The sequence below is a fragment of the Vibrio caribbeanicus ATCC BAA-2122 genome (assembly GCF_000165125.1).
GTDB classification, from domain to species: Bacteria; Pseudomonadota; Gammaproteobacteria; order Enterobacterales; family Vibrionaceae; genus Vibrio; species Vibrio caribbeanicus.
On the sequence record NZ_AEIU01000112.1, the window covers coordinates 1 to 57,671 of the forward strand.

53 protein-coding genes (1 of these 53 running past the window's edge) are annotated in these 57,671 nt (G+C 42.2%); 21 read left to right on the forward strand and 32 right to left on the reverse strand.

Annotated features, from left to right (window positions below; all coding sequences use genetic code 11):
• The coding region (locus RH40_RS18700; protein WP_009603263.1) for an SDR family NAD(P)-dependent oxidoreductase at positions 1-610 on the forward strand (610 nt) is incomplete at its 5' end.
• Between the two features lie 55 nt (positions 611-665).
• Here RH40_RS18700 and RH40_RS18705 read toward each other — a convergent pair.
• The 3 genes from RH40_RS18705 to RH40_RS18715 form a co-directional block, all read right to left on the reverse strand.
• A complete protein-coding gene (locus tag RH40_RS18705; protein WP_009603264.1) occupies positions 666-1,022 on the reverse strand; it encodes a DUF805 domain-containing protein in 357 nt (118 codons plus the stop codon).
• Positions 1,023-1,184: 162 nt separating this feature from the next.
• Positions 1,185-1,562, reverse strand: a complete 378-nt coding sequence (locus RH40_RS18710) for an acyl-CoA thioesterase (RefSeq protein ID WP_009603265.1) — start codon at positions 1,560-1,562, stop codon at positions 1,185-1,187.
• A gap of 34 nt (positions 1,563-1,596) precedes the next feature.
• Positions 1,597-2,517, reverse strand: coding sequence for an arginase (locus RH40_RS18715; protein WP_009603266.1), 921 nt, complete (start codon positions 2,515-2,517; stop codon positions 1,597-1,599).
• Positions 2,518-2,758: 241 nt separating this feature from the next.
• On the opposite strand from RH40_RS18715, the gene RH40_RS18720 reads away from it, so the two are divergent.
• Entirely contained in the window at positions 2,759-2,959 is a 201-nt protein-coding gene (locus RH40_RS18720) for a hypothetical protein (protein ID WP_009603267.1), read from the forward strand.
• 74 nt (positions 2,960-3,033) lie between these two features.
• Complete coding sequence (locus RH40_RS20485; RefSeq protein ID WP_081455036.1) at positions 3,034-3,387, forward strand: hypothetical protein; 354 nt, start codon at positions 3,034-3,036, stop codon at positions 3,385-3,387.
• Positions 3,388-3,692: 305 nt separating this feature from the next.
• On the opposite strand, the gene RH40_RS20165 is transcribed toward RH40_RS20485, so the two are convergent.
• Positions 3,693-4,811 (reverse strand): C40 family peptidase, encoded by a 1,119-nt coding sequence (locus RH40_RS20165; RefSeq protein WP_009603268.1) that lies wholly within the window; start codon positions 4,809-4,811, stop codon positions 3,693-3,695.
• Positions 4,812-5,163: 352 nt separating this feature from the next.
• Here RH40_RS20165 and RH40_RS18730 point away from each other — a divergent pair, with 352 nt between their 5' ends.
• On the forward strand, positions 5,164-5,697 hold the full coding sequence (locus tag RH40_RS18730; RefSeq protein ID WP_009603269.1) for an acyl-CoA thioesterase: 534 nt from the start codon (positions 5,164-5,166) through the stop codon (positions 5,695-5,697).
• 78 nt (positions 5,698-5,775) lie between these two features.
• Here RH40_RS18730 and RH40_RS18735 read toward each other — a convergent pair whose 3' ends face one another.
• Together RH40_RS18735 and RH40_RS18740 are read right to left on the reverse strand one after the other, a co-directional pair.
• A complete protein-coding gene (locus RH40_RS18735) occupies positions 5,776-6,324 on the reverse strand; it encodes a redoxin domain-containing protein (RefSeq protein ID WP_009603270.1) in 549 nt (182 codons plus the stop codon).
• Between the two features lie 10 nt (positions 6,325-6,334).
• Positions 6,335-7,087 (reverse strand): hypothetical protein, encoded by a 753-nt coding sequence (locus RH40_RS18740; RefSeq protein WP_009603271.1) that lies wholly within the window; start codon positions 7,085-7,087, stop codon positions 6,335-6,337.
• 94 nt (positions 7,088-7,181) lie between these two features.
• Here RH40_RS18740 and RH40_RS18745 point away from each other — a divergent pair, with 94 nt between their 5' ends.
• Positions 7,182-7,754: a MarR family winged helix-turn-helix transcriptional regulator gene (locus RH40_RS18745; RefSeq protein WP_009603272.1), complete on the forward strand. Its 573-nt coding sequence runs from the start codon at positions 7,182-7,184 to the stop codon at positions 7,752-7,754.
• 156 nt (positions 7,755-7,910) lie between these two features.
• On the forward strand, positions 7,911-8,648 hold the full coding sequence (locus RH40_RS18750; RefSeq protein ID WP_009603273.1) for a substrate-binding periplasmic protein: 738 nt from the start codon (positions 7,911-7,913) through the stop codon (positions 8,646-8,648).
• Positions 8,649-8,763: 115 nt separating this feature from the next.
• Here RH40_RS18750 and RH40_RS18755 read toward each other — a convergent pair whose 3' ends face one another.
• The 7 genes from RH40_RS18755 to RH40_RS18785 form a co-directional block, all read right to left on the reverse strand.
• Entirely contained in the window at positions 8,764-9,111 is a 348-nt protein-coding gene (locus tag RH40_RS18755; protein ID WP_009603274.1) for a hypothetical protein, read from the reverse strand.
• A 277-nt stretch (positions 9,112-9,388) separates the two neighbouring features.
• The gene (gene arsJ / locus RH40_RS18760) at positions 9,389-10,627 is read right to left on the reverse strand and encodes an organoarsenical effux MFS transporter ArsJ (RefSeq protein ID WP_009603275.1); all 1,239 of its coding nucleotides are present in this window, start codon (positions 10,625-10,627) and stop codon (positions 9,389-9,391) included.
• A 46-nt stretch (positions 10,628-10,673) separates the two neighbouring features.
• Complete coding sequence (locus RH40_RS18765; protein ID WP_009603276.1) at positions 10,674-11,171, reverse strand: cyclin-dependent kinase inhibitor 3 family protein; 498 nt, start codon at positions 11,169-11,171, stop codon at positions 10,674-10,676.
• 12 nt (positions 11,172-11,183) lie between these two features.
• Complete coding sequence (locus RH40_RS18770) at positions 11,184-12,185, reverse strand: ArsJ-associated glyceraldehyde-3-phosphate dehydrogenase (protein WP_009603277.1); 1,002 nt, start codon at positions 12,183-12,185, stop codon at positions 11,184-11,186.
• A 12-nt stretch (positions 12,186-12,197) separates the two neighbouring features.
• A complete protein-coding gene (locus tag RH40_RS18775) occupies positions 12,198-12,539 on the reverse strand; it encodes a metalloregulator ArsR/SmtB family transcription factor (RefSeq protein WP_009603278.1) in 342 nt (113 codons plus the stop codon).
• A gap of 156 nt (positions 12,540-12,695) precedes the next feature.
• Entirely contained in the window at positions 12,696-13,130 is a 435-nt protein-coding gene (locus tag RH40_RS18780; protein ID WP_009603279.1) for a bleomycin resistance protein, read from the reverse strand.
• Between the two features lie 233 nt (positions 13,131-13,363).
• Positions 13,364-14,074 (reverse strand): type 1 glutamine amidotransferase, encoded by a 711-nt coding sequence (locus RH40_RS18785; protein ID WP_009603280.1) that lies wholly within the window; start codon positions 14,072-14,074, stop codon positions 13,364-13,366.
• Positions 14,075-14,173: 99 nt separating this feature from the next.
• On the opposite strand from RH40_RS18785, the gene RH40_RS18790 reads away from it, so the two are divergent.
• Entirely contained in the window at positions 14,174-14,944 is a 771-nt protein-coding gene (locus tag RH40_RS18790; RefSeq protein WP_009603281.1) for an AraC family transcriptional regulator, read from the forward strand.
• A 17-nt stretch (positions 14,945-14,961) separates the two neighbouring features.
• Here the strand turns inward: RH40_RS18790 and RH40_RS18795 are convergent, their stop codons facing one another.
• Both RH40_RS18795 and RH40_RS18800 read right to left on the reverse strand, forming a co-directional pair.
• Complete coding sequence (locus RH40_RS18795; protein WP_009603282.1) at positions 14,962-15,756, reverse strand: hypothetical protein; 795 nt, start codon at positions 15,754-15,756, stop codon at positions 14,962-14,964.
• Positions 15,746-17,260: an NAD(P)-binding protein gene (locus tag RH40_RS18800; protein ID WP_009603283.1), complete on the reverse strand. Its 1,515-nt coding sequence runs from the start codon at positions 17,258-17,260 to the stop codon at positions 15,746-15,748. The genes RH40_RS18795 and RH40_RS18800 overlap by 11 nt, the downstream gene beginning before the upstream one ends.
• 572 nt (positions 17,261-17,832) lie before the next feature.
• Between RH40_RS18800 and RH40_RS18805 the strand changes: the two genes are divergently transcribed.
• From RH40_RS18805 to RH40_RS18825, 5 genes are all read left to right on the forward strand, one after another.
• On the forward strand, positions 17,833-18,600 hold the full coding sequence (locus RH40_RS18805) for an ABC transporter ATP-binding protein (protein WP_009603285.1): 768 nt from the start codon (positions 17,833-17,835) through the stop codon (positions 18,598-18,600).
• An 18-nt stretch (positions 18,601-18,618) separates the two neighbouring features.
• Positions 18,619-19,515 (forward strand): iron-siderophore ABC transporter substrate-binding protein, encoded by an 897-nt coding sequence (locus tag RH40_RS18810; RefSeq protein ID WP_009603286.1) that lies wholly within the window; start codon positions 18,619-18,621, stop codon positions 19,513-19,515.
• Positions 19,515-21,512, forward strand: a complete 1,998-nt coding sequence (gene fhuB, locus RH40_RS18815; protein ID WP_009603287.1) for a Fe(3+)-hydroxamate ABC transporter permease FhuB — start codon at positions 19,515-19,517, stop codon at positions 21,510-21,512. The genes RH40_RS18810 and fhuB overlap by 1 nt, the downstream gene beginning before the upstream one ends.
• 223 nt (positions 21,513-21,735) lie before the next feature.
• On the forward strand, positions 21,736-22,692 hold the full coding sequence (locus RH40_RS18820) for a GntR family transcriptional regulator (RefSeq protein ID WP_009603288.1): 957 nt from the start codon (positions 21,736-21,738) through the stop codon (positions 22,690-22,692).
• A 390-nt stretch (positions 22,693-23,082) separates the two neighbouring features.
• Positions 23,083-25,200, forward strand: coding sequence for a TonB-dependent receptor (locus tag RH40_RS18825; RefSeq protein ID WP_009603289.1), 2,118 nt, complete (start codon positions 23,083-23,085; stop codon positions 25,198-25,200).
• Between the two features lie 1,517 nt (positions 25,201-26,717).
• On the opposite strand, the gene RH40_RS18830 is transcribed toward RH40_RS18825, so the two are convergent.
• Positions 26,718-27,317: a DUF5384 family protein gene (locus RH40_RS18830; RefSeq protein ID WP_009603290.1), complete on the reverse strand. Its 600-nt coding sequence runs from the start codon at positions 27,315-27,317 to the stop codon at positions 26,718-26,720.
• A 12-nt stretch (positions 27,318-27,329) separates the two neighbouring features.
• Positions 27,330-27,899: a glycine zipper 2TM domain-containing protein gene (locus RH40_RS18835; protein ID WP_009603291.1), complete on the reverse strand. Its 570-nt coding sequence runs from the start codon at positions 27,897-27,899 to the stop codon at positions 27,330-27,332.
• A 635-nt stretch (positions 27,900-28,534) separates the two neighbouring features.
• Here RH40_RS18835 and RH40_RS18840 point away from each other — a divergent pair.
• The gene (locus RH40_RS18840) at positions 28,535-28,816 is read left to right on the forward strand and encodes a hypothetical protein (RefSeq protein WP_009603292.1); all 282 of its coding nucleotides are present in this window, start codon (positions 28,535-28,537) and stop codon (positions 28,814-28,816) included.
• Positions 28,817-28,848: 32 nt separating this feature from the next.
• On the opposite strand, the gene RH40_RS18845 is transcribed toward RH40_RS18840, so the two are convergent.
• From RH40_RS18845 to RH40_RS18880, 8 genes are all read right to left on the reverse strand, one after another.
• Entirely contained in the window at positions 28,849-29,286 is a 438-nt protein-coding gene (locus tag RH40_RS18845; RefSeq protein WP_009603293.1) for a hypothetical protein, read from the reverse strand.
• A 105-nt stretch (positions 29,287-29,391) separates the two neighbouring features.
• On the reverse strand, positions 29,392-29,829 hold the full coding sequence (locus RH40_RS18850; RefSeq protein WP_009603295.1) for a YcgN family cysteine cluster protein: 438 nt from the start codon (positions 29,827-29,829) through the stop codon (positions 29,392-29,394).
• Between the two features lie 194 nt (positions 29,830-30,023).
• Positions 30,024-30,788: a Fe(3+) dicitrate ABC transporter ATP-binding protein FecE gene (fecE, locus tag RH40_RS18855; protein WP_009603296.1), complete on the reverse strand. Its 765-nt coding sequence runs from the start codon at positions 30,786-30,788 to the stop codon at positions 30,024-30,026.
• 2 nt (positions 30,789-30,790) lie between these two features.
• Positions 30,791-31,762, reverse strand: a complete 972-nt coding sequence (locus RH40_RS18860; protein WP_009603297.1) for an iron chelate uptake ABC transporter family permease subunit — start codon at positions 31,760-31,762, stop codon at positions 30,791-30,793.
• On the reverse strand, positions 31,762-32,682 hold the full coding sequence (locus tag RH40_RS18865) for a FecCD family ABC transporter permease (RefSeq protein ID WP_241209913.1): 921 nt from the start codon (positions 32,680-32,682) through the stop codon (positions 31,762-31,764). Before RH40_RS18865 ends, RH40_RS18860 begins: the two co-directional genes overlap by 1 nt.
• 110 nt (positions 32,683-32,792) lie before the next feature.
• Positions 32,793-33,683 carry a Fe(3+) dicitrate ABC transporter substrate-binding protein gene (locus RH40_RS18870; protein ID WP_422636330.1) on the reverse strand — a complete coding sequence of 297 codons (891 nt, stop codon included), beginning with the start codon at positions 33,681-33,683 and terminating at the stop codon, positions 32,793-32,795.
• Positions 33,684-33,796: 113 nt separating this feature from the next.
• Entirely contained in the window at positions 33,797-35,917 is a 2,121-nt protein-coding gene (locus RH40_RS18875; protein ID WP_009603300.1) for a TonB-dependent receptor family protein, read from the reverse strand.
• 103 nt (positions 35,918-36,020) lie between these two features.
• Positions 36,021-38,054, reverse strand: a complete 2,034-nt coding sequence (locus RH40_RS18880) for a TonB-dependent receptor (protein WP_009603301.1) — start codon at positions 38,052-38,054, stop codon at positions 36,021-36,023.
• Positions 38,055-38,269: 215 nt separating this feature from the next.
• Between RH40_RS18880 and RH40_RS18885 the strand changes: the two genes are divergently transcribed.
• From RH40_RS18885 to RH40_RS18905, 5 genes are read left to right on the forward strand one after another with little or no spacing between them, the layout of a single operon-like run.
• Entirely contained in the window at positions 38,270-39,484 is a 1,215-nt protein-coding gene (locus RH40_RS18885) for an ATP-grasp domain-containing protein (RefSeq protein WP_009603302.1), read from the forward strand.
• Positions 39,481-41,292, forward strand: coding sequence for a siderophore biosynthesis protein PsvB (locus tag RH40_RS18890; protein ID WP_009603303.1), 1,812 nt, complete (start codon positions 39,481-39,483; stop codon positions 41,290-41,292). Before RH40_RS18885 ends, RH40_RS18890 begins: the two co-directional genes overlap by 4 nt.
• A 6-nt stretch (positions 41,293-41,298) precedes the next feature.
• Complete coding sequence (locus RH40_RS18895) at positions 41,299-42,498, forward strand: MFS transporter (RefSeq protein WP_009603304.1); 1,200 nt, start codon at positions 41,299-41,301, stop codon at positions 42,496-42,498.
• Complete coding sequence (locus RH40_RS18900) at positions 42,470-44,296, forward strand: siderophore biosynthesis protein PvsD (protein WP_009603305.1); 1,827 nt, start codon at positions 42,470-42,472, stop codon at positions 44,294-44,296. The genes RH40_RS18895 and RH40_RS18900 overlap by 29 nt, the downstream gene beginning before the upstream one ends.
• Positions 44,289-45,509: a type III PLP-dependent enzyme gene (locus RH40_RS18905; protein WP_009603306.1), complete on the forward strand. Its 1,221-nt coding sequence runs from the start codon at positions 44,289-44,291 to the stop codon at positions 45,507-45,509. The genes RH40_RS18900 and RH40_RS18905 overlap by 8 nt, the downstream gene beginning before the upstream one ends.
• A gap of 141 nt (positions 45,510-45,650) precedes the next feature.
• On the opposite strand, the gene icmH is transcribed toward RH40_RS18905, so the two are convergent.
• The 5 genes from icmH to RH40_RS18930 are packed head-to-tail and all read right to left on the reverse strand — an operon-like array spanning position 45,651 to position 50,348.
• Entirely contained in the window at positions 45,651-46,442 is a 792-nt protein-coding gene (gene icmH, locus RH40_RS18910) for a type IVB secretion system protein IcmH/DotU (RefSeq protein WP_009603307.1), read from the reverse strand.
• Complete coding sequence (gene tssK / locus RH40_RS18915) at positions 46,439-47,764, reverse strand: type VI secretion system baseplate subunit TssK (RefSeq protein ID WP_009603308.1); 1,326 nt, start codon at positions 47,762-47,764, stop codon at positions 46,439-46,441. The genes icmH and tssK overlap by 4 nt, the downstream gene beginning before the upstream one ends.
• A 9-nt stretch (positions 47,765-47,773) precedes the next feature.
• Positions 47,774-48,277, reverse strand: a complete 504-nt coding sequence (gene tssJ, locus RH40_RS18920) for a type VI secretion system lipoprotein TssJ (RefSeq protein WP_009603309.1) — start codon at positions 48,275-48,277, stop codon at positions 47,774-47,776.
• Entirely contained in the window at positions 48,270-49,736 is a 1,467-nt protein-coding gene (locus RH40_RS18925; RefSeq protein WP_009603310.1) for a type VI secretion system-associated FHA domain protein, read from the reverse strand. The genes tssJ and RH40_RS18925 overlap by 8 nt, the downstream gene beginning before the upstream one ends.
• A gap of 9 nt (positions 49,737-49,745) precedes the next feature.
• Positions 49,746-50,348 (reverse strand): hypothetical protein, encoded by a 603-nt coding sequence (locus RH40_RS18930; protein WP_009603311.1) that lies wholly within the window; start codon positions 50,346-50,348, stop codon positions 49,746-49,748.
• Between the two features lie 862 nt (positions 50,349-51,210).
• Here RH40_RS18930 and RH40_RS18935 point away from each other — a divergent pair.
• From RH40_RS18935 to RH40_RS18945, 3 genes are read left to right on the forward strand one after another with little or no spacing between them, the layout of a single operon-like run.
• Entirely contained in the window at positions 51,211-52,515 is a 1,305-nt protein-coding gene (locus tag RH40_RS18935) for a type VI secretion system ImpA family N-terminal domain-containing protein (protein ID WP_009603312.1), read from the forward strand.
• Between the two features lie 20 nt (positions 52,516-52,535).
• Positions 52,536-55,934, forward strand: a complete 3,399-nt coding sequence (gene tssM / locus RH40_RS18940; RefSeq protein ID WP_009603313.1) for a type VI secretion system membrane subunit TssM — start codon at positions 52,536-52,538, stop codon at positions 55,932-55,934.
• Positions 55,935-55,963: 29 nt separating this feature from the next.
• Entirely contained in the window at positions 55,964-56,416 is a 453-nt protein-coding gene (locus RH40_RS18945; RefSeq protein WP_009603314.1) for an Lrp/AsnC family transcriptional regulator, read from the forward strand.
• A gap of 49 nt (positions 56,417-56,465) precedes the next feature.
• Here the strand turns inward: RH40_RS18945 and tssG are convergent, their stop codons facing one another.
• Positions 56,466-57,464 carry a type VI secretion system baseplate subunit TssG gene (gene tssG / locus RH40_RS18950; protein ID WP_039955021.1) on the reverse strand — a complete coding sequence of 333 codons (999 nt, stop codon included), beginning with the start codon at positions 57,462-57,464 and terminating at the stop codon, positions 56,466-56,468.
• A protein-coding gene (tssF, locus tag RH40_RS18955) for a type VI secretion system baseplate subunit TssF (protein WP_009603316.1) crosses the window boundary here: on the reverse strand, positions 57,461-57,671 show its final stretch. The gene runs 1,538 nt beyond the window's last position; 211 of the gene's 1,749 nt are visible here — the last part of the coding sequence; the start codon falls outside the window, past its right edge — the gene reads right to left on this strand; its stop codon occupies positions 57,461-57,463. Before tssF ends, tssG begins: the two co-directional genes overlap by 4 nt.

A 57,671-nucleotide genomic window follows, 5' to 3' on the forward strand; every position in this document is an offset into this window, starting at 1 on the left:
CCTTGTTGTACGGACTGAGTCTGCAAAAGTAGCGGTTTCAGAAAAACTTCCCGATGCGAATATCTTAGTTAGTGACGTAACGTGTGATGAGTATGAGTCAAAGTTGGAGCCATGGCTTGGAGAAGCTACCATTGATGTATTAATTAATAATGCAGGAACCGTCACCAAGGATCCAACTCTTGGCTCAACCCAAGCAGAATACTTACGTAAAGAATTCGAGACCCACTGTGTGTCCGCACTATCAACAGTCAAAGGGAGTCTTGATGCACTCAAACAATCCCCGCAACCAATCATCATCAATATAAGCTCTCGTCGTGGCTCAATGAAAATTCAATCAGAGCTGAAAACAAAAGGCAGCGGTGTTTCTTATTCTTACCGTATAGGAAAAGCGGCACAAAACATGTTGACGCTCTGTTTAGCAGATGACTTGGAGGATATGAACATAAAAGTGGTCGCTGTTCACCCTGGCCGCCTACTTACACGTATGGGATGGACAGATGCGCATATCGCACCATCAGATTCTGCGAAGAAAATAGTACAATTAGTAGAGAAAAATCAATTAAAGCACCGGGATTATGTATGCTTAGAAACGGGTACTCTGCCTTGGTAGTACCCGATTAGCGTCAAAAAAAGAAACCTACAAGTGGATAGAAGAAATAGAGAGTTTAAGAAATCGCTCTTGGATTCTGTCCATATTGGTTAGCACTATGCTGTCCTTCAAGTGCAAGAAAAATCAACAACACAAAAATACCAAAAGGTATTAAGCCGAGTAAGACCCACCAACCCGCGTAACCAATATCATGTAATCGACGAACACTAACAGCAACTGTTGGTATAAAAACAGCCAGACCGTATATAGCACTCAATAGTCCAATACCGAACAGACCACTAAGAGCAGTTAAGGCAATGGAAATAATCAAATGACACAAAAAAAACGACCAGAACTCTTTTCTTCGTGCTCTCCCATTAAACACAAAAAATTGCTGCCAAACACCTAGATACCAATCTATACACTCTCTCATAAATAAAAACCTCTATCGTAACAATTTGCACAGTATACCCAAGTAACCTCAAGATGCTAGGTTCAGCGAGAATGGTTGATGAGAAGAAGTAACAAGGCCAACTTAACCATCAAAATACTGAACTCCTTCCAAGTTTTTGATGGTTGAATCGGCAAGTAGGATCTATACAAAGATCATATCTGTTCTTTTCGTCAAAGGAGAATGTTCTACACGAATAAAAGCAATTCGAGCGTTTACACAAATAAGACCATCCATTACGATCTGTTGTTCAAAAATAAAAGAGTTTTCTTTTTCTCCTTCCAGAAAATCGCAAGTAACACGAATCTTATCTAAGTGAAAAAGAGGGTGATAAACATCGATAGCACAACTTACTAAGTGATAAATAATGCCTTTGGATGACATTAAATCAAGATCAATACCCATTTTATCTTGCATAAATGAATAACGACACCATTCTAAATACTGCATAAATTGGGCGCTATTGACAGGTATCAATTCCTCGCTAGTGCCTATTTTTATAATATATTTTTTTTCGTACATGGCCACTTCTCATTGATATAGCAATATTCAATAATTAAATAGCTTTAGCAAGCATATTGGTGATACGGCTAGCTGTCTCATTATAAGAGTCTAGAAGGGGGTTGATCTCAACAACTTCTAGCGCCTTTACCTTATCATTTTGACAAAGTTTATTTATTAATTCTTGTGTTTTCTCTAGAGACAAGCCGTCTTTAACGGGTGTTCCTGTCCCCGGAACATATTTTTTATCCAAAGCATCGATGTCAAATGAAATATAAATAATGTCACAATGTTCTAAATATAAAAATATTTCACTGCAAACTTCACTGCAGTTTCTATTTTCAATTGCATCAACACTATAATGATTAATGTTGTTTTTCGCGATAACATCCCATTCGGCTTTTTCTAGATCACGTATACCAATATATATAAGATTGTTGTACTCAATTGAATTTTGGCAAATATCTTTGGTTGCTTCCCAAAGCTTTATTGTTTCTTCATCAAGCTCTTTTATCTTAAAATCAATATGATCATCACCCGCTGCCGCTGCAACTGGCATCCCATGAACATTTCCGCTTGGACTTGTATAAGGAGAATGAATGTCGGCATGGGCATCAATCCAAATCGTACCGATTTTCGATTTAGGATGGGCACGCTTTAGGCCTGCTAGAGTCCCACATGCTGTGCTATGATCCCCCGCCACAACCAATAAGCGTGACTCTGGTGATTGCTTGTAGTGTTTAACTACTGCTTCAGAAATATCTCTCAAACAATGATTAATATCACTCAAGTAATGAGCCTTAGGCGTATTACTTTGGCGCACCTTTCGAATTGGTGTTGTAATCGTTTCCCGCACATTGGTTCTCTGTTCAAACTGCGAGAAGAATGCACGTCCAGCCATAGATGCACCGTTGTGGGGACCGCCCAATTCACATTCTACAATAATCGCATGCTCGAACTTTTTTTGTATGTCCATTTAATATATTTCCTATTTTTCAAGACAGCGGATAATATAATTAGATTGATATACATACCAGTAATCACATCACAACAAACATTAAAATAGATGACAAAATAAACTAAAAACAAATATAACAATCAAAAGAAAATTGATTTATATTCTATATATATAAATAAAAAGTCAATTTTAAAAATAAAGTAAATTTTTACTTTGATGATATTTTCACATATTAATAATTTTAAAAGATATTGTAGATATGAAAAAATTAATGCTTCTATTCCTCTTTACTTCAACTGCAGCCTCTCAATATTACAAACCATTTATTGGTAATAAAGACATTAATACTTACCCTGATATCGCTGTTATTAATTCAACCCAATACTTTATCTCGGGAAGAGTAAGCTTTAGAACCTGCTATGATCGTAACTTTCATATTGGTATCGATATACCCAAGTAACCTCAAGATGCAAGGTTCAGCGAGAATGGTTTGCTTTACAGGCAAGGCAACGATTTTCAATCTAGTCATCTAAATTGAAAATCGGTAACGACGTATGTAAAGCAAGACAACTCGCCCTTCGGGGGCGTGCCACAGCGCCGATTTCATCGTCAAATAACTTGGTAAGAGCTCACTATTCCGCTGCGTTATTTTCCTTGAACTCAACACTGTGGTATCGCTCTGAATCCTGCATTTTGAAGTCACTTGGGTATAAAACATGGACTGGCTCTGGCAGAGGGATATGCCTAATCAGAGAAATCAATGCAACTGTTCATACTGACAATGGTGACATTATTGCCAAGCCGTACACATCTATTGGTACATCATATAGTCAATTTTCAGTTATCCATCGTGATGGAAACTATCATGTCGTCCGTATTGTTGGTTAATGAAAGGAGCGTCTTACAGCTCTTATGATATCAGTTAACTTACTTTTGAAGAATGAAAATCCAAAAGAACTTAGTAGCAACATCAGAGACAAAAAATTCACGAGGACAAGTTTATCGGCTAACCCTCCCAATCATCAATCAATACATTAATTCGCATAAGTTACACTAGGGATATTCGAACAACTGCCGATCAATGTGGCCGCCTAAGTAGCTTAAAATTGGTTTGATAAAGACTCACCTCGAAGATGAGGTGAGTCTTCGAGGGTCTTGTATTCTACTCAAAAATTACTTCCCGAAATAATTGTTTAACAAGGAAGCTTCAGTTCTTGTTTGTATTGGATAACGTTGGATTTCAGGCGATTAATCTCTTTAATCTCTTTGACCGAAGTATGAAAAGCATGAGCAATACCGGATAAAGTGTCGCCAGCTTTTACCGTATATTCAAATTGTGGTGGATAATCAGAGAAATGTACCTTCAGTACCTGGCCAATCTGAATGATATCATCCTTTAAATGATTATCTTGTTTAATCTTTTGTACTGATACAGAGAAATGTTTGGCTATTTTCCCAAGGCTATCACCAGACTTAACCTTGTACTCTACCCAGTGGTCCTTCATAGAACAAGCGTGAAAGGCTTCTCCTTGTTTATTAGCGAATATTTCCTGATGAGAAGCGGATTGTTTTTCTGTCTTATTTCTCCTGATTTGAGCCTCTTTTTGTAATTTTTCTCGCTTTTCTTGGGCAATTCTTGCGACCACTATTTGCTCAACATTTTGATTGATACTTTGGGTTCGCGTATTGAGAGCATTTTCCAGATCCTTTATCACCTCATCATTCGATATAGGACGCCGTGCTTGCCAGTAATTTTTCACCCAGTAACTGTGGCTCAAATCACTCATTGCTACACCACGACTACTGGTCGCGCTAATAAATTGATTGTCGTTTAGATAGATACCGACATGCCTCTCGTTCTTACCGGTTTTAAAGAAAACCAAGTCGCCAACTTGCAAATTCTCTTTATCCACGGCTTCGCCCAATTTCACTTGGCCCAAAGTGGTTCTTGGCAAGTGGACGCCAAGTGCACCTTTGTATACTTGACGTACAAATGCTGAACAATCAATACCGTCAGAGCTATTGCCCATGTAACGGTAAGGTGTACCTGCCCAAGTCTGATAACTGTTAATCAGGCTTGTTTTATAGGCGATCTGCTCAGCATGGCTCAATTCTGTCGGTATCATATTCTGACGTTGCACACTTTCAGATCTTATTTGCTCTTTTGTTTCGTCTGACTCCTTGGACACATCGTGCGGTATGGTCTGATGAGTCACGCTATCAGCCTTGTTTAAGTTGTTGGGCACATTCGCACATCCTACCAATAGAAGTGCAGGCAAAGGTAAAAATACAAGGTGACGAGAAATAGACATTAAAACTCCTACAGTGAATAAGCCATAAAGAGACCACCGCTCAAGGCGAAACTGCACTGAATGTAACTCTACTCCTTTATTTGAAAGTCAGTGTGCTGTAAAACTACATTAAGCATAATTTCATAAAAATACTTATCGTATCGAATGATTATCAGGGGAAATACAAAGTCCTAAATTGCTACAAAAATCATCTCGAGAGGTCAACAGCCCCTAGATTCAATAAAAATAGTGTACTTTGCAAACTAGACAACAATTTGAAAATTTGGCCAATTCAAATATTAGATGTGAATTAACAATCCTGTTACTATTTGTTGCGGTGATATATCGAAACTACTGCAACAGGGGTGAGAAAATGTACCCATTTTTTAGACTAATCAACACCATTGTTCTCTCGAGAAAAGAAAAACTCACCTATTTGAGCCAAGACTCAATGACATTTCGTTGTCGGCCTTGGGACATCGATATTTTCATGGAAATGAACAACGGACGTATGATTACCCTCTTTGATTTAGGTCGATTCTCACTCATCTCAAAGTGTGGATTACTGCCTGTTTTACTGAAAAATAAGTGGGCCGTTGTGGTTGCTGGTAGCTCTATCATGTATAGAAAAAGAATCAGAATGTTCGATAAAGTTACTATGTATACTCGTGTTGTAGGTATTGATAAAAAATGGGTTTATCTCGAGCAATCAATGTGGGTAAAAGGGAAACCTTGCTGCTCCATGACGATCCGGACGGCGGTGACATGTAAAGGTGGGCTAGTCGCAACAGAAGAAGTCATAGAGGCCTTTGGTAACGGCGCTGAAATCTTGCCTCCAGAGGAATGGCTATCCAACTGGATTGAAAATGAGGAGGGTCGATGTTGGCCTCCTCATGTTGAACAATAAACTTATTGTTCTTGTTCGCCTCTGTAACTTGATAGCTCGAACACGCACCTTTACTTTGATGCGTGCTCGTGATGAGGTTCAGCTCACTGAGCATTTCTCGCTACCCGAACTGTTTGACCTTGGATCATCTTTATTGAAGTTCAAATTATCATCATTTGCCGTCACTTCTCCCAGTAAGGATGACACCATCTTACTGAGTAACATGTCATCGATAGTGCCATGATGAGTAAACCTGATCTGACCCAATTTATCGATAAGAACCAATCCAGGTGTGCCTGCTAATCCATACTCATTCATTGTGATAGGTATGGACCCTCCCGAGGGAGCATCGACAGCAATTGGAAAATGCAGTCGATATTCATGCACAAATGCCTTAAGTGATTCAAGCTGCATAGCTTCATGATGCTCGAAAACAGTATGTAACCCAATCACTACCAGATCATCCTGCTGGAAGAAATGCGCCAACTTGGCAGCTTGCGGTAGTCCGTGACTTACACAGCCGGGACAAAGCATCTGAAATGTGTGTAAAGCGACGACTTTCCCTTTTAAATCATTAAGAGATAGAGGAGTATCTGTGTTTAACCAACTAGATACTCTGAGCTCTGGAGCTTTTGGCCATTGACTCATGGTAATTCTCCTATTGATTCACTTTACCCGGTAGTGATAAATCACCGGATGCAACATCGAAAACATCAACCACGCAAAGCAAAGGTGAGTGTGCACTCGCATTTACTCTAAGACCTGACGTGACTCCATCAAATTTTGCTAATTTCAGTGCCTCTACATTGTCAAACTGAACGCTTACATTCACCGAATTACCTTTGAAGTTGGGTTTGTAATCAGGACTATCAATCAAGATAGGCAAACCCGGCCAAGTCTTGGGTAATTTGGGTGTCGCACCCTCAGGAATATTAACCACACCAAGTGCGCCAGGCCCACACTGTTCATTGGGTTCAAGAACCACCCAATGGCTGTGCCAGACATCACCATCGTTCGCTTTATCTCCATCACCATTTTCGTCATACAATGGCGTGTCATCAAAATCTGGGTGAGAAGTAACCGCTAGTGCAAGTATCCCTGCATTATCATCAAAACCAACCTCACTACTGTTGAGAGTTGTCGGCCAAACGTAAGAGAATACATCACTACCCGCAAGTTTACCTGTTGGTGTGGGCTTGATATCTCCCGCTCGCTCGGACACCGCCATATGAAAAGTCGCAACATTGCCTTTGGTTGAGATTTTGGTGTGAATAATGTCGAACGGTGCCAATGTACCAGAGCTGGTCTTAGACTGAATACCACCCGTGTGGTTTGAGTGCGCGAACACCTGACCAGAGCTTGCTACTGCCGATGCCGCCAATATAGATAAACCTAATTTAGAAATTTTCATCGTTCTTTCCTTAATAGTATCGACTCGATACCAAATAGTTTAAACGGATAAAAACTCACTTGTCAATATTGTTTTTAGTCGATACTATTAATTCATGAATACAGAACTTTTATATCACCTTCTCGATAGAGTCGGTAACCTGCTCAGAAATGAGGTTCGGGCCGATTTAACGCCTTATGGACTTCAACCTATCCATTTTGAAGCCTTGTACTATTTATCAATTTGTAATCGATTTTCTGATACACCAAAAGCCGTGACGGAATATTTAGGTTTAACAAAAGGCACCGTTTCTCAGAGCCTTAAAGTACTAGAAACTAAAGGATACCTGATTAAACAGCCTGACATAATAGATAAACGGGTTACACATTTGGTTGTTTCGCCACAGGGCAAAGAGTTAATTAAAGCTGTGTTCCCACCGCCATTAATGCAGCGAGCAATCAGTACCAGCACAAAGATGGGATCAGACATCGACACCATAGCATTACAACAACAGTTACAGCTTTTGCTTCGTTCAATTCAGACTGAAAACCGCTTACATACCTTTGGCGTATGTGCGACTTGCCGGCACAATCAACCTTTATCCGGAGGTGCTCATCTGTGTGGCCTAACTCAATTACCTCTCTCATCTGAAGATATCGAATTGATTTGTATTGAGCACCTTGAATAACATCGAAATTTTTTCCTTTAACTTAAATTACGTCTTGAGCCAAGTAAATCTAGGTGAAAGATGTTATGTAATTACAAGGATCTAGATCAAAATACTATAATGGACAGGAGTTCCGATAAAAAATAGCTTAAGTCAGTACCAAAAGGGGGGAGTTTCGTGAAAAGATTATTTTTACTCATCGCCCTTTCTTTTTTGGTTGCAGGTTCATGTGCAAAAGAGACTCTTAAGCTTTGTGGTGTAGAGTGGCCCCCTTTCACCTACGTTGAAAATAACAACATAGTGACAGGGTTGAGTCACGATATTATCAAGGAAGCGTTTCGTCGCCTTGATGTCAGCGTAGTCATCGATTCAATCCCTTGGCCCCGCTGTGAATTTTATGTCAAGCATGGTAAATACGACGCCATTTTAGATAATTCTTTAATCGGTGATCGGCTAATCAAAGGTCAATACCCTGCAACCAAGTACACGCTCGCTGTTTATGTACGAGACGACTTTGATCAGACCAAATTTTCATGGGAATCACTTGTTGGGAAAACAGTAGGGTTTGTAAGAGGTTATGATTACACGGAACGTATTAAGAACTACAGAGGCTGGGATAAAGAGTTATCTTCCACCGATGAGCAACTATTGATCAAATTGAAGGTGAAACGTTACGACTATGTTGTTCTCGACACATACGGTGCGCCACTGCTAGCTGAAAGGCTCAACATAAAAATACGAAAGTTAGAACCTGAGATAGACTCCACCAACCTATACTTGTCGTTTAACAAACAGCACACAGCGATATTGAAAGCCTATGATGAAATCATCCGTCAGATGATTGACGATGGCACTATGGATAAACTCTACCTCCAATATTTGCCTCACAATTACAGTGATATTTTGAAGAAGTAGCTAGTCATCAAACGCCTATTGTTAGACCCAAGTAACATCAAAATACTTGGGTTACCAATGAGAGATTAAAATGTTCTTCCCATAATTTGGTTCAAATTAACCACTGCCCTAGTTCTCACTCGCTGTGCTCAGGAAACCATGCAGCACATTGCCCCACTATCGGTGCCAATACTTGTTCAAAACCTGAATCATTAGATTCGAGGATCAAAGCGAGCGATAAATTTAGAAAATCCCTCTTTGTCAACGTACCATCTGAGCTATCTTGTTTATGCGCTATCTCGCTAATAAAGTTATACATAATGAGTTTTTCATCAAGAGTGATAGACTCCGCATACAATTCAACGGCGCCATCAAGACATGCCACTTCATAACCTTTGTTGTATGGAGACTCCGCGTGAAGACTGTAGCTAGTAGCAAGAATGGCTACCGCGCCCAACAAGTAAGAGATTTTAGTTTTTAACATCGACTTTCCTTAGTTTATGATTAAAAAGAGTCACGAACAGTGACAAAGACAAGCCCCAGCACCCAAAAAGTGCGTGTCTGGCCAACAGCATTATAAATGCCATTCTGTAAAATAGGCGTTCATAAGCTTATGAAGTCGATATCTTGATGTTATGGAAAAACGACAGGAAGAAGAAAGACTCTAAATAGTGTTCATGGAACAAAAGCAGAGCCTTGATAGAGGTTGAAAGCAGAAGATGAATACCCATGATGCTCACAGATATCCATACTTAATATCACTATTTGACTAGTTTGTCTTGAGCTAAGCTTTGCGGTGTCACTTTTGGTAACCAAAGCGAAATTATGCTGGTCGATACCAAAAAAGCGAAGGACACCCAGAGACAAGCAGAGAAGCCCCATACCTGAAATACCCATCCCGATAGAACCGTTCCTATTAAACGCCCCATCGCATTCGCCATGTAGTAGAAACCTACATCTAATGACACACCATCGCCTTTTGCATAACTTACGATTAGATATGAATGAAGAGAGGAGTTAATCGCGAACACGGCCCCAAAAATCAGCAGCCCAACAACAATAACCCACTCTGGGTGCCATTGTAGTTGAACACTATAAGCAATCAAGCCAGTCACTAACGACAACATCAGAGCCCAAATGGTTGCTACTTTTCCGTCAGGTGCATGCCCTGATTTCCTTACTGTTATCTTTGGTGCTAGGCCTTGAATGATACCGTAACCAATAACCCAAATCGCCAGAAAAGCGCCCACTGCACTGTGGCTCCAACTGAACACTGACCCCAAGTAGATAGGCAGTGCAATAACAAACCATACATCACGTGCCCCAAACAAGAACATGCGCGCCGCTGATAAAATATTAACGCTGGTTGACTTAGAAAAAATTTCTGAGAATTTAGGCTTATTTTTCGCTTTACCCAAATCCGACTTAAGACTTATCACGCTACCGATAAAGACAACTAAGAGAACGGATGCCATTACCGCGACAGCGTATTGGAAACCGATCAAAGATAGCAGTGCACCACCCAAGAAGAATCCCGCTCCTTTTAACGCATTCTTGGAACCAGTAAGTATCGCAATCCATTTATACAATGCACCTTGTGCATTTTCTGGCACTAGAGCTTTAATTGAACTTTTCGCACTCATCTTGTTCAGATCTTTGGCGATGCCAGACAAGGCTTGCGCAGCCATAACCCACGGAATAGAGAGCCAACTTGCAGGTACCGCCAACATTGAAAGTGCAATAATTTGCATCCCCAATCCCATATTCATTGTACGATTCAAGCCGATCCGAGCGCCTAGCCATCCACCAATGAGGTTGGTCACTACACCAAAAAACTCATAGAAAAGAAATAACGACGCGATTTCTAAGGTTGAATACCCCAAATCATAGAAATACAGAACCACCAACATGCGTAACGCACCATCGGTAACGGTAAAGTTCCAATAGTTAAATGTGACCAACATATACTGACGGATATTTTGGTTGAGATTAGCCAACATATTTACCCTCTCTAAAAAGAGCCGCCGAAGGCAGCTCTTTCACGTTTTAATGATCCGCAAACTTGTGGATATACTCCACTTGTACACTTTTGGTAAACGCTCCGGGGCGCAGTGCCTGAACATGTGTAATAATTTCTCGCAGCTCCCAGCCCTTCTCCAGCAATAAATGAGCGGCGAGCAAGCCAGTTCGACCAGAGCCGCCCATACAATGCATCGCAATTTTCTCACCATCAGCAAGCGCCTGATGTAACATAGGAGAGCATTGGGTCCATCGAGTTTGAAAATCCTTATCGGGTGCAACATCATCCTCTATGGGCGCATGAACCCATCGCAAACCAGCCTTCTCGATAACGTTAGGTAAATCGCCCACGCCCTTTTCTTGCATCTCTTTACTGCTCAGTGCGGTAATAATGATGGTAATGCCTTGGGACTTAAGCTGTTCGATACTGTCATCTAACGAGACTTCTTTAGTGCCGGGGCAAGGAGTCAGCACTAAGGCCGCCTTATTGTCGTCAATGGGGAGTTCCCAGGTTGGATGTACCATTGTCGTTGTTCCTTATGCAAGACCCACTTTACGAACCAGCTCCGCTGTGCGCGTCGCGTAGCCCATCTCATTGTCATACCACGCATAGATTTTAACCATGCGCTTACCCACAACCATGGTGGACTGAGCATCAACAATGGTGGAGCGCTTATCACCTTTATAATCAATAGAAACCAGAGGTCTTGCTTCAAAACCTAGGATGCCTTTTAATTCATTCTCAGAGGCTTCTTTAAGCAGCGTATTAACTTCCTCTACCGACGTTTCTTTCTCCACATCAAAAATAATATCGGTCAGTGACGCATTCGCAAGTGGCACACGTACTGCGTGACCATCAATTTTACCTTCAAGATCAGGGAAGATATCTACGATTGCTTTCGCAGATCCCGTGGTTGTTGGGATTAAACTCATGCCACAGGCACGAGCACGGCGCAGATCTTTGTGCGGTGCATCTAGGATTGTCTGGGTGTTGGTTAAATCATGAATTGTGGTAAATGATGATTTCTCAATACCCAACTTCTCATGAATAACCTTTACCACAGGCGCAATACAGTTGGTTGTACAGGACGCAGCAGTGACAATTTGGTGCTTATCAGGGTCAAATATGTGCTCGTTCACACCAACCACAATATTGGCAACGCCTTCTTCTTTTACAGGCGCAGACACGACAACACGTTTGACGCCTTGCTGAAGATATTGGTTTAACAACTCTGATTTACGGTGTTTACCCGTCGCCTCAATCACCACATCACAGCCAGACCAATCAACGGCATCGATGGCTTTTTCTTGTGATGTTGCTATGCTTTTGCCAGCAATAAAGATCGCACTTCCTTCGCTCATCACTTCGTGATGCCAGCGTCCTTGCACTGAGTCAAACTCAAGCAAATGAGCCAAAGTGGCTGCATCACCAGCCACATCGTTGATTTGGACAAATTCAATCTCAGGCCAATCGAATGACGCTCTCAGCGCTAAACGCCCAATACGACCAAATCCATTAATTCCTACTTTAATAGCCATCTTAATTTTCCTTTAAACACAACAGTCTGGACGAGACTTCATCTCGGATAAGCGTTGAATATCTTGCTGATATTCTTGTTTCAGGCAATTTGACTCGACCAATCCCTTAATTTGTTTTTTCATCCAACCAGGAAGCTGGTCAGACAAACGATAAAAGACCCACTGCCCTTGACGAATATCAACCACTACCCCGCTAGAGCGCAGCAAAGCAAGATGGCGAGATATCTTAGGCTGGCTTTCATCAAGCGCCACTGTTAGCTCTGCAACACAAACCTTTTCTTCGCGCGCTATCATCAACAAACAGCGCACCCGTGTTTCATCTGCAAGTAATTTAAAAAATTGGTGAGGTAACAACATACACAACCCTAACTTATATGTATATGCGTATATATTATTTTAGATTTCTACATTGTCAATGTTATCAGCACAAGATTAAGATCGAGGCCACGAGTATGAGGCCAACTAAGAACAGAAAGGATAAGCTTTACATGACAAGGCGAGTGGAGAGCCTCACAGCTCGCCTATATCTTTTGGTTTTTCTCCGAGGTGCTGAGTAAACCTTAACAAGTAGCCGTCTGGATCTTGGACAAGTAACTCACGTTCTCCAGATAATTTTTCGCCAATGTCGTACCATGTTTCTTTCAATTCACGGAACAATTTAACCTTGAAATGTTGCAGTCGTTGTATCAAAGGTTCTAAATCTTTTAGCTCAATTTGAAAATTGACACCTCGACCTAGCGGAGCGATAAGCTCACCGGTAACCCAGCCCTCATCGGTTATTTGCTCCAGCATAATTTGCACCTGTTCTTGTTCTAAATAGACAAAATCAGGGTTTTCACGTTTTATACGAACAGAGAAACCCAGCACATCGACATAAAATGCCAGTGATACTTCAAAGTTACTCACTGATAATTCAGGAACCATGGGATTCCAATATTCTTCCATGTGTTAATTTCCTTTTTAATATTTACCACAAGCTTTTTATCTTAGCTTTTAGAGCCCAGACTATAAATATAAAAACAATAACTTATGATAAAAAACTGGCAAGTGAGTCAATGTCCACAAAGATCTAGACCTTTTCGACTCAGAGAACTTGTAACTAAGAATAAAAAGAGGTCACACTGACCTCTTCAAAATACTCAAACTTCCAACCAACGCGAGACTTGCGCCAATGGACTCTATGCTTGGTATGCTTTCATCAGTTTATCCAAAAACTCATACAACTTTTCATTCATTTTATCGTAGTCGTGATTCATCAATACCTCGGGGTCATCAACAAACCGATAGTTTGTTGCCTCACTGAGATCATCATTTTCGATAAGAAGCGCCACGACTTCTTTCGTTAATTCCATATGACATTGAAATCCAAAAACCAAATCACCATAAGCCACAATTTGTCTCGGGCAGCCTTCACTATGCGCAATGATTGTTGAGTCTGGAGTTAATCCTGGCATATCGTTGTGCCAATGACCTACTTCCAGTACAGAACCAAAATGCTCAAACAGTGGATGGGTATTAGCGTATTTTGTTAGCTTGATTGGGAACTTACCAATTTCACGCTCGGGACTATGCTCATAATGAGCACCTAATGCTTCGCCAATAAGTTGAGCACCTAAACAGACGCCAAGTACTACTTTCCCTGCGTTGATTGCTTTTGTAATCACTGCCTTTTCACCTTTGGCATCAAAGTGAGCGCATTGTTCGATGGTGGTTGCAGGACTCTGTGGCCCTCCCATTACAATCAAAAAATCAATTTCTTCAACCTGTTGAGGCAGAGGTTCTCCTAGATATACTCGTGAGTAAGTAGTGGTATGACGATGTTTTCTAGCCCAAGTTTCATAGGCACCGGGAGCCTCAAAATGTTCGTGGATTATGAAATGGATGCGCATCTCTAGCCTTCTTACTTAATAATAGGCCGATAAGGTTATACCAAATCTGGATGTCTTATTTTATACTCTCTGACATCTAATGTTGATAAGTCGCCAATCATGCAAGCTAACGACATAATAAAAGACTTTTCTGATAAACAATTCATAACAAACACGATCGAAATGCCCTCCGGTTATGTTGATGATTTCCACTCACATCCATGGCACCAAATAGTGTTTCCACATCAGGGATTGATACAATCTGATATTAGTGGAAAAAGTGGAATCGTCCCCCACAATGGCATGCTCTATATACCCGCCAATACCATTCATAAATCCGTTGCTATTACCGATACCCAATTTTTAGCGATTTACCTTAACCCGAACAAATATGTCCAATTTGGAGAAAAACCCAAGTCCTATCGGGTTAGCGCCTTCCTTAAAGAATTGATACAGCTTCTGTTCGAAAATGATACGCTCTCACAGCCAGAGTCTAATATTGCAAATGTGTTGATGGTACTACGCGACCAGATCGAAGTAGCAAAAAGCTATGAGATACCGCTTCTTATCCCTAGAGATAAACGCCTTTTGTCCATTTTTATACAGTTAAAGCACCAACCTGACTTACCCTATACGCTAAAAGAGTGGGCCACGAAAGTTGGAGCATCTGAGCGAACATTATCCAGACTATGCTCGAAAGAGTTCTCTCAATCGTTTTCCCTATGGCGACAAAGCATTCGGCTAGTCTTATCTTTACAACTATTGGGTTCAAAAATGAGCGTACAGGAAATTGCTCTTGAGTTGGGATATGCTTCTGATTCAGCCTATGTACAGGCTTTCAAAAAGCTGTTTAAGCAAACACCTAGAAAATACCGCGCCATATATCTTTAATAGCCGCGAATAGCCATTTACCCAACCAGAGACCAAAAGCTCAACACAGAGATCATAATCATCACACCTGATATCGACCACTGCACTTTTTGTGAACACACAATTTTGGTGAATGTTTGCAAACACGACAAGTTGTTCACTCCCCAGTTTGGTGATTTAAAATCAAAACATAAATTTAAGAACAAGAAGTGGCTCGCCGTGATAATGCGAGCGTGGAAGAAATCATCGGCGAATATCGCAATCGTATATGAAGCAATATGAATCGCAGCGGGCACCATCTTGGGGAGAACATGCTTGTATTCCACAAACAGTAATTGGATCAACCATGCCCCATATATCACTTTCAGTTGCCAAGGTACTGGAGTACCAAATAACAATAACTCGGCACTTCCCAAATACAAGGTGTTGCCACTTGAATGAATCCATTGTGCAATGGCTCCCCCTAGGCATAATGAGACAACAACAGATAAGTAGGCGTGTGTTTTCAGCTGAACCCAAATGAAGCCCATCGTTTGAATGCCAAAGAAGACCATCAAAGCATTATCTAGATATGAAACGTCTACCCAGTGGCAAATCATGACGAAGCACACCAAGTTAAATCCAGACTCTAAATAGAGGATGCGTTTAATTTCATCATCATTCTCGACAGGTTTTACCAGAGGAAAAAAGACCAGGGGGAAAAACAATGTCAAAATTAAAGTTAGCATCATGTGGCTTTGTACAAGCTGATAGTACCCACTTGCATATATCACAACTAAGGTAAAAAAAAGTGCGCCTGAAGCAGATGATGCTAATTTTGTGTTAACGCTCATTTTCCCTCTCAACGACGATCTCAGCGCATAATCGGGCAGTTTCAGCGCAGCGTTCAAGGGTAACCGGCGCACGCCAGTTTTGCTTAGGATCAAACAGATACTCACCGACAAAGAATAAATTTTTACACTGACTAGAAGTTAAACTTTGGTGGCATTTTACTGTCGGGTGAGTGAGAGCGTGCTGAAAAACCCAGTGCTTGGGCTCACCACTCTCATCATGTAATACGTCGCCTTTAAACCAACTCGAATAGGCCGTCTCTAGTTCTATAGGCGTCACTAATTTTGCGCCCGGACCAGGATGAAAACCAATGTAATCAAAACTGCTTAATAGTTCGGTGTTACCAAACATCTGAAAAAGTAATTCATCTTTTACTTGGGATAGATTTAAATCAGTCAAGGGGCGTGAATACAGACTTCCTTTAGCACGACTGATATCGGTCGCAGTAATCGATAAACAAACACATTTTCCATCAGCGACCTGTTGTTCGGTGATGTTGTAACTTAACCCCCAAGGAGAATCGATAATAAGCCCAACGGTTTTGTCTTGTAATTCTCTTGGCATAGAGGAGAAATGAAACTGAAATCCATGGCTCAACACATAATCAACGTCAAAATCTGTACAGTATTCACCCAGCAAATTACGGGTAACGTGAGCGGGTAACGCTGAAACGAAGATGTCTGCGTTAATAGTTTCACCATTGGTAAGGCTTGCTCGTTCAATCAAAGCGCTCGTTTCATTACAATGAAGCTTTGCCAATTCACTATTTAAATAGAAATTTGCGCCTTGAGCAATCAGGTGTTTGGTGAGGGGATTAATGAAAGCGTCACTGATCGGCTCGCAAATACCAAGGTTGTACGCACGCGGCGAATCAGGATGGAACTCACCTATTTTGTAGTTGAGCAAGTCCAGTGCCGAAAGTGCTGGCATCTCATCAGTTGCTCCTACCCAGCCCAGTAGAACTGGCCTTAAAAAACCACTGAGTTTGACTCTTGTTTGATATTCGAAGTATTCACTGACGGTTGTTTCAAGCAATTCTTCTTTACTTTTATCACTAGTGATCTGTTTTTTGAACCAAAGAATATCTTTGGCCGGAACGTCTGCATAAAACATGGCATACGCAGATTTTGCATCATCAATTAATTTCTCTAATGCACTGAAATAAGCGCGTTGAAACTGCATAGTTTTTGACTTTTTTGCCCAATGAAACTGAACTTTGTTTTGCGGGCTTAATGCATCAAAACAACTTCCCATCGGTGACGGTATTTCTTTTAAAAGCTCAATAAGATTGTTGTTTTTTGCAAAGAACTGGCGATGGGTTACCTCATGTAAAATACCGTCTTTCACCGTTCCAACACACTTACCACCGGTATAAGATTCTTTATCAAAAATGGAGACTTCAAAACCGTTTTTGAGGCATTCATGCGCCATAACTAACCCAGAAAATCCGGCTCCAAAAATAGCAACGTGGCGTTTATTTGATGTTACAGACTGAGAGTTTTGCATATGTATTTTCTTCTTTTTTAGTAACTCCGACCACCATGAAACCCTTGTGCACAAATACTGAGTGAATCAGTTGTGCACAGTGTTCCATCAGACATTACAGCAGGTGAATTTAACTAACTAAAAATTTGAGAAAGGATTTCCCTGATATTGGTAAAGCGTCAGTTCATTGCCCAAAAATATGCAACCAATCTAATATAAATAATTAAAAGATTTTAGTTTTTTTCGTTATGTTGTGACTTAAGTGCTTTTTTACTCGAGACAGTTGGGAAGAAACAAAAAGTACTCTTTATTTTTTGTAATAGAACCACTCGTAATGAGTAGATGGCGACTGTACTTTAATCAGGACTAAGTCAGGACAAACACCAAAAAAACTCGCAAGGCCAACGACACCCAACTGGGCGGTTTGATTTTGTGTAACTAGCAGCATATTGAAAACACGATAAACGCAAGAGAAAGTACAGTGTGGCTAGAGAAACTCACACCACAAAGCGATTATGAAAGTAATTATCATTTCTATTTCCATATGTTAACATTGCCGACTAGTAACAAATAACACAACTTGATATTTCGCCATGTACCAACTTGTCGATGCGTCGTTTGAAATCGACGACAAGATCATACTTTCCCCTACTAACCTGACTTTCACTCAAGGAGAGATCACCACTCTACTCGGTCATAACGGTTGTGGTAAGTCGACCCTGATTAAACTCTTAAGCAGGCAAAACACGCCAAGTCATGGCAAGGTAATGTTCCAAAAGAAGCAAATCTCTTCCTACAGTCATATGAAATTTGCCCATCAAGTTGCTTATCTGCCACAGCATCCACCAGTCACAGATGGCGTAACAGTGCGCGAACTCGTCTGTTTAGGTCGTTATCCATGGAAAGGGGCTTTTGGACGCTATAGTCAACAGGATTACGCCATCGTCGACTCAGCAATTGAAAAAGTAGGTCTGAGTAATCTGGCCGAACGATATGTGGCGAGCTTATCCGGTGGTGAAAGACAGCGCGCATGGGTAGCAATGCTGCTTGCCCAGCAAAGCCAGTGCATCTTACTCGATGAGCCTACTTCTGCACTCGATGTCGCCCACCAGCATGAATTACTCGCGTTAATCCGTGAACTTAATCAGTCATTGGGGCTGACCGTGATTATGGTATTGCATGACGTCAATATGGCCGCCAAATTCAGTGACCGCTTAATCGCCCTTCACTCAGGCAAAGTGATCGCCTCGGGCACACCAGAAGAGCTGATGACACCAGATACGCTGAGAAAGATTTACGGTATGGAACTGGCACTGTTCCCGCACCCGACGACTGGTCAGCCAATAAGTTATATCCCTTAACCCCAAAAGGAATTCATTGTGAAAAAATTAATCGTGATGTTGTGTGCAGCTTTCGTCTCTGCTCAAAGTTACGCTCTGGAGATTACTCATGAAATGGGAGTGAGCACTTTTGAACAGTCTCCCAAAAAGGTGGTTGCGTTAGACTGGGCACTGACTGAAACATTACTTAGCTTAGGTATTGAACCAGAAGGTGTCGCCAACCCTCAAGGCTACCAGCAGTGGGTAGCAGAACCAGAGCTAAACCCAAAGGTCACTGATGTAGGCTCGCGTAGAGAACCTAACCTTGAACTGCTGAGTGAACTTAAGCCTGACATAATACTGATCAGTAAACATATGGCCGCAGCTTACCAGCCGCTTAGCAAGATCGCTCCCGTTGTTGTCTTCACTATCTACAGTGAAGAGAAACAGCCGCTAAAATCAGCAGAGTCCATTACTCGCTCTTTAGGCCAGCTATTCGACAAACAACAACAAGCAGAAATGGTGATCAGTCAGACACACCAACGTCTGGCTGAAAACGGTCGTAAGATTCAGGCCGCTGGTTCCGCACAAAAGCCGATTATTTTTGCTCGCTTCATCAACGACAAGACGCTCCGTGTCCATAGCAAAGGCTCTTTAGCTCAAGACACGATTGACGCAATGGGAATGCGCAATGACTGGGACGAAACCACAAACATGTGGGGATTCACCACGACCGGAACTGAAAAACTTGCTGAACACCAAGGTGCCACCGTCATACTTTTTGGCCCTCTTAAGGAGAAAGAGCGTAAACAGCTTAACCAGTCGCCACTTTGGCAGGCAATGGAATTTACTCGCAGTGACTCCGTCTATGAACTCCCGGCAATCTGGACGTTCGGCGGCCTTATCGCTGCACAACGTTTCAGTGACCATATCACTCAAGAGTTAGTTAAACCTTAATGAACGCAGGCAATATCGCGCAGCGCAGTAGCCAAAACGTCAATATCAAACCTATTCTACTAACCATCGCTGTCATGGCACTGGTTAGTGGGTTACTGCAAGTAACCGCTCCCTATTCACAGGGAATCGGTTTAATTTGGCAATCGCTGTTTCACTTCGATCCAGCCAACTACCAACATATCATTACCCATTACACTTACCTGCCAAGACTCGCTGTGGCGTTGATTTGCGGTTTCGCACTCGCGGTTTCTGGCTGCGTGATGCAGTTTGTATTGCGCAACCCAATCGCCTCTCCGACTACGCTTGGGGTCGCAGCAGGAGCCGAGTTCGGCATGGTGCTCGGTCTATTGCTGCTCCCAGCCACCAGTTTAATTCCTAATTTTTTTCCAGCCTTTATCGGTGGCTGCCTTGCTACAGGATTGGTTTTTCTCCTTAGCTCTAGCAGAGGATTTTCACCATTACAGATGGTTTTGGCCGGTATGGTAGTCAGCCTTTTCCTTGGTTCGGTTAATACCATGCTGTTGCTATTGCATGAGCAACGTTTAACGACTGTTTTTGTCTGGGGTGCTGGCGCACTCAACCAGAATGACTGGTCGAGCACTCAGGTACTTTTACCACTTGTTACCCTTCCCACTATTCTACTGTTGATACTGCAGAGACCTCTGTCTGTACTCCAGTTCGGTGACAATGTTGCTACTTCCTTAGGCGTCAACATCAAGCAGATTAAATTGCTTTGCCTGTCAATGGCTATTTTTATTACCGCGGCCGTGGTCAGTGAAGTTGGTCTGATCGGCTTTGTCGGTATTGTTGCACCGGCAATAGCGAGAATGTTAGGCGCGCGAACACTTGCAAAACAGATTGTTGTCAGTGGCTTAGTCGGCAGTCTGCTGCTATTGATTGTCGACCTTGTTATTCAGCCTTTCTCAGGTGTAGGAGGAGAGTTGCTACCCACAGGGGCAATGACCGCCCTGATTGGCGCACCATTTTTACTCTGGTTATTGCAACGCACTAAACTTCAATCGGATCTCAAGAGCCGTAACGAGCATATTGAAAAGTACAAGCGAGTTAACACAGCCAAAACCTTGATTGCTATGTCGTTGGTATTGGCGGTTACGTGTTTTGTTGCGATCACTGTCGGTAAAAACCAATTCGGCTGGAGTATTGAGATTCGTGAATCCTTATTTGAATTACGTACGCCACGAGTACTCGTGGCACTGTTAGCCGGTATTGGCCTCGCTTTCGCGGGCACCATTATTCAACGTACTTCAAATAACCCGATGGCGAGCCCGGAAGTGTTGGGCATAAGTTCAGGCGCTGCCCTAGCGCTGGTTCTCGGCACACTCGGGGGCAACTCGATTGGACGCGAAGAACAGATGCTGCTTGGTACACTTGGAGCAACGTCTGTTACCGCTGTAGTTTGGTTGATGGGCAGAAAGCACAACTTCGCGCCAACGCAAACTCTCTTAACTGGTATCGCTCTAAGCGCTGGGCTAGATGCTTTGCTGCGTATTACAATGAGTTCAGGTAACGAAAATGCCACGGCACTGCTGACTTGGTTATCGGGTTCAACGTATCTGGTTGCCACGCAAGATGTCGTTTTACTTGCTGTTGGTGTGACAATTTTTGGTGCTGTTTCCCTTTCACTTCATCGCTGGATTGAGCTTATAAACTTGGGTGAAGTGACCACCAGCGGTTTGGGGATGAATACAACCACAGTTCGCTTAGCCTTACTGTTATTGGTAGCAGCACTTACTACGCTGTGCACTATCGTTATTGGTCCACTGAGCTTTATCGGACTGCTAGCACCTCACATGGCTCGCTCACTTCACCAATATAGGGCGATTCCGCAAATGCTGACAGCTGCATTGTTGGGCGCGATCATCATGGTCGCAGCGGACTGGATTGGTCGTACTTTGTGGTTCCCTTGGCAGTTCCCTGCTGGGCTACTTGCTTCTCTCCTTGGGGGCGGTTACTTCCTTTACCTAATGAGAAAGTAACCTTTAAACAAGCCTATCACTTTCTCCTCCACTTTGCTGAAATTCGAAGTGGAGGGCTCATTTCAATTCTATCTTTGTCCGTTCAACTTTTATTTATCCCCTCAACCGACGTAGTTAATCCGGAATACTATTAATTGTTTTTTGATTGCAGAAACGCAATAAATGGTATTCGAGCACTTTTATGTTTACCATGGCTCCAATAACAAACTGACTTGTAAGCCCTATGGACATAACGACAATTACAAAGCTCCAACAAGATTTGCTGTTTAAAGTCATTGCTAGCTTAAAAGCCGAAGAGGCTAAAGCCGGTATTAGCCTCAATGAATCTTCTTTGGCACAACAATTTGAAGTTTCAAGAAGCCCAATACGCGCCGTTTTAAAACATTTGTCGAGTCAGGGCATTACTAAAGTTGTTCCCTATAAAGGTTCGGTGCTTCAAATGGATGCCGCTGATATTGAGCTAGACGTACCGACAGACGGCAAACAGCCCCGCCAAGAACAACTGTACCTGAATATTTTGATGGACCTGTTCTTTGGGGAATTAAGCAGTTCCTTCTCAGAAAAAGACTTGCAAGAACGGTATGAGGCTAACCGTGGCGAAATTCAAAATGTCGCTCGCCTACTAGAAAGCGATGGTATTTTCCGTCGCAGCCCCGGCTATAAATGGCAACTTGATGGTGTTCTAAACACACTTGAAAGGCATACCGAGAGCTATCGATGCCGCTTGATCTTTGAACCTGCAGGACTGCTTGAGCCGACATGGGACTTAAGGCGTAGCGAACTAGAAGCATGCCGAGATCGCCATATCTACGCCATCAATAATCCAACATCGACTTCCGCTAGTCAACTCTTTGCACTGAGTGTCGACTTCCATGAACTGATCGCAGCCAGTTCCGGAAACCGCTTTTTGTTAGCGATGATGCAACAACAAAATCGTCTGCGTAAGGCTACGGATTTGGTCTCTATGCATATTCAATCTTCCGTTGTTAAGTCATGCCAGCGCCGCTTAGACATCATGGATCTAGTTCTAGCAGGCGACAATCAAAGTGCCTCAGCAAAGCTAACCCGATTACTCGAAAATGATATACGAGTAATGAATAGCACCTACAACAATGTCATGAACGTATCGCACGAACAGCGAGAACAATTACTCAGCAGTATTTCAGGAAAAAACAACTAACCTAGGAGCAGCATAATTTCATGCTGCTCGCTCCCTCTTCATTTATTTTCCGTCGTCTCTCGCCCTACGCAAAAAAATACGAATTTAATCATAAACTTAATATTAAATCAGGCATAATAGCTGGGCTTTAACGATCCTATAAAACAGACACTACTGATGCATTTAAAAATAAATTTCATTCTCATATTGTTTTTTCGCATCATAAATACAATAATAATGATTCTTATTTAGAGTAAGAATTAAAACAGCAGTGATAACGACTCACTTTTCCGATTCGTAATTGCTCACCGCTCTGTTGAGCCTGGATAAACACAATAAAAAAATAGAGTCACCGCGCAAAAATAAATGTGTGCAGCCTTTCATTGATAATTGATAAATGTAGAGAAAAAAATGAAGACCGAAAAAGGAAGTTTTAAGCTTTCCACCGTCGCATTAGCAGTTGCGGCAGCAAGTACAGTATTCACAGCCCAAGCTCAAGATCTAACAACTGAAAAGAAAATGGTGATTGTTTCAAGCCGGGTGCCGAAAGCGATCAGCGATATTCCAGGTACCGTTTGGTACATTAACTCAGAGACTATCGAGCAAGAATACCGCGGTGGGAAAAGCCTTGATGAGATTCTGGCAGCTACTGTCCCTTCACTGGATTTAAGCAGTGGTGGCCGTACCCACTCTGGCCAAAACCTACGTGGTCGTAAACTGATGGTAATGATTGATGGTGTATCTCTACAATCAGTTCGATCAATAAGCCGTCAGTTAGACTCAATTGACCCATTCAACATCGACCGCATCGAAGTACTCTCTGGTGCAACATCGATTTACGGTGCCGGTGCTTCGGGTGGTGTTATCAACATCATCACTAAAAAAGCATCTGGTGAAGAAGTCGAATTTGAATCATTTGTTAGTGGGACTTCAGGCTTTTCATCTAGCGAAGATTTTGACTACAAACTGGCTCAGTCAATAGCAGGTGGCAACGAGAAAATTCAGGGACGCGCATCGGTCGCTTACACCAAAACACAAGGTTATTTCGATGCCGATGGTGAGATGGTAACTCCAGATATGACTCAGGGTTCGACTCAGTTTAACGAAACCATTGACCTACTAAGTAACCTACAGATTAATGTTGCTGAAGGTCAACAACTAAACTTGTTAGCACAGTACTACGATAGCCAACAAGACACTCCTTACGGCCTGTACTTTGAAAAAGATGGTAGCGGTAACTTCAAATTTATCGATGTCAGAGAGGGCTACTCAGCGGATCGAGAACAAGGCACAGAGCGTGTGATGTTAAGTGCGGCATACAGCAACAACAACTTCTTAAGCCACCAGCTAATCGCCGAACTATCCTACCGTACCGAAGATCACACCTTCATGCCTTACACAAGAGATGGCAAAGCAACTCTGTCGACTAGATCTTCTCGCCAATCTACTGATATTTTGGCAATAAAAGCGGCACTTAATAAATCATTTGGCTCCTGGAATCTGACCTACGGTATCGACAGTTTCATCGATAAGTTTGATATGGACCAAGCGAACTACGATCAAGCTACGACCGAGGCTACGGGAGGCTTAGTAAACGTCATCAGCGAAATGCAAGGTCGTTATCCGGGGATCGACACTCAATCTATCGCTGGCTTCATTCAAGCGGAATACAACATTACTGATGATTGGTCAGTACAAACAGGTTATCGCTATCAGAAAATGGACATAGACGTGTCTGACTTCCAAGCGACCCCTAGTTCGCACTTCATTCCTGGTGGCTCGACAGATTACGCTGAGGGGTTGTTTAACTTTGGTACTATCTATCACCTCAACCCTACTTCTCAGGTTTGGGCTAACTTCTCACAAGGTTTCGAGATCCCTCAGCCACATAACTACTACGGCAAGGAACCTACTCAAGATGTCGCTGCTTCTAAGTTAGATGGAATCAAAACCGACAGCTACGAGCTGGGTTACCGTAACGATTTAAATAATATCTCACTACAATCTGCAATCTACTACTCGCACTCAAGCGCAACCGTTGAGTACGAAGATGACCTATCGGTCTCAGGTCTTGCAGAACCTAAACGTGTCTACGGCGCGGAAGCTCAAATCAGCTACTGGGCAACAGACATGCTACAACTTGGTCTATTAGGTCACTATGTTGTGACAGAAACTGAAAAAGACACTGGCTGGGAAGATCACGAGGTGATGGAAGCGAGCACTTCTAAAGCGGGAGCTTGGGTTGGCTGGTACGATAATGACTATAGCCTGAAACTACAAAGCCTAACTATGTTTGACTATAAAGATTCTGATCAACGTGAGCTAGATGGCTTCACAGTCGTTGATTTCACAGGTAACTACCAGCTTCCAGTTGGTAATCTGGGCTTTGGTATTAAGAACCTGCTAAACGAAGATTACTACACAATCTGGAGTCAGCGTGCTCAATACTGGTACAAAGGTAGCGATGCGCTATACCAATACAAAGGTCGCGGCCGCACTTTCACTCTGAACTACCAAGTCAAGTTTTAATCGCTTAAAAAACGAGCTTGTTCCAACAATCACGACCCGGCAAAATTTAGCTGTGCCTACTCATTAAGCATAGCTTTTTGACCGGGTCTGAATCTAAATACCTTCAAGCAACAAGTTTTTACTATAGAATGTTGAAAATCGGTGAAAAATAGAGAAAGCGTCTCTTCTCAGCGAACAAGACCAATATTGAATCTTTTACGCCAAACCATAAGTGCTTACTTTGCCTAGCTCCTGTTAGGATGATTTAAAATATGGTCTTATTGCTCACTAAAAATAAAAACAATATAAAACAATAAGATAAGAATATAAATACCTAGCAATGGCGATAAAATGGCGACAGATTTTATGAGCAAACTCATTATTGGACAATCATTGTTTTCTGATTTCGATTAAGCCAAGCAAATTCGCATTAGATTTTTGAGGGAAAACCATTTTGAGGGCTGATAATCAGTTAAGAAAAGTGTCCAGCTGCAGTTGACCAGAACAACAATCCATAAAGCACACACTGTATGACTCATCTAAATATCCACGCAGTGCCATCGGCCAATCGATATAAATACCGCTTCTCCCAGGGTTAATATCATTTCAATCGGTGCTACGTTTTTCATTTTTGGCAAGAGGGTATAACCTGTCTCACGCTTCCATGTTAAGTAATTTAATGCTTTATTGCCATGGGTCAGCAGTAATTTATCTCCATTAGATGCCAAAAATCCACAAGCTGACTGCCGATTTTAAAAAAAACATCCATATTACCAAATTATAACTAATATCTTAAAGCTTTAACAAATATTGCAACAAACATGAAAACTGACAAATATAACGACACGAAAAAAACCAAAAAATAACGGCCATGTGTGAAGTGATAACCTCGGCAACGCACTATATTTAGATATCCCTTCTTCAGGCACCATAAAAAATTAGTCAATATAAATAGAAACATTAAGAATGCAACAATAAAAAGAGTTCCACCTTCATACCTAATGGTGCGAATATACGTAGTTAATTTAATGTAAATAGATCTTCTACTCGTAAGAAACGACAACTATCTCCCACCCAAAATTTCTGAAAGCTATAAAGGTATGGCAAAATAGATAAATAATTGCAAGAAATATCCTATCTCAATAACGAAATATTTTTTTCTATTTTCAAGAAATATACTTTTTAATAACAGATGCTGTTTTATTGAAAAGCCTGAAAATCATAACCTAAATCATAATTTCAGTGAAAGGACATACCACTTAAATCAAAGCTAGCTCCGAGCCCAGCATATCCTCAAAGTGAACATTGTCAGAGGATTTAGTATTGCAACGCCATTTGTACACAGATGTATTTCTGGACACAAACGTCATAGCGATAACTACCCTTGCAACGTCTCTGTCTTTTTGGACAATTATTGGCTTCGGACATCAATTAAGCCAAGCAAATTCGCATAAGATTTGTAAAGTAGACAAAGTATAGATTCTTCAAGATAGGCAGCACCAGTACTACCTATCAATGTCATAAGTGGTATATTTAGCTTACCACTCTTCTTTTTTCTTGATGTCTACATTGTATGTGTCTGGATTTTTGGCTTTTTCAACCAAGGCATCTCCTACTTTAGATTTTAGAATAGCATCGCTTTCAGCATTTTTCCTTGAGACATCGGCTAAAGATTGAATTACGTCAGTCTTCGCTCTTTGCATTTCAACTTGAGCAGTAGCTTTTTGAACCTCATTTTCAGCAAAAGCATCTGCTTTAGTAATTCTTGCATTAGACATAGCTTTTCTTTCAGCCAGTTCCATACGCATTTCGTCAAGTTGTAGTTGCCTCATTTCATCTTCAAATGCTTGTTCTCTATATTTATCAGATAAGCGTTCGCTTTTAATATCAGCTTCTCTCTGAGCTGCTATCTGAGCTTTCTTGGCTCTGTTTTTTTCAACTATGGCACGCTGCCTTTCTTCAGCTTCACGCTTTACTCTTTCGGCCTCAAGAGCCGCAAGTCTTTTAGCTTCTTTTGCTTCCTGAATTTTTTTAACTTCAGCCTTTTCGGCTTTATGAATTGCAGATAGCTGTTCTTCTAAGTTAGCCTTAGCATTAAATGACAGCATCACTAATGCAATAATCATCAATTTCTTCATTGAGTAAGCCTCTTATGATTTTACTGGTTCAGGGCACGTTGAGTTTGGTTGGATTCTGGTATTCCCCTTTACTGTAGTAACAAGTAAAGCTATACCATTTTTGTATTCACAAGACTTACCCACTTGTGCCGAAATAAATGTCTTATCATGCTTGACGTATTCAAGCACTTTTTTACCATCTTTTACATCAGCTACCTGTTCTATAACTTCTTGTCGATAAGTAAGTTGAACACCATCTATCATAGTTGTATTTTCAACAGTAGAACCTATAGCTACACCAGCCACACCTCCTGCTATTCCTCCGACTTCCGAGCCATATTCAGAATTAGATTGGTTTCCCAAAACACCGCCAGTAATTGCTCCAATCAATCCGCCAGCAACTTGAGCATTTTTCACATTTTCAGAGTTATCTACAGCTACTTTAGCTGGAAGAATCGCAATAATGTTAACCGTTTTAGCTTCAATAGATGTGTTAACTTGCTCTGCTGTATAAGTATCTGCCCTATGATCTTCTCCCGTTGCTGCACAACCACTTAATATGACTGCTGTCGCCCCAGATAATGCAAATAGTAATTTTTTCATTTTTAGTCTCTTGTTTATATTTAGAACAGGTCTATATTTTTTGAAATTAAATAATACACCCAATGAAAAAATAATTAAATAATACTAATAGTAATTTTTTATTTTTATTCTCTTGTTTATATTTAGAACAGGTCTATATTTTTTGAAATCAAATAATACACCCAATGAAAAAATAATTAAAAACCTTATTTTCCACAACAGTTGAGATAGGAATAGAATTGATCATTTCAAGCTTTCATCAATCTTTGGCATACCCTCCTAACGTGATGAAAAGCAGCTGGCGGTCGGATTGTGCACACGAGCAATAGTTAAGTACGGCAAAATTGCACCTGTACACGGTTGTATTTACTGTAGTTGAGCTTACAGGGCCATTGTCAGTCATTCTGTTTCACATGGCATTAGGCAGATGTACTTTCATCATGTCACGATTGTGGATATACCAACATAGCTGCTACCCTCCCATAAATTTTTCTAATGCAAAATCGCTAACTTCAGATCGTATTAGAGTAAATAATCTAGCTAATTTTGGGACAAAAGTTACTTAGACCGACTGGCTTTAAAAACTAAAAACTACTCCGCATTGAGTCATGCTTTTTTAATACTTTTCTGCAGAGGAGTATTGATATAATGAGAAAATGAATGATATAGAATATTTAAACTGGCTGATTGTAGATACAGCCACAAACTACCCAGCTCTCAAATGGTTTATGGGCTGCATTACTGACTCTCTAAATGAGCTTAATGCTGAAGATATTCTTTATTGCTACGCTAACGAATGTACTGATTGGGATATATTAAAGTATTGCGCCTATCAAAGTGAGCAATTGAATATTGAACACACAACGCCTTTCGTTAAAGAAATAATTAAGGACACACACCGTTTCAGAGTTCTGCTTGCATGCCGTGATTTAATTTAAATACCAAGAGGGGCGCATGGCGCCCTAACCCACTAATTTAAGAAGTTAAGCTCTTTAGAAACATTGACAAGGTTGAACGCCACAACATTGCTCGATAGCTTTTTAAGTTGGTCAGTATCAATGTCTTTAATAAACTTAGTGTCCGGCTTTTCAAAAGCCCCTAGCCCTTTGAAAAATTTAATCAGGGTTTTGTTGTTGCTTTGAGTTAAAGAGGCCATTAGTGCATCAGACTCTTGCTTGGAGCATCCAAAGAGTTTTTCTTGGTAGAGGTAGAATACTACACCTCTTTTTTGCTCTACCGGCAAAGAGTCGAACCAAGCATCCTTCGGAAAACTTGCTTTACTTTCATTGAACACAGCAACACACTGTTCCGTTTTAGCTACCCAGTCAGTTATCGTTACTTCTGAATCCGCTTGAGCAGCACATCCGGTTAATAAGGCGATAGACGCCAAAAATTTAAGAAGGCGCATTGATCACACTCCCCCAAAACCTACTTTCTTTTCCTGACGTTTCTATTGCCATCTGTATGAGCTGCTATTCAGTTTCACCATCGGATAAGGAAAGTCTTGCTTTGCCTAGTTTCGATTAGGATGGTTTAAAATGTGGTCTTCCCAATCGATCACATCAATTTCATACACCACTTTATTGCGAACGCTTTCGCCAGCTTTATGCATGGCGGATTTTGAACCCGTTAACAAGGGATGCCATTCAGGAAGGGGCTGATCCTCGGCAAGTAATCGATAGGCGCAGGTGTGGGGTAGCCAAGTAAAGTCATCAATATCATCACGGGTTAGCTTAGTGCACTCTTCACCTGAAGAGAAACGATTAGGGTAGTCTTTACAAGAGCAGGTCTTACTGTTGAGCCAACTGCAAGCAACATTGGTGTAATAGATCTCTTCAGTGTCTTCATCCATCAGTTTGTGTAGGCAGCATTTTCCACAGCCGTCACAGAGCGATTCCCACTCTTGCTCGGTCATATCTTCTAATGCTTTTTCTTGCCAAAACTGTGTCATTAACTTGCCCTAATCGACGCTTTGTATAAATAAGGACGGCATTTATAGCGAGACTCTTAGCAAAGTTCAAGCCTTTCGTACAAGATAACGCTGAGTATATTGCCCTCAGCTTGAAGTTACTTGAGCCTAATTAAAAAAACAAAAGACCGCCGAAGCGATCTTTGATAAGCGATATTTATGAATCATATGAGCGCTTAAATCGCGACACACATCGGCGTATTAGAGATAGGATCATTAAAGATTTTCGCTTTTAGGTCAAAAACCTCATCAAGCAGAGATTCGGTCAACACCTCGTCGGGTGAACCTTGTGCCACAAGTTGACCTTGCTCAAGCACAATCAAATGGTCACAGTAACGGCACGCTTGGTTAAGATCGTGCAATACCACTACAACCGTTTTTCCTTGAGCATTCATTTGTTGCATCAAATTCATCAGCTCCACTTGATGCGACATATCAAGATAAGTTGTTGGCTCGTCCAGCATTACAACTTCGGTATCTTGCGCCATGACCATCGCAATCCAAGCTCTTTGACGCTGACCACCGGATAATGACTCAACCGATTTATCGGCAAATTCTGACACGCCAGTTTGCTGCATGGCTTGCTCAACTATGCTCTTGTCCTCTTGCCCTAGCCTTCCCCAATGGGACAAATAAGGAGAGCGTCCATATTCAACCAGCTTTCTTACTGTTATTCCTTCTGGGCTGACTAAGATTTGCGGCAACAGTGACAATGAACGCGCTAGGCGCTTATCTCCATAACTCGACAACGGCTTGTCATTGAAGAAGATCTCACCTGCTACAGGTTTATTGATCCGAGCTAAGGTCTTCAATAAGGTTGATTTACCACAGCCATTTGGCCCTATCAACGCGGTAATTTTCCCTTGCGGTATTGAGACCGACAAGTCAGGAATGATTGTGTTTTTACCATAGGCGACTGAAAGGTTCTTGGTTTTCAGCATGATTACCACCCTCGATAACGATATAGAAGAAAAATAAAATAAGGCGCTCCGATAACCGACGTAAGCACGCCTGCTGGTAATTCAATCGGCGGTTGAATGCCACGCGCCATGCCGTCGGCACATGTAACCAGTAATGCACCGACCAAAGCTGAGGCAGGGATGAGTAATTTGTGGTTATGGCCAAACAAAAGGCGCGCCAAGTGAGGAGACAAAAGGCCAACAAAGCTTATTGTGCCCGCAACGGAGACACTGATACTCGACAATAGTACCGCAGCTAATAGCGAAAGCACTTGAATTTGCCTTGGTTTGGCTCCTAGGGTAGTCGCACTCTCTTCACCCAATCCCATCACATCTAAGCGCCACGCCAACCAACATGCAAATACTATTAGCACTGACAAAGCACCCCAGATAACTGGAACTTGCTGCCAGTTTCGTCCCCAAAGGCTACCCGTCAGCCAGACCATGGCGGTGTTGATTTCAATCGGATGAGTCACCAATAAAAAGTCAATGCCACTGGCAAGAAAGGCGCTAACGGCAATACCAATTAACGCTAGTCTTGCAGGTGTTGGCTTCGAACGCCACGCCAGAACTGCAATCAGCCCTGCGGCAAACACACCGCCAAACATTGCGATTAAAGGTAGCCAGTTTAGTGATGTATTAGGAAACCAAACCAAGCTTGCGGTTGCGGCTAAACCAGCACCAGCGCTTATCCCCATAAGATCGGGAGAAGCCAGTGGATTTCGAATCACACCTTGAACTAATAAGCCCGACAGTCCCAGTCCTGCGCCAACACCAATCGCCAGTATGGTGCGAGGAAAACGATACTGATGAATAATAAAGTCATCGTTGGAAAAAGAGACCAAGAGGTGCAAAACATCGGCAGTTGAAAGAGAAGCGGCTCCCACCAACAAGCTTACAACAGCAGCCAGAGCAACCAGCCCGAATAATACTGTCAGTTTTATTTGATTCACCATTACGAACTTCTCATTGCAACAAGGATAAAACAAGGCGTGCCAATGAGCGCTGTCAGCACGCCAACGGGCGTCTCAGTTGGAAACGCAATAGCCCGTGATAATGCATCAGACCAAACAACCAAAGCAGCACCGGTCAACGCCGAGCAAGGGATCAATACATGATAGTTATGACCGACCATAGGTCTTACCAAGTGGGGAACGAGAAGGCCAATAAAACCAATGGGGCCAGCAATAGCAACGCAGGTTCCCGCCAATAAAACAATGGTGATGCCAGTGATAAGACGAGTCCTGCGGACATTGCTACCTAGCCCAACGGCAACGTCTTCTCCAAGCGCTAACAAATTGAGATTACGAGCGAGCCCCATAGCTACAACCAATCCGACCAATGCTGGCAAACACAGTTGGCTCCATTGTTGCTTATCGACACTTGCCAACGACCCCGTTAGCCAATGTAGGACACTGTAAGCCATGTCGTCGGCTAGAATAAGCGCCGCTCGGGTCAGCCCCAGCAACAGCGCGCTAATTGCAATACCAGCTAAAACCAAACGCAGAGGATGAGAGCGAGCCGAAAAAAAGCCACCGAGCATCATCACAGCAACACCACTAAGAAGCGCACCAAGTACAGCATTTACAATTGGGTTGATCTCACTGATTATCGGAACACCAATGGCGGCGAATGCCATAAAACAAGCCGCGCCAGCGTTAATGCCTAAAATCGAGGGGGATGCCAACGCATTGCGGGTTAAACCCTGCATCAATAGACCTGCAACAGCAAGGCAAGCACCAATCATGAGCCCAGCATAGGCTCTTGGCGCTCTTAACGTTTCAAGTATCTGATGCGTCATGTTGTTTTCATCGAATGAAAACCAATAACCGATTAAATCACTCGGTGCGAGTGAAAAGTTTGACCAGCCTGTCATTGAAGCCACATAGCCTGTCAGTAACAAAGCCAAAATAGCAATCACAAAGAGTACCGCTCGCCAAGGTATTTCAGACTGAGACAGGTTTTCTTTTAGTGCCACGACTGAGCTCATGACTTGCCCAAGATCTGCTCTAAATTCTGCGCTATCTTCTCGGCCGCCAACATGCCTCGATTCAAAGACCAAAGCTCCGGTGATACCTCAATAATGTGCTGCGCTTTAGCCGACGATAGTAGCTTAAATAGCGGATTCTTTTTCCATTCACCAATAACGTTCGGCTGAGAGTACGCCCCAAGCAGCAGCCAATCTGGGTTGGTTTTTAGCAGTAACTCGAAACTCGCAGGCAGATAGGCTTTTTCGGTTTTCTGTGTGATCGGGCTCGCGATACCTAACTCATTCAGAACCCCACCAGCATAAGATTGTGGGCCATGGAGCCACATACCCTTGTCTGATACAACCGCAAACTGTACCGTCTGTTTAAGTGTGAAGTGCTGCTTATACTTGGTCATGGTTTCTTGATGCTGTTGGATACGCTTATCCATTGCTTCTTGCTTGTTGAGTGCAATACCTATCTTGTGTGCAGACTCCAAGTTTTCATGATACGTTTCACCACGACTTTTAAGCAGTAACGTCGGCGCGATGCGGTTAAGATCTTGATAGATAGTACGATGACGCTCTGCATCGGCTATAATCAAATCCGGTTTGAGTAAAGCAATAGCTTCTAAACTTGGCTGAGAACGCATTCCAACCGATTCCCATGGCTGAACTAAGTCGCGTACCGCTTCAATCACTCTTGCTGCATTATTGTCATCGGCAACCCCGACAGGTGATACACCCACAGCCGCTAGTGCATCCACAAAAGAAAACTCTAAAACAACAACACGTTTAGGAATGCTCTCTAACTCGAAAGTTCCTTGCTCATCTTGTACCACGCGAGTTTTTGCTGAGCTTGGGAAAGATAGGACAGCAATAGACAGCAAGAGGGCAAACCATAAGCTCATCGATAAAAACCGAGATTCGTTTTCCATGTTTTTATATTCCTAATACTAAGATCGTGAAAGTCGCCAAGTTGAACTGGCGACTTTGATTGTGGTTAATACCAATAAATAACCAATTAGAACTGGTAATTCAGATCTAAGGTATACGAGCGCCCCGGAGCCGGATACCGGCCAACAGGGCTAGTATCAATGCCTCGGAAATAGTAATCCTCATCAAATAGGTTATTCACAGCAACATTCATGCGCAGCTTACCGTTCTCATCCTTATACAACTCCCTACCTAGGTTGAGGTTCCAAACCATATAAGCGGGCACTTTACCCTTGGCCCCAGTTGCGTCTTCTTGACTGGTATTTTCATTGTCAGAATATGCGCTGCTGTAGTAGTAGCCCGATAGCGTTGTCTCTAAATTGGTAAACGCATAGGTTGCATCCCAACTCAATTGGTGTGTTGAAGAATAAGCAAGCTGATTACCCTCATTTTTCCCTTCTTCTTTCAACTCTGCATCCAAATAGTTGTAACTAAGCCCCAGACTAAGTGCTGGTAATGATTCAGGAACGTAGCGAGCCCCTAGTTCAATACCTTGATGCAGCGTTTGACCAATATTTTCAAAGGTCTGAGTGGTTTTTTTCCACTGAAGCTGATCTTTAAAGTCAATACGATAGAGAGCAATATTAAAACTGGTGGAGTCTTGGGTATAGCGAGCACCTAACTCATAGTTCCACGCAAGCTCACTGCCTTCTTTGCCAAAACCTCGAATATTTGCGATCTGAGGTGCACGCAGTGACTTTTGAGCATTTACATAACCAACCCATTGCTCAGTAAAGTTATAGGCGACCGTTAGAGCAGGCAACCACTCGGTGACTTTGTTATCGCTCTTTTGCGTTTCTCCCAGATCATCAAACGTCATATCGACAGATTCGTAGCGAACACCCGGCGTAACTTTTAACGTATCATTGAACAAACCCACTTCATTACTGATATAACCCGCAAACGCATCTGTATCTAAATGCCAATCACGTGGTACTTTAGTCGCTCCACCAGCAATTGGAGTTTGAGTCAGCTTGTAGTCGATATCTTCATTAACGTAGCGAGCACCAAGGATCCAGTTCTGGGTCACAGCACTGCCCTCTCCAAAGTGCATCGCAAGCTTGGGCTCTACTCCGTAAACGTTGAATTTTCTTGGAGAAGTGCGCACATCGGTCGAGGGTAACGCAGGATCTGCCCAGTGTCCATCGCCATCATTAAAGCCCCACTGGAAGAAGCGATCAGAGTTATGGCCAAAAGTTTGAACTTCCAGCTTTGTACTGTCCGCAAGATTTAATTCATGAATATATTTCAAATTCCAGCGCGTTGATTTGCCCTGATATTCATCGTAAGGGCGCTTAGATTGATTGCGGTCGTGTTCATAATCTTGTGGAGACAATGCACCCGGCATTTTAGTATCAGCATCATACCTTTGAATAAAAGCTTGCAACTCTTGAGTATCGCTCAATAACCAATCGGTTTTGATTTGGAAGTTCTTTACGTCCGTTTCAGAGTGTTCACGAAAACTCTCGCCTTTTAAAAAATTACCCTCTAACTGAATCGCAAACGTGTCCGTTAACCACCCGCCTGTTCTTAGGTAAAAATCATTGAGTGGCGTGTCACCGCCCTCGAACACCTTTAGGCGATTATTGATTTCAGTCTGCCAAGTGTTTGGAATCGGTTTTGTCACCAAATTAATCACACCGCCAACATTATTGGGACCATATTGAACCGCCGCACCACCGCGCACAATATCGATGCGCTCAATTGTGGACAATGTGGCTGGGAAAATCGATTGTCCGGTATGACCATAGGGAGCCAATGTTAGAGGCACACCATCCATCAAAAATTGAGCATAGCCACTGCGGCTTGCTTTTAAGCCTCGAACCGAAATATTAGGAAGAACGCCAGTGCCAGTTTCATCTTGCACCTTGATGCCAGGAACACTTTGGAGTGCCGAGTCGATTGAATGTGCGGCCGTCTTTTCAATCTGCTCATTCGTCAGTACGGTACGTGCACCAGGGTACTCTTTTACGTCTTCCATTGCAGAATCGCCAATGACACTTGCAGTGACAACCATCTTCTCCGTGGTGTTGGTTTGAGGTTCAGGTGCCGCAAGCACATTCATGGAGATGACAGACGCAATCGCGGTCGCAAGAGCAGTTAAACGCCATTTAACTTGGGCTGTATTATCAGTATGTTGGGAACGCATTAGGTTTCCTTTAAGAGAATTAAGGGTCAAGGAGTAGCATTGACCCTTTGGGCTAACAGCCTTCAAAAGAAGGCAAAATATCTATCACTAAAAAGTAAAAAATCTAGAATTGATATCCATAGTTGAGCATGAACTCTACGGGTGCTCCGTAACCAATCTGATTCAGTCCAGATTTACCATTGGTAGCCCCTAGAATGTATTTTTCGTTAAACACGTTATAAGCATTGGCTTGAATTTTGTGACGACCTGTTGTGTAAGCCGCCATCAGATCTACTGTGGTGTAATCACCCAGAGCAACCGCTTCATCGTCACCAGCGTAGCGGTCGCCAACGTATTTAGCACCCCCGCCCAAACGCCAGTTTTCGTTAAGCTGATATGTACTCCACAATGAAAATAGGTGGTCGGACACATCATTGGGTTTCTTGTCTGTCTTTTTGTCTTTTGCATCAAGGTAGCTGTAGCCGACTGAGATGTCCCATTGCTGCGTGATCTGTCCACGCATTTCCAATTCGATACCTTGATGGCGTGCTTCAATCTTGTTGGTGACATCACCTTCAGTATTGGTTTGTGGCTGTTCTTGATCGATTTGAAATAGAGCGGCATTAAGCATCAGTGCGTTGTCTAATAGGTAAGCTTTTGCGCCGACTTCTTTTAGGTCGGTATGGAAAAACTCTGCCAATTTCGGATTAATGTAAATACCAGAGTAAGGTAGCTGCCATGAACGCGCTAAACTGGTATAGACCGACACGTCATAGTTGATGCGGTAAACCAAACCAGCACGATAACTGACTTTGTTGTCATCAAGGTTTTCTTTCACTCCACCGACTTTTTTCTGCTCAAGATCCATTGAGTCATAACGCACATTACCTATGATAGAGAAATCGCCTAACGTGTAGACATCTTGGATATAGATACCCGCAGTTGTGGTTGTGTTATCACGGAAAGGTTTAAAGCCTGGGTTTGGTGTTGGGCCTATCGTAGGGTTGCCGATATTTTGCGATGGTAATGTGTTTTTAGCGTAGGTTAAGTCAATATTGATTTGGTTATAATCTGCACCAATCATCATTTGATTGGATCCCGTTTCCCAGACGAGCTCTGATTGAAGAGTCGTTGTCGTGCGAGGGTCATAACCAAAATTATTGACGGTTTGAGAAACGGTATTACCAACCACAGTACCTTGACGCGTGCCCTTTTGTTCAAGCTCAATGCGGTTGTGTGACACTCGGTTTGTCCAAGCCCATTCATCATTCAAACGCCACTCGTAGTTAACACCAAGACGAAGACTATCCGATTGTTGGAAATCGTTGGTACCACCAAAAAATGCACTCTCTGACACGTCAATCGGCTTGCCGTTTTTCGATGGCACACCTCGATAGGGAACCAGCTCTTGATGAGCATATTCAAGATCAAAATCAAGGGTATGCCCATCAGCAGGTAAAATGCGGATGGTGGGTGCAATAAAGAAATCGTTAGAATCAATATGGTCTACGTAAGAATCAGCTTGACGATACTCTAAGTTAATACGGCCATTAACCTTATCGTTGAGCGCTGCAGAACTATCAAGCTGACTAATGAATTGATTGTTGCTACCAATGCTACCATTGACATTGGTAAAATTGTCGCCATTCGCGCGCTTAGTCACCAAATTAATGATGCCGCCTGCCGACCCCCGACCATACAATGCACCAGCCGCTCCTTTTACCACCTCAACACGTTCGATATTCGCCAGACTACGGTAGGACTGCAGTACACCATCATCTCGCATTCCATCACGATAGATATCGTTAAGCGCATCAAACCCGCGAATCACAAACTGGTCTCGGCTACCTTCACCTAGCGTGTTGTTGACACCAGCCACTCCATCTAAAGCATCGACTAAACGCGCTGCCCCTCTATCTTGCATTTCTGTCTTTGTCACGACCGATACTGACTGTGGAACGTCTAACCACTCCACATCCGTCTTAGTGCCTGACTGCGGCATTCTCTCAGCATAACCCTCATACTGGTGACCAACCACTTCGATGATTTCATTCGTTTCAACATCTTCGGATGCTAATACACTTGGCACCACTGCCACTGCTGTTAACGTTCCACCTATGGCGATCGCTAAAGGGGATAAGGTCAACTTTATTTTCATTTTTTTATTCCGCAAATTGTTAAAACTGCCAACACCTGCGAATGTAAACAAATATCATTTGTATTTGCAATAGAAAATTTGATCTATATCATGTCCACGACTAAAAAATAAAATGTTCAATAAAATCATATTCATTAAAAAAATGAATAAATACCTTTAATAGGTTCAATCAATTTTTAGTTCGCAAAATAACGTTAGAAAAATTAGGAAAGCCCATGAAACCAACGATAGTCATAGTGAGTCATGTTGTGAATGATGCCGTCACCCACGGCTTCGTACCAGCGGCAAAAGCGATGGATTTTCACGTCGTTTTGATCACTGATCATAAGTTCAACCATCTAAAATTGGTGGACCAAGATAACCATTTCAACCCCGATGACATTCTAGAATGTGATGTGTTCAATCCACTTGAACTTATTGAAGTCATCACAGAACACCATTTAATCCCCGAGGCTATTTTTAGTAACAGCGATCATCTACAAACTTCAACCGCTATCTGTGCTCAGTTCTTTAATTTGCCTGCAAAAGATTGGACGGTGACGTTAAAAGCTAAGAACAAACACTTCACTCGCCAAGTTCTTGATGAAAAATCACTACCAAGTACACCGAGTCTCCTACTTCATCAAGGCGATTTATCGCAAAGTAGGACTCTCAACCTCCCTGTCGTTGCCAAGCCAAAAGAGGGCGTTGCAAGCATGGATGTTCAACGCTGCGACTCTAATGCCGCTCTTGAAAGCTATTGTGAAACGTTCTGGCAAAAATACCCAACCTCTCCCGTTTTGGTTGAAGAGTTTTTGCAAGGGCCACTTATCACCATAGAAACCTTGGGGGATGGTAAAAATCTGTTCGCCGTGGGTGGCTTTGATGTCGAGCTGTCTGCCCCACCCCATTTTATCGAGACAGCAGCTCATTGGAATGGTAGCCAATGCGTCCAGTTTCGCGATGAATGCCTTCGCCAGTTGAAAGCATTTGGGGTTGGGTTTGGCGTGTGTCACAGCGAATTCATTATCACTGATTCAGGCCCAGTCTTGGTCGAAATCAACTATCGAAGTATCGGAGATGGACGTGAGTTTTTAATCGATAACCTGAGCCACAATTTATGGTTTAGCACCATCCTAAAACTGCATCTTGGTCATGAGCTCGATGAAAACTTCACTATCGAAGGAAGTGCTCGGGTACATTATGTTGTCGCCGAAAACAGCGGAACCATAACAGGCACATCAACGTCTTTCATCGACCAAGAAGACGATATTACGACACAACAACAGGTTCTCAAAGCTGCTGGAGAACATATCCAACAAAGCTATTCGAACAAAGATTACCTAGCCAGAATTTCTCTTAGTTCTCCGTCTGGGCAAGCATTGCAACCTCACCTCGACAGAGCGCTTGCAACTTTTAATCTTGTACCAATCAAAGGGGTAACAGCATGAACGACAACGTTTTATATTTTACCAAACGCTTAATAGATACCTGTCTGCGCGAAGATTTGTTTGGTTTGGTTTCAAAGAGCAATTTCATTAATGCTCTTCCTGAACAGCTCAACATCGATACAAACGAGAAAGACCAAACGTGGCTGGCTTTTTCATCGCAATATTTAAACCTCTATTTGCCGGTTACACCTTCTTATTACATGCAGTCTTGGGTGTACGATGTGGCTAACCAGCACTCAACACAATGTTGGTATATCGAGCAAAATGGCACTGTAGAATTGCAGCAACATTATCGCGATTGGATTGAAGTGTTAAAAATCTTGGCTCACGAAAGCTCCCATCCGTTACTCGATGGGTATTTGCAAGAGCTTAGGTGCGCTGAACAACACAAGGTGTTGTGTGACAAAGCCTTCTTACAAAACTCAGACGTATTGATGCAGCCGATATCTGAACTCGACAGTTGGGAGCACAAGCTATTGCAAGCGGATCAAATTGCGTCGTACTTAGATCATCCTTACTATCCGACTGCTCGGGCAAAGTTTGGCCTGAGCGATAAAGATTTAGCTCTGTATGCACCTGAGTTTGCCAAGAGTTTTACTTTGCGCTGGTTAGCCATTGAGAAATCACGAGTAACATTAACCTCGACACAGCCTGAATGCTGGCCGACGATGGAACAAGTTGGCTTACCTGCCGATTTTGCATTGAGTCATGTGTTGTTCCCTGCTCACCCATTAACTCTAGATAGTTTAGAATCACTCCCTGAAGGGGTCATTAAAGCACCCTATGCCTACCACGAGGTTACACCTACTTTATCGGTACGCACTGTGGTCATGAAACAAGCACCACATATACATATAAAAGTCCCCCTCATCATGCGTTCATTAGGAACCAAGAACATTCGTCTCATCAAACCATCAACGCTCTATGATGGGCATTGGTTTGAGCGCTTATTAACACATTTAGAACAAAGCGATCATGAACTCAAAGGAACACTTTTCCACTGCAATGAAGAACATGGCGGCCACTATGGCGATGAGAAAACATTTGCTTACATCGTGCGTGAGTACCCTGTTCAATATTGTGAAGATCAGGCGTTAGTACCTGTTGCAGCCCTTGCCAGTCCAATGCCGGATAACCGCTTGTTTCTCGAACATCTCGCAGAGCAATACTATCAACAAGATACACTGGCTTGGTTTACTGACTACGTTGATCTGTTGTGTAAGGTCCACCTGACACTTTGGTTGCGTTACGGTATTGCTTTGGAATCAAATCAACAAAACGCCATTATTGCATTCAATAAAGATGGGAAAATGACGTTAGCCATGAAGGATAATGACGCCGCTCGTATTTGGCCAAATCGTTTCAAAACGTTTGAGCCCAACTCCCCAGTTCAATGTGACCAATTGCTAGATCAACGAATTAAAGTCGACAATGAGCTGGCTTTGGGTCAGATGTTTACCACGATTACCCTGCAATTGGATATTGCCGCAATTGTCGAGGCAATGGCTACCAAGGGAATTGCATCAAGTGCCTCTTTGTACGCAATCGTTGCAACAAGCCTTACCCAATATATTGACCACTTAGAAACACAAGGGCACGAAACGAAATTAGCGCGCGAACTCTTGTTTGATTCTCCGAATTTGTATGCCAAATATTTACTCAGCTCAGGGAGCTTACTTTCAAAAGAAACCTCCGGCGCGAGTGATATCAACAAATATTACGGGTTATCTGCACCTAATTTTTTGTTGCTTACCAGCGAAGAAGCTCAACATGCATATCTCACTAATATTAAACAAAATGTGAGTTAATTGACCATGACCAAACTCATCTATAGCGTTCTACTTTGCCACTTTATCGCAGCATTTGCTGCCTTGGGCATGCCGTTGTTCTTACCGACAGTGTTGCCCACTTTAGGATCGAGTGTAAATGCAGAATGGGCGGGTGTTTTGTTTATCCTCCCTACCTTTTGCACTGCGATGGCTGCTCGCTTTTGGGGGCAGTTTGCCGACCGATACGGTAAACGCCGCTCTCTGCTGCGCGCTCAAATTGGCCTTGCCGCAGGATTTATGTTGTGTGGTATGGCAACAACGCTACCCATGTTTGTGTTTGGTCTTATTGTTCAAGGAACGTTTGGCGGCACAATGGCAGCCTCTAATAGCTACCTTTCAAGCCAAGTCGAAGAGGCTAAAGCACTCGCTAAAACCCTAAATAAAACCCAGCTATCTGCCCGTTTGGCACTCATTGTGGCCCCCATTGGACTGGGGTGGGCATTATCAGGAACCAATCCGTTGACAGCCTACCTTTGGCTCGCAATATTGCCACTTATCGCGTTTGCTATCACGCTTACGCTACCTGTCGATAAAACCGAAGGGCATCAAACGCAGTCAAAGAGTCCTGTTGGGAAACCTCATACTAGGTCGGCATACTCATTGAGTGCTCTATATTGGGTATTTGGAGCTCAATTTAGCTTTGCTTTTGCTATGGTCGTGACCTTTCCATATTTCTCACCCTATGTTGAGCAGTATGGTGATATGAGTCCGACATGGATCGGTTTTATGTATGCACTACCGCATGGTATCTATCTTCTATTTGCGACTAAGATCGACACACTTTCGGAGAAAATCAATCGCTACCAACAACAGGCAACACTTTGGTTGGGCTTTACCTTGCTCTTCATCAGTTGTGTTATGCACCTAGAGCAAAATGAAGCCTTACTGTTCGTTGCTCGTGTGGTGTTTGGTTTTGGCATGGTTTGCTGTTATCAAGGTCTGCATCAAGCCCTTACAAACCGACTCAATAGACAACACGGCGGCAAAGTATTTTCTCGCTTTGATGCTATGTCGAAATGGGGAGGGGTTGCCGCAGGCCTGAGTGCGTCTCTGATTATTCGCTTCTATTCGCTCGACGTTCCTTTTCTACTTTCTGCCTTGGTCAGTGTAACGACTCTAATTGCGCTGATCATTCATTCAAAATTTGGACATCAACATGCTACAAACTCCATTACCACCGAGTAAAGTGCTGACAAAAAGCCGAACACAACTGAACAATAGAAAAGCACAACTCAATACGATTATGGGGGTTGTCAACTGCTACTTGCGTGAATACGCGATCCCGAATAAACAAGTCGATTGGCAGTATCGTTCAACCTCTTTACCGCAAACACTAAAACGCAACTATGCAGAAAAACAACGGGTAGCAATCCATCTGCCTCAAAAAAGTGAGGTCTTATTGTTACCTGTCGAGTACGTGAGTCAACTTGGTAAAGTCAAACTGATTGACATGCCTTGGAGTAAAGTTCCAGGCTCAGGATGGAGCAAGCTAGATGCAAGACAGACAATAACATTGCTGCTGAACTATTTGAAACAAGCATTAGCAATTCCATTCAACGATGAGCTTGTCGATCAAATGGAAAACAGCGTAATGGTGATGGAGCAATTTCTAAATTCAAACCAAAAGCCCCAACAGCACAATGCTTTTATAGCTTCAGAGCAGTCATTGCTTTGGGGACACTCATTTCACCCAACACCAAAAAGCCGCTCTGGCGTGACTATGGATGATCTGCTTACATGCTCTCCAGAAGTCGGAGCAGAAGTCCCTTTATATTGGTTTGAAATTGATAATACGTTACTCGATGTGCTAAGCTCAGACGACCGCTCTACCCCGATATCAATGATCGAACAACTTGCCCCAGAAAATTCGCATTCCTCAAATATGACCCTTTACCCTTGTCATCCATGGGAAAGTGCCACTATTTTACAAAACCCTTTAGTTCAAAGAGCAATAGAAAAAGGAAAAATCACACCGCTTGGGTTGGACGGAAAAAAAATGCTACCAACCTCCTCCGTACGAACTCTTTACCACCCAGACACAAAATGGTTCGCAAAGTTTTCGATCAACGTTCGCTTGACCAATTGCGTACGTAAAAATGCTTGGTACGAACTCGATAGCGCTGTCCAACTAAGCTCGATTTTGCGACCGATAAAAGAGAGTGAACAGATGCGCAATCCGGTTTTCAAGGTGATGACGGAGCCTTTTGCCACCACCATCAACCTAGAATCAGTTAATTGCGAGCAAAAAGAACATCTCACACAAGCGAGAGAATCGTTCGGTATTCTCTATCGAGAGAACTTATCCTTGTGTGAAATTGATGTACTGGAGCCGACTTTAGCGGGCGCGCTATTTGCGTTTGATCGTGATGGAAAAAGTTGTATCGCTTCTCAATTAAAACACAAATCACACGCATCAGAAACAAGCTTCAATGACACGGCAACCCTTTGGTTCGAACGATACCTACACTGCCTCATTCCCGGCGTATTCAACTATTATTTTAAGCATGGCGTCGCCTTTGAGCCCCATTTGCAAAATACTTTGATCGGATTTGAAAAAGGTATGCCCTGCTGCGTATGGATACGCGATCTAGAAGGAACCAAACTACTCCCAGAATTTTGGTCACCAGCGTCATTAAACCAACTTTCTGAACGTGCTCGTCAATCGGTCTATTACGATCGGAAACAAGGTTGGAATCGCATTGGTTACTGCACTTTCATCAACAACATTAGTGAAGCTATTTTCTTCATTTCTGAGGGAAATGAAACTCTTGAAAAAGCTCTGTGGGATTCGGTTAAAAACGCTGTTGTTCGCTGGCAATCGGTCAATGGAAAACAACCTGAGCTTGAAGCATTAATCAACAATGGCAGTTTCCCGAGCAAAAACAACTTTACTACCCGCTTAATGCAAAGAGCGGATAAAGAGTCCGACTACACCCAAGTTAAAGTACCGTGGGTAAATCAACAAGGAGCTAACCATGCTTAACTCTTCACAACTCCCCTTGCATGTCCAACAAGAGGTTTTGCAGTTGGCGGAGCAACACGCTCAGCCTCTTTGTGCTTACCTTTATGATTTAACGGCTTTAGAACAACACATAAAGCAGATGAAACACGTGTTACCGAAAAATGTCGAACTGTTTTACGCTGCCAAAGCCAATCCATCAGAGCCCATCTTAAGAACCCTTGCACCTTATGTTGACGGTTTTGAGGCTGCATCCGGCGGCGAGCTGGTCCATCTACACCAACAACAGCTCAATATGCCTTTGATCTTTGGTGGTCCCGGAAAAATGCCCAGTGAGCTTGAACAAGCTATTGAGCTCAACATCGACGCAATCCATGTTGAAAGCCTTACTGAGCTACAACGTATTGCCACATTGACGGAGACGCTCGATCGTTCGGCAACTATCTTCCTTCGTATGAATATTGATATTGGTGATATCACTTTAAGCAAGCTCGCTATGGGCGGAAAACCTACCCCATTTGGGTTGGATGAAAGCGAGCTAAGCAATGCCCTCACGCTGCTACGTGATTTCCCCAAAGTACACCTTAAAGGTTTCCATTTTCATCTGATGTCTCACCAACTAGATGTTGATCGCCACCTTGCATTAATGCAGCGTTATTTCCAAGTTGTAAAAGATTGGCAAGCGCGATTCCAACTGGATGAGCTCATGATCAATCTCGGTGGAGGCATGGGCATCAACTACCAAAACAATGAACAGCACTTTCCTTGGACTGAGTTTTGCGACAAGTTGGAGTTTCTTATCGCCAAAGAGCAAGTCCAAGATTGGAAGCTGCGATTTGAATGTGGGCGATACATCTCGGCGCCATGCGGCTATTACGTTATGGAAGTGTTGGATATCAAGAAAAATTTAGGTGAGAACTTTGTTATTGCACGAGGTGGTACACATCACTTCCGTACTCCTGCAGCACAAAGCCATGATCATCCTTTTGCTATTTTACCGAGCAATAAGCCCAAAACGATATCACTGCCATTGGCTCAGTCTCAAGCTACATTTGTCGGTCAGCTCTGTACACCAAAAGATGTCCTTGCAAGAAATCAAAATATTGATCATCTTGATATTGGAGATTACGTGGTCTTCACCCATGCTGGAGCCTACGCTTGGAATATCTCACATCAAAATTTCTTAATGCATGAGCCACCGATTTTCCATTACTTTGGAAAACATAAACCATCCTAAAATAGGCATACACTTAAGCGCTCGATAAGTTACATCGAGCGCTTACATCTTAGATAATGCCTGAGTTATGGGATATTGTACTGACGGTAAAAAACAAAAGACCGCCGAAGCGATCTTTAGTCATTAATGATATCAATCTGATTACTGATACATTTCAAGCAATTGCTGAAACTTGGTATCAATTAGAATATAGGTCGCTGCATACATAAGGGCGAAGGCCACACTACTGATGCTAAGAACTAACTTGGGAGATATAACCTTACTTAGAGGTTTCTTGAGGTATTTAGCTTTTAAGTTAACGAGGTTAATTTTGCCTTGCTCTTCCAATCGATCGTCTCTGACCAATCGATACACGGTATTCGCGATTTCGGTCAATTTTTCATTGCCGCGCTCTTCACGTCCGTATTTACCTTGAAAACCCAATTGAAGCAAAAGATAGAGAAATTCTATTACATGGCGATACTTTCTCGGGTCGCTCTTCAAACGTTCTAAAATAACGAAGAACTTATCCCCTCCTGAGGTTTCATTATGAAACTCAGCTAGCAGACTATTTTGGCTCCAATGGCTATTTGCACCCCATTCTTGGCGACAGACCGCTTCGTCCATTGCAGCACATAGACAATAACGAATAACCAAAATAGATGCTCGATCCAGCTCCATTTCATTTAACTTGCGTTCACCTTTTCGTATTTCACGTGCCACCTCTTCACGAAATGGCATAGGGTCATCAAGCCAAGGAATGGAAGACATGCACGATAAACTGGCAATCAACCAAGAGAACTGATCAACCAATGGGTTAATACCTATGGTATTGATGTTTAAGTTTTGGACTGAGATATTGCGTGATAGGTCAGGTGCTGGCATAACCTCCATAGGTTTGCCAGGTTCAGGCTGAAACAAAATGACCGTAACATCATTATCTGCATAACTCATAAACGAACCGCCCAAAGTTGCAATGATAAATTAGCAAAGTCACCAGCAACATGGACTGCAATTGCTGCACTGTTTTTAAGTGCCGCCCACTCCTCACTCCCTCTATCGAGTTCAAAGTAGGTGTAGCCAGCATGATAAGGAAGAGCTCGTGGCACCACTGGCATAGGCTTGATTTCAATACCTGGTAACTGGAGGTTAATTAGATCACGGATATTATCCATCGAACCAATCTTAGTCTGGCTAACAAATTGAGTGTGAAGAATATCCAAGGTGACGTCAGCTTTAACAGCCAGAATAAAGGTAGTGGTATCAATGATTTTACTATCTGGAATAGCTGCGGTACGAATACCGTAGTTTTGGTCTTTCAAGGTCAGTGGGATAGCACGCTGCTCTGACATAACACTCAAGGTGGTTTTCGAGCTCTCAAGCATTCTCGATAAACAGCTGGTTAAATCACCATGATTGTACTTAATAAACTCAAGAGGTCTTCGTGATGCAGAGCACAAGGTGGATAACTCACCTTCAGCTTGAAGTAAGATACGGTAAAGTGACTCAGGATGCACACCTTCTGTATTAGCAAAATGCCAAAACAATGGTTCATAACGATTCAATGCTTGCAATAACATAAAATCAGAAACAGTTGATACCCCCTGCTGATCGACAACGCCAAGTCTTTGTACAATTGACTCCGCACGGTGTTTGAGCATTGAGGCAAATTCAGTAACAAACTTATCTAACACAACAGAAGCGTGGATATCGATACAAGTAGGGATAAAGCTCTCGTCAATGATAATACTACCATCGGGCTTTACTTCTGAAATTTTCAAAATAGGAATTGAAGTATAGGCACTCTTATCTTCATGATCGTACATCAAGCAAAAGTTGAGTTTTCCCACCGAAATATGTGCCATGTCTTCCGAGTCATAACATGAATCAACCGCTTCCTGAGCTTCGATATTATATCGTGCCCCTTCTTTTTGTGTTCCAAACAACTCGGAACGCTCGGACGGCAGTGGGCAGCATAGATAAATTACCTTATCGGCAATCGAAGGATCGACGTCTTTAACTTCCGGTAATTCAGCCAACAGAGGTAACTCAAAAGGCGTACGATCTTGCAGAATACCCTCGGCATAGGTGATACCGATCTTACCTAAAGACAAGAGTTCGTTATTGACCTCAATTCGACGAATTCCCCAATGTAAAGGAGAAATGCTATGACTCAACATACTTGAAAGCTTGGTTTGCGAGCGATCAAGTTGCTGAAAATGTTGCGGCTTCATGAACATTCCATCTTGCCAAACAACAGGATTGTATAAAGACATGATTTTTCCCTAAAAGTATACTTGTTCTATGCCGCGAGTATTATCAGAAATCAACTCGCTGCCTTCCAGTTTAAGATTTAAGAAGTACTCACTTTGCTCTTTTATCACTTCCACTTTACGCCAAGATGAGCCATCTATATCGCGAAACGCGACAGAAAATCCGACCGCTCGAGTTTCAGGATCTAAAACCAATAATTCGTGAATTTTATCACCAGGTTGGATTTGATATTCATAGCGTTTGATGTACTCATCACCCAGAGACTCTTTGTCATTTTCAAACAAAGCGAAAAAGTCTAGGCTGCGAAACAGCACGGGAGAGGACAGCTCATGGATCCTTAGGATGACAGGAGAAGACTGGCCTCCCTCTCGAACATTGAGTATGTCATCTGCAGTAATAACCATCTCGATTGAAGAGGTTTCTGGAGTGATACCGGAGGATTCTTTGAACTGATCCCAAATAGAGCAGCCTGACAGAATCAAACTGGTGAAGAAAATAACAAATAGACTACGCATGATTACCTTTTGTCGCTTTGGTGTAGTTTTGTTTGATCATGGCATTTAATGAGTTTTCATTAAGCTGGCGGCGATTATTACGATAAAACTCGACATAGTCCCCCCAAAGCCTCGACTTGTTAGAAAAGAAAGATTTTTGCTCATGAATCAGAGCGAAACTACTCGGATCATTGACTTTTGAATGTTCAACAATGACATCATTAATCGCTCTGTTCATAACGACCTGATGGTCGTTTAGTTCGTCCAACATTTGCTCTATTAACTCATTAGGCGACAATAAATTCTGGCTACTCAAAGTCAACATAAGTTCAGTGAGATTTAGTGCAGACTCATCAAGGTTTTGCTCACCCTTCATTTCTTCGGCTTGCTTTAAATCTTTTTGTAAGTTGTCGATGCACAAGCGTAAACAAGTCCCCATTTGTTTGAATAACTTAGCTTCATTTCTAATCAACTGAGGGTCATTGATACCAAGCCCTTCATAAAATGCTCGACTAAGCTCGCTATTCGTTTCAACTGCTTGAGAAACAGCTGCCTCAGGGATAACAACATCAACTTTAGGTGTCGGCGTCTCTTCACTTTTTTGCGTTTGTTGAGAAGAGGGAGTAAAAGGCTGGGTCACTTCTTCCCATTTCTGATTAACAGGCTCTCGAACAGGAGATGATTCAGCTTGCTGATGTATTTTAGGTTGCTGAGCTTGAGTCAAAGACGGCTCCGGTTGCTTTTTAAAGGAGGGGGTTTGATCTTGAACAAGGGAGTCAGCCTGATGGCTCAAACTTTGAGGGCTTTTCGATTTCCCTCCCATCCAATCTTCCGGAATTAAATTTGGTAAATCAAACTCGGAGTGCACACTGAAGCTATCATCCGATACCTGACGCGTACTATCAATTTTAGCTGGTTGCTTTGGTATTTCAGATTCCTTGTCGCGGATTAAATGATCTTCATCTGAAGACATCGAGAAGTTAAGATGGGCAACAGGGTCGTGCTGGGAAACTTCCTCAGATTTTGTTTCCATAAACAATTCTTCAAGTGCGCCATGATGTTCTGACTCACTAACCGTCACTTCTTCTAGATTGGATAATGGATCATTAGATATACGCTCAGGGGCGATATCAGCCGCGATATCTTGAGTTATATTTGTCGATTCTAATACAACGAGTAATTCGTACTGTCCTAACATCACGATATCACCATCACACAAAGTGATCGGCTGATTTTTAAGCACCTTATTGCCATTAATTAACGTGCCATTAGTACTTACATCACTGATATAGAACGCATCTCCATATACACTAATCAAGCAATGAGTGCCTGATATAAAGCGATTATGATCGTTTAAAGGAAAGGTACAACCCGCAGCTCTACCGATCGAACCACCACTTTCTGGCATCTCAATCTGTTTTGGCCCAGTATATTCCTCTGGATGCTTAGATATTTGCAGAACTAACTGTATTGAACGCATCATAACCCCTTAGAATAGTAGAGATACCGATAGCTCAAGTCCACCAAGTCCATCGTTTACAACGGGTAATATATAAGATACTTGAGGGATAATTTGCATGTGTGCATCTGGATCACTGCCCAATTTAATCACGCTACCTATGGCTGCAACTGCACCGACTTCGAACTGATCAATGTCTTTAAGCTGTTCACCGTACTTAAAACCAGCATCGTCAACTTTCCAACGGTTTGAATATTGTGAGTAACCAAGGGATAGGCCCGCACCGATATAGGGAGTAAATACACTCCAAGAGCTCAGCGCATATTGAGGAACAACACGCAATTCAAGATTGTTCAGTTCTTGATAAATGCCGTTTTTAGGTGCTTTCATATCTTGTGACAAATAGTTTAAGCCCAACCACCAACGCCAACGATTGTTATCTTCGCTGATCGGTCTAGTATGAACAATACCGTAACGGAGCGTATCTTGAGAACTGCTTGAGCCTTCCTTGTATTCGATACTATCAATAGAAAGCATATTAACTGAAACGCCATACCTCTCACCCTTCGCAAATGCAAATGAAGAAGAAAGGCACAAGGCCGATAACATTCCGACTTGAACTAATTTGAGCATTCTTTCCCTCGTCAAATAAACGACACCTATTTAGTAGCAGCGAAAGATATCAAGTATCGCGACTTTTTCAATATGGTAAAAAATCGCTCCATTAAATAAGACAATTTACCTAGCATTACGAACAAAAACACTATTAATATTTTCAAAAAGTCGGTTTTATAATAAGAGATAGAAAAGATTAAAAAGCTAGGTCGCCTCGAACTTATAAAGTTTCAGCTCATACGACTATTGAGTTTAGGGTGAGCTATACTGTAATTCGATAGCTTAAGTTATGTATAGTGACTCATTTTTGAGAAGAAAATACATCCACTAAATTAATCTCACAATATCAAATTATATATATTGTAAATAAATATTTCAGTAGATAAAGGGCTAGAACTTTATATCGTTTACAAAATAGTGAGTCATTTCTTAAATGTACCAGTAAAAATCCATATTTGTTAAATAATTGTAATTATAATTCCAATTGTATAGGAAGTTATGGTGATATTCTGAACAAAATCCTGTTATTTATATGCAGTGATGAGCACAGCAACGCTAATACTAGACTAATGTATCATGTCTTATTATTGAGAATGCGCTATTTAATACATTTTTATTAGATATTAATCAATGCGTTACAATATAAAATAACGTTATACTAATTTCAGATGACTGGCGGAATAATGATACAAAAATCAGAATAAAAATGTAAGAATATGAACAAAAGTCACATTAAGATAAATTATATATATTTAAATATCATTAGTGGTTCAAATTCTGTTGTGAAGATATAGAATCGCATAGATAAATAGAAAAGTTACTCGATTTTTGGTTCTCAAAAATACGAAATATAAAATATATTCAGTTGGACTAGGCCAGTATGTTTTTCAGTGATTTCGCCAGAAGACCCATTGACGAAAATAATCCACATGGATTAAACCCCAATGGCACGGATGACTTTGACGAAATGAAACGTCAGATTAATAATTTAAATAAGGTAACGGGGCGTGTATCGTGGAAAAGCGTGCAAGTTCTTTCAAAAAAAATATTAAGCCATTATGGGAAAGACTTTCGTTGTAGTTGCTATTACACTGTCGCGGCTTTAAATAATGATGGCTTAAAAGGTTTTGTTGAAGGACTTAACTCATTACTTGATCTGTGTATTGTGTATTGGTTTTCGGCTTATCCAGAACACAGTAAACCTAACGCTCGTATTGGAGCCATCGAATGGATGGTCGAATACTCAGAAAAACGTCTAGCCAAACTTAAAGCGTCTGATGATGAATTACCGCTCATTGAAGCAGCACATCAAATATGCCTTCGCATTGAAGAAGAGCTTCGCCTTCACTATGGCATAAAAGCGCCTTCATTAGGGGGAATGCGGCGTACTCTCAAGCAGTGGATAGAAGAAATTAAAGAGCGGCAACAAAAGGCCCATGCTGTTGAGAAAGCCCGTGAAATACGCTCTGCACAAAACGCTGCCATTCAATCAACGCCAGAGATAAGAGTAGATATAACGCCACCCGAGTCCACCGCAAAAGTGGAGCCTAAACAAGCTGAAACCAAGTCAAACACGCTTGTATTCGCCGCATTTATAGGTCTACTCATTCTTGCGTTTGCCTCTCACTTTATTCATGACAACTATCAACTCAGTAATTTGGAACAACGCATCAGCATAGCAACTACTGAACAGTTGTTAGACATAGTGGGATCGTTGAACCATGAGAATAAAAGCTATGCAAAGCCTCTCAGACTCATCACCTTAGGTCGTCTGGACGCTTTGATGAAAGATTGGACTTTTGATCCGATCAAAGTGAGTAAAGCTAAACAGTTAGACGCGCTCTCTCTCGCTCTCACAGAACTCTATCCAGACTCATCTTCAGCACTACAGTTACGTCAAGATTTTGTCACGCAACGTCGCTGGCTCGAGAAAGAATTTAATAATATCTACAGTAAATTCACCGTTGCTCGTAGTGTTTTTGCCAACATTGCCAAGAACGGGAAAAGCTCGGAAGTCAAAAGCGCATACCAATACAGTAATTCTCTATTCCCGTTACTTGGCAGAATCGAGTACACAGAAAAACATATGCAAGAAAAGGAATTTAAACGCTCATTAAGATTGCTAAACGCTTATCTGTACAAGCTCAATCAACTGCAAGCAGAAACAACACCTAACAACGGATAATATTAAAAAGTCTACGGCATATGTTTAAAAATAAAATACTTCGTAACCCTATCGTGGTCTCAACTTTTATTGCAATACTTTTAGCAGCCACGTTTTCAGGCATCTATTTGTTATGGCTCAGTGATCATGACCGCCTATACCTCTGGTTAGGGCTTGGCATTATTGCAGCCTTTTATGCCATTTTTCAGTTTACGTTGTGGTTTAAGAAGCGAAATAACCTCAAAGCTCATCGGCTCGAAACCGAAGAAGAAACTTTGTCTATGGTGCTTAGACCATTGCTGACCAAAGCCGGAAAAAAACCAATTTACCTTCTAATTGGTAATAAAAAGTCTGGCAGGAGCCAATTTTTATATAGCTCTAATGCAATAAAGCCTATGGATAAAACACGCACCTCTAGAAATGATTTTTTCGAGTGGTACGAGTCTAATGACGCTGTGTATATAAAGCCCGATCAGCGTTTAGTTTTTCAAGAAGTCTCAAGCAGTGATGGTTCCCTATGGCACAGGTTCATTGATGAAATAATCCGCTTTAATCCAAGGAAGCCTTTTGCAGGCTGTTTGTTCTTTACGGACCTTGAGTTTTTGATCGTTTCAGAGCCGGATCAAAAAGATTATACGCTTACAGCGCTTATTGAGCGTTTAACCTCAATAAGCTCAAAAACGGCATCTGCTATCCCTATTTACATCATGATTTCAAAGATCGATAAATTGGATGGATTTAAGCAGTATGTCAATTTCAGCACTCTCAAAACACGTATAGAGTACCTCTCTATTCCTCTGAGAGACGCCAAAGGGGCACTCATCGATTACTTCAGAGATGGTTACAATAACCTTGTTAGGGTGCTCGAATCCAACGCCCTTGATTCTTCATCAGCAGCAAATGACGTGGATGAAAAACAGGCTATCCTCGCGTTCCCTAAACAGTTTGAGTTATGCCAGTCAGAGATAGGCGATATCTTAATCAGGTTATCTGAGGCAAATAATGGCGCCTATTCACTCGATATTAGAGACATATTTTTCTCTTCTAGTATCCAAGGTGGACGTAAATACAACCTGCTAGCCAAGAGCTGCAGTAACTATTTTAATCTGCCCATCATAGCGTCAGAACATACTCATTTGACGGAAACACCGTACTTTGCTCGTTTTTTAATAGACTCACAAATCCTCCCTGAACGAGAGTTTGCTGGAGAAAATAAGGCCTATTTACGCATCATCCAGAGACGAAGCTATTTAGCGATGGCCGCATCCATATTCATCTTGGTCGGTGGTGGATACTATTTCTCCACCACACTGAATGCCAATCTGCAAGTAATTGGGAAATTACTCAACATTGGCAATACTGACCAGAATAGTAGCCAGATGGAGCTCAAGCAACTACTTGAATCGGCGAACAAGTCCGTTGAGCCTTCCTATAGTGCTTGGTTAACAGGCTCACAAGCACTGGATGAAGAAGTACTTCCACTTAACATTAGCCGATTAGATGAATCAACAAAGATTGCATATAAGGCACTGTTACAACAGGTTTCTCAACAAATAATGCCGATTATTGAGCAAGCTTACCGACTTGAGGTTGTGCAAAACCAAGACAACCTTAACCAGGTATTGCCTTTACTCAAAGCCTACTTGATGCTCAACCAACCCTCCAAAAGAGACATCAAATTCTTGAGGCATCACACCGTAGGTGTATTAACTCGAGTAAGTGATGAAGATACCGTATCTTCTGTTATGCGCTATCTCGACGCGTATTTTCGTACTCAATTTGACCCCGTTGATATTAATATGAATGTCGTACGTGCAACTCGACGTTCACTACTATCAAACTCGAACACTGACCTGGTCTATACAGGGATTTTAAATCAAGCCGATGCAATTGATCTTGGTACTTTGGACTTGCAAAGAGTCGTCGGTTTTGAATTTGGCAATATCTTCAGCTCACCTTCTGACAAAGAACGCCTATTGATCAATAAAGCCTATACATCGACTGGTTTTAGTACCTTCTACCGACCACGAGTCGACTTGTTATCCAAACAAGTCATAAGCGATAACTGGGTACTTGGGCTATCAAACAACGTCATTCCTTCAAAAGACGAACAAGAGAAGTTCAAAGATCAAGTCCGCAAGCGCTACACAGATGATTATATTAGCTACTGGCGTAATGCACTTGGCGAGCTGAAAGTTCAACGCTACGATAATGTGGGCGATCTCACTAATGCTATCGATTTGATCTCTGGCCCATCATCACCGATGACAACGATATTAAAACAGGTGTATTTAAACACCCACTTTACACCAGAAACAGATCAAAATGCGCTCATCAGTCAGGTTAATCCAAAGTTACTCGAAGCCGCCGATCTGGTTTCAGAGGCCAAAGAAGCAGTAGAGGAAGCCGTTAAACCTGACTATGTTTTGATGAAACGTGTTGAACAAGCTTTTCATCTTCTCAACCAGCTACAAAGAAGTGAAACGGAAGATTCACCAACACCATGGGATGAAACCATTGCTGCCCTAAACCGCGTGCGTACGTACATGAAGGACATCGCCGATGCGCCTAATCCACAAATGGCAGCATTAGCGACGGCGCAACATCGTATGAGCAGTAGTGAAGCCGATCCGTTGATCAAGTTAAAACAAATCGCTCAAAAATCACCTGAACCTGTACGCAGTTGGTTACTCGGTGTTGTAGGCCAAAGTTGGTCAGTCATGATAGCGGAATCTGCGCAAGGCATTCAAAGTCAGTGGTACAGCCAGATCTATCTAAAGTTTAAATCCATCGGAGAAGGTCGCTATCCATTTGATTTAACTTCAGATGAAGAAATATCTATCGAGGACTTTGAGCTTCTTTTCGCCTCAGGTGGCTTACTTGATAAGTTCATTCAGAAAAACTTCGCTCCATTTTACGACACCGAGCTATGGACGCCGAAAGAAGTTGATGGTGTGACTATGCCTCTCTCACCTGAGATGCTAGTTCAGTTAAGAAACTACAATATTATTCGCGATACCCTTATTAACAAAAGTACTAACCAAGTGAATATCCCGTTTAGTACTAAAGTGATGGACCTAGACTCAAGTGCAATCCGAGCAAGTATAAAGATTGCTGATTCAGATATTAACTATTATCACGGTCCAAGCCGCATTCGTGAGATGGTATGGCCACCACAAAATGGTGACTTTAACATCAATATTACGATCCAAGATGTAACTGATGAAGGAAAACAGCACGTTTTAAATAAGAGTGGTCAATGGGCAATTTACCGATTACTCGGTGATTCAACACTGACAAACACTCATAACGGCAGCTTCATTAGTGACATAAAAGTGTCAGGGCGAGACCTCAGTCTACGCATAACACCTTTAACACAAAAAAACCCATTCACATTGGGTGAACTATATAACTTCTCTTTACCAGAGAAAATTGAATAATTATAAAAGTATAAACATAGGCAGAACAAATGATTTCAAATATGACTTTACAAGGCTTAGATAAGTTAGATCGCAAGATCCTTTCTAGCCTTTTATCAAATGGACGTCAGTCAATTGCTAACCTTTCTCGCAATATTGGTCTATCAAGGACTGCTGTTGCAGAGAGAATCAATCGTCTCGAGCAAACCGGTATTATCAAAGGATATACCGCCCAAATTCGAGTTGAGAACGAGGGAAGAAAAGCCGCAAGTTACCTGCTAATCACTTGCGAAAAAGGAAAGAAAAATGAAGTCACTAACGCACTAAAAGAAATACCTGAAGTGCGTCTAACGAGCGTTGTTGGCGGTAACTACGATATTATCGCACTCATTGAAGCTCCAGACCTTCAGTCAATTCATCACTTGTCGAATGAAATTGAATCTTTTAGTGGTATTCAAGAACTTGATACCACAGTCGTGCTACACCAACCGATTAGCCGGTAAAGAAAAAGACGAAAAAGCCACTCAATTGAGTGGCTTTTTCTTTTGTATACTAAATGCTGCCAATCATTTTAATTTTTACATCTTTTTGCGTAGGTTTTCCTAACCACACCGTTTGACCAAGTAAATTTCCCTTGCCTTGGCCAAGACAATTTTCCGGTATAGTGTCAAGGTTAACATTAAGTTGCAGATCCCAACACATAGGGTCACGCAAAATAAAGCGCATAAGACCGATGAGAACCTTGTGTAATTCTCCGCTATATGAGAACTTTCGATAAGTATCAAAATCAATATCGTCGATACATAAATTAAACTTACCATTTAAATCAGGTAAGCTCTGTCCCAAGTGAAAGCTCTGCCCCAGTACACAATTTTCTCTGTTCAGTTTATTCCGCTGACACTCGTCTATCTGAACCCGTCGATAAACCCATTCTTCAATCTTTACGCTACTCAGAGAAAAGTAGTGGGAAACTATGCCTGATATAACTTTAGGAGAACGTGTTCGCGTCGATAACTGACTGACGTAGGAGAGTAGCTTTGCCCTATCAAGCTCCGTAACATCTTTGTCTTGCATGACACTCGACAAGCCAGCAAGATGGAGCATACGACCTGAGAAGGCATCTTCTGCGCCACTTTGATACTGGACATAATAGCGATATTTCTTCCAAACACGATACAGCATGCTAGTGTAGCGATTGTGAAAGAAATCAAAAAAGTCTTTTACTGGATTGTCATCTGGGTCGCGACCAGTGAGCTTTTCCGTATATGATGCGGGCAAAGGAGAACTTGAACCATGTAAGCCTAAAAAATTGGTCTCCACACGAGAATACGATTTTCCTTCTTTTTCTAGTGCAGTTATCTCCGCAATATCACTTTTTGGAAACGCTAAACTTGGCGAAACAGAAAATTCAATTCTCTCCTGATGAGCATATTTGTTCTCCCCAACAGCGACAAAATCCTTACCCAACTCTTTTTGGTAGTGTTTTTCGAGTAATAATACCGCTTGATAGAAACTAAACTCATGCGTTTGGTCAACCAAGCAATTGATCATAGGATTGTCTGTTGGCCGATTGCGCTCTTCCATCGGTAAACCTCCCCACTTGCTTGATCATACACTTCCAGTTCAGTGAACGAATTCACGCTCGAATATAGCCGAATAAACTCATTGATAACGCTGGCGATAAGAAACATGTCCCCTTCATTAACAAAGAAGGTCGAGTCGACGACCAAGTTCAGAAGATTACCTCGAACCGATACG

Bases quoted from the DNA above. Each gene is read 5' to 3' on its own strand.
- RH40_RS18705 (WP_009603264.1), bottom strand. From the start codon at position 1,022: ATGAGAGAGTGTATAGATTGGTATCTAGGTGTTTGGCAGCAATTTTTT.
- RH40_RS18710 (WP_009603265.1), bottom strand. From the start codon at position 1,562: ATGTACGAAAAAAAATATATTATAAAAATAGGCACTAGCGAGGAATTG.
- RH40_RS18715 (WP_009603266.1), bottom strand. From the start codon at position 2,517: ATGGACATACAAAAAAAGTTCGAGCATGCGATTATTGTAGAATGTGAA.
- RH40_RS18720 (WP_009603267.1), top strand. From the start codon at position 2,759: ATGAAAAAATTAATGCTTCTATTCCTCTTTACTTCAACTGCAGCCTCT.
- RH40_RS20165 (WP_009603268.1), bottom strand. From the start codon at position 4,811: ATGTCTATTTCTCGTCACCTTGTATTTTTACCTTTGCCTGCACTTCTA.
- RH40_RS18730 (WP_009603269.1), top strand. From the start codon at position 5,164: ATGTACCCATTTTTTAGACTAATCAACACCATTGTTCTCTCGAGAAAA.
- RH40_RS18735 (WP_009603270.1), bottom strand. From the start codon at position 6,324: ATGAGTCAATGGCCAAAAGCTCCAGAGCTCAGAGTATCTAGTTGGTTA.
- RH40_RS18740 (WP_009603271.1), bottom strand. From the start codon at position 7,087: ATGAAAATTTCTAAATTAGGTTTATCTATATTGGCGGCATCGGCAGTA.
- RH40_RS18745 (WP_009603272.1), top strand. From the start codon at position 7,182: ATGAATACAGAACTTTTATATCACCTTCTCGATAGAGTCGGTAACCTG.
- RH40_RS18755 (WP_009603274.1), bottom strand. From the start codon at position 9,111: ATGTTAAAAACTAAAATCTCTTACTTGTTGGGCGCGGTAGCCATTCTT.
- arsJ (WP_009603275.1), bottom strand. From the start codon at position 10,627: ATGTTGGCTAATCTCAACCAAAATATCCGTCAGTATATGTTGGTCACA.
- RH40_RS18765 (WP_009603276.1), bottom strand. From the start codon at position 11,171: ATGGTACATCCAACCTGGGAACTCCCCATTGACGACAATAAGGCGGCC.
- RH40_RS18770 (WP_009603277.1), bottom strand. From the start codon at position 12,185: ATGGCTATTAAAGTAGGAATTAATGGATTTGGTCGTATTGGGCGTTTA.
- RH40_RS18780 (WP_009603279.1), bottom strand. From the start codon at position 13,130: ATGGAAGAATATTGGAATCCCATGGTTCCTGAATTATCAGTGAGTAAC.
- RH40_RS18785 (WP_009603280.1), bottom strand. From the start codon at position 14,074: ATGCGCATCCATTTCATAATCCACGAACATTTTGAGGCTCCCGGTGCC.
- RH40_RS18790 (WP_009603281.1), top strand. From the start codon at position 14,174: ATGCAAGCTAACGACATAATAAAAGACTTTTCTGATAAACAATTCATA.
- RH40_RS18795 (WP_009603282.1), bottom strand. From the start codon at position 15,756: ATGAGCGTTAACACAAAATTAGCATCATCTGCTTCAGGCGCACTTTTT.
- RH40_RS18800 (WP_009603283.1), bottom strand. From the start codon at position 17,260: ATGCAAAACTCTCAGTCTGTAACATCAAATAAACGCCACGTTGCTATT.
- RH40_RS18805 (WP_009603285.1), top strand. From the start codon at position 17,833: ATGTACCAACTTGTCGATGCGTCGTTTGAAATCGACGACAAGATCATA.
- fhuB (WP_009603287.1), top strand. From the start codon at position 19,515: ATGAACGCAGGCAATATCGCGCAGCGCAGTAGCCAAAACGTCAATATC.
- RH40_RS18820 (WP_009603288.1), top strand. From the start codon at position 21,736: ATGGACATAACGACAATTACAAAGCTCCAACAAGATTTGCTGTTTAAA.
- RH40_RS18825 (WP_009603289.1), top strand. From the start codon at position 23,083: ATGAAGACCGAAAAAGGAAGTTTTAAGCTTTCCACCGTCGCATTAGCA.
- RH40_RS18830 (WP_009603290.1), bottom strand. From the start codon at position 27,317: ATGAAGAAATTGATGATTATTGCATTAGTGATGCTGTCATTTAATGCT.
- RH40_RS18835 (WP_009603291.1), bottom strand. From the start codon at position 27,899: ATGAAAAAATTACTATTTGCATTATCTGGGGCGACAGCAGTCATATTA.
- RH40_RS18840 (WP_009603292.1), top strand. From the start codon at position 28,535: ATGAATGATATAGAATATTTAAACTGGCTGATTGTAGATACAGCCACA.
- RH40_RS18845 (WP_009603293.1), bottom strand. From the start codon at position 29,286: ATGCGCCTTCTTAAATTTTTGGCGTCTATCGCCTTATTAACCGGATGT.
- RH40_RS18850 (WP_009603295.1), bottom strand. From the start codon at position 29,829: ATGACACAGTTTTGGCAAGAAAAAGCATTAGAAGATATGACCGAGCAA.
- fecE (WP_009603296.1), bottom strand. From the start codon at position 30,788: ATGCTGAAAACCAAGAACCTTTCAGTCGCCTATGGTAAAAACACAATC.
- RH40_RS18860 (WP_009603297.1), bottom strand. From the start codon at position 31,762: ATGGTGAATCAAATAAAACTGACAGTATTATTCGGGCTGGTTGCTCTG.
- RH40_RS18865 (WP_241209913.1), bottom strand. From the start codon at position 32,682: ATGACAGGCTGGTCAAACTTTTCACTCGCACCGAGTGATTTAATCGGT.
- RH40_RS18870 (WP_422636330.1), bottom strand. From the start codon at position 33,683: ATGAGCTTATGGTTTGCCCTCTTGCTGTCTATTGCTGTCCTATCTTTC.
- RH40_RS18875 (WP_009603300.1), bottom strand. From the start codon at position 35,917: ATGCGTTCCCAACATACTGATAATACAGCCCAAGTTAAATGGCGTTTA.
- RH40_RS18880 (WP_009603301.1), bottom strand. From the start codon at position 38,054: ATGAAAATAAAGTTGACCTTATCCCCTTTAGCGATCGCCATAGGTGGA.
- RH40_RS18885 (WP_009603302.1), top strand. From the start codon at position 38,270: ATGAAACCAACGATAGTCATAGTGAGTCATGTTGTGAATGATGCCGTC.
- RH40_RS18890 (WP_009603303.1), top strand. From the start codon at position 39,481: ATGAACGACAACGTTTTATATTTTACCAAACGCTTAATAGATACCTGT.
- RH40_RS18895 (WP_009603304.1), top strand. From the start codon at position 41,299: ATGACCAAACTCATCTATAGCGTTCTACTTTGCCACTTTATCGCAGCA.
- RH40_RS18900 (WP_009603305.1), top strand. From the start codon at position 42,470: ATGCTACAAACTCCATTACCACCGAGTAAAGTGCTGACAAAAAGCCGA.
- RH40_RS18905 (WP_009603306.1), top strand. From the start codon at position 44,289: ATGCTTAACTCTTCACAACTCCCCTTGCATGTCCAACAAGAGGTTTTG.
- icmH (WP_009603307.1), bottom strand. From the start codon at position 46,442: ATGAGTTATGCAGATAATGATGTTACGGTCATTTTGTTTCAGCCTGAA.
- tssK (WP_009603308.1), bottom strand. From the start codon at position 47,764: ATGTCTTTATACAATCCTGTTGTTTGGCAAGATGGAATGTTCATGAAG.
- tssJ (WP_009603309.1), bottom strand. From the start codon at position 48,277: ATGCGTAGTCTATTTGTTATTTTCTTCACCAGTTTGATTCTGTCAGGC.
- RH40_RS18925 (WP_009603310.1), bottom strand. From the start codon at position 49,736: ATGCGTTCAATACAGTTAGTTCTGCAAATATCTAAGCATCCAGAGGAA.
- RH40_RS18930 (WP_009603311.1), bottom strand. From the start codon at position 50,348: ATGCTCAAATTAGTTCAAGTCGGAATGTTATCGGCCTTGTGCCTTTCT.
- RH40_RS18935 (WP_009603312.1), top strand. From the start codon at position 51,211: ATGTTTTTCAGTGATTTCGCCAGAAGACCCATTGACGAAAATAATCCA.
- tssM (WP_009603313.1), top strand. From the start codon at position 52,536: ATGTTTAAAAATAAAATACTTCGTAACCCTATCGTGGTCTCAACTTTT.
- RH40_RS18945 (WP_009603314.1), top strand. From the start codon at position 55,964: ATGATTTCAAATATGACTTTACAAGGCTTAGATAAGTTAGATCGCAAG.
- tssG (WP_039955021.1), bottom strand. From the start codon at position 57,464: ATGATCAATTGCTTGGTTGACCAAACGCATGAGTTTAGTTTCTATCAA.